Source organism: Streptomyces sp. NPDC004435 (assembly GCF_042873895.1).
Taxonomy (GTDB): Bacteria; Actinomycetota; Actinomycetes; order Streptomycetales; family Streptomycetaceae; genus Streptomyces.
The window spans coordinates 1-54,429 of the sequence record NZ_JBIAMB010000008.1; the positions used below are offsets into that span (position 1 = coordinate 1).

59 protein-coding genes and 1 pseudogene are annotated in these 54,429 nt (G+C 73.9%); 31 read left to right on the top strand and 29 right to left on the bottom strand.

The features are described from left to right. The coding region (locus ACFYT9_RS15820; protein ID WP_389164626.1) for an SAM hydroxide adenosyltransferase at window positions 1–135 on the top strand (135 nt) is incomplete at its 5' end. A 25-nt stretch (window positions 136–160) separates the two neighbouring features. On the opposite strand, the gene ACFYT9_RS15825 is transcribed toward ACFYT9_RS15820, so the two are convergent. Then, window positions 161–559: a VOC family protein gene (locus tag ACFYT9_RS15825; protein WP_387272917.1), complete on the bottom strand. Its 399-nt coding sequence runs from the start codon at window positions 557–559 to the stop codon at window positions 161–163. Beyond that, the gene (locus tag ACFYT9_RS15830) at window positions 556–1,065 is read right to left on the bottom strand and encodes a cupin domain-containing protein (RefSeq protein WP_389163888.1); all 510 of its coding nucleotides are present in this window, start codon (window positions 1,063–1,065) and stop codon (window positions 556–558) included. Before ACFYT9_RS15830 ends, ACFYT9_RS15825 begins: the two co-directional genes overlap by 4 nt. A gap of 148 nt (window positions 1,066–1,213) precedes the next feature. Between ACFYT9_RS15830 and ACFYT9_RS15835 the strand changes: the two are divergent. Both ACFYT9_RS15835 and ACFYT9_RS15840 read left to right on the top strand, forming a co-directional pair. Next, window positions 1,214–1,703 (top strand): annotated as a pseudogene (locus ACFYT9_RS15835) (hypothetical protein). Window positions 1,704–1,815: 112 nt separating this feature from the next. Beyond that, window positions 1,816–2,604, top strand: coding sequence for an SDR family oxidoreductase (locus ACFYT9_RS15840; protein WP_389163891.1), 789 nt, complete (start codon window positions 1,816–1,818; stop codon window positions 2,602–2,604). 10 nt (window positions 2,605–2,614) lie between these two features. On the opposite strand, the gene ACFYT9_RS15845 is transcribed toward ACFYT9_RS15840, so the two are convergent. The 3 genes from ACFYT9_RS15845 to ACFYT9_RS15855 form a co-directional block, all read right to left on the bottom strand. Further along, entirely contained in the window at window positions 2,615–3,277 is a 663-nt protein-coding gene (locus tag ACFYT9_RS15845; RefSeq protein WP_389163894.1) for a class I SAM-dependent methyltransferase, read from the bottom strand. 112 nt (window positions 3,278–3,389) lie between these two features. Continuing rightward, on the bottom strand, window positions 3,390–3,683 hold the full coding sequence (locus ACFYT9_RS15850; RefSeq protein ID WP_376595382.1) for a hypothetical protein: 294 nt from the start codon (window positions 3,681–3,683) through the stop codon (window positions 3,390–3,392). A 208-nt stretch (window positions 3,684–3,891) separates the two neighbouring features. Next, window positions 3,892–4,326, bottom strand: coding sequence for a DUF3052 family protein (locus ACFYT9_RS15855; protein ID WP_389163897.1), 435 nt, complete (start codon window positions 4,324–4,326; stop codon window positions 3,892–3,894). Window positions 4,327–4,562: 236 nt separating this feature from the next. On the opposite strand from ACFYT9_RS15855, the gene ACFYT9_RS15860 reads away from it, so the two are divergent. After that, window positions 4,563–4,964, top strand: a complete 402-nt coding sequence (locus ACFYT9_RS15860; protein ID WP_389163900.1) for a hypothetical protein — start codon at window positions 4,563–4,565, stop codon at window positions 4,962–4,964. A 179-nt stretch (window positions 4,965–5,143) separates the two neighbouring features. On the opposite strand, the gene ACFYT9_RS15865 is transcribed toward ACFYT9_RS15860, so the two are convergent. Next, window positions 5,144–6,346 carry an alpha/beta hydrolase family protein gene (locus tag ACFYT9_RS15865; RefSeq protein ID WP_389163903.1) on the bottom strand — a complete coding sequence of 401 codons (1,203 nt, stop codon included), beginning with the start codon at window positions 6,344–6,346 and terminating at the stop codon, window positions 5,144–5,146. A gap of 285 nt (window positions 6,347–6,631) precedes the next feature. Between ACFYT9_RS15865 and ACFYT9_RS15870 the strand changes: the two genes are divergently transcribed. The 3 genes from ACFYT9_RS15870 (at window position 6,632) to ACFYT9_RS15880 (ending at window position 8,380) form a co-directional block, all read left to right on the top strand. Then, window positions 6,632–7,030: an ASCH domain-containing protein gene (locus ACFYT9_RS15870; protein ID WP_389163906.1), complete on the top strand. Its 399-nt coding sequence runs from the start codon at window positions 6,632–6,634 to the stop codon at window positions 7,028–7,030. Between the two features lie 121 nt (window positions 7,031–7,151). Continuing rightward, window positions 7,152–7,850 (top strand): helix-turn-helix transcriptional regulator, encoded by a 699-nt coding sequence (locus tag ACFYT9_RS15875; RefSeq protein ID WP_389163909.1) that lies wholly within the window; start codon window positions 7,152–7,154, stop codon window positions 7,848–7,850. A gap of 32 nt (window positions 7,851–7,882) precedes the next feature. Then, entirely contained in the window at window positions 7,883–8,380 is a 498-nt protein-coding gene (locus ACFYT9_RS15880; protein WP_389163912.1) for a DUF3291 domain-containing protein, read from the top strand. A 75-nt stretch (window positions 8,381–8,455) separates the two neighbouring features. On the opposite strand, the gene ACFYT9_RS15885 is transcribed toward ACFYT9_RS15880, so the two are convergent. Then, entirely contained in the window at window positions 8,456–8,818 is a 363-nt protein-coding gene (locus tag ACFYT9_RS15885) for a hypothetical protein (RefSeq protein ID WP_389163915.1), read from the bottom strand. Window positions 8,819–8,961: 143 nt separating this feature from the next. Here ACFYT9_RS15885 and ACFYT9_RS15890 point away from each other — a divergent pair, with 143 nt between their 5' ends. Next, the gene (locus ACFYT9_RS15890) at window positions 8,962–9,393 is read left to right on the top strand and encodes a hypothetical protein (protein WP_389163918.1); all 432 of its coding nucleotides are present in this window, start codon (window positions 8,962–8,964) and stop codon (window positions 9,391–9,393) included. Window positions 9,394–9,482: 89 nt separating this feature from the next. On the opposite strand, the gene ACFYT9_RS15895 is transcribed toward ACFYT9_RS15890, so the two are convergent. Next, window positions 9,483–10,121 carry a PadR family transcriptional regulator gene (locus tag ACFYT9_RS15895; protein WP_389163920.1) on the bottom strand — a complete coding sequence of 213 codons (639 nt, stop codon included), beginning with the start codon at window positions 10,119–10,121 and terminating at the stop codon, window positions 9,483–9,485. 176 nt (window positions 10,122–10,297) lie between these two features. Here ACFYT9_RS15895 and ACFYT9_RS15900 point away from each other — a divergent pair, with 176 nt between their 5' ends. After that, entirely contained in the window at window positions 10,298–11,236 is a 939-nt protein-coding gene (locus ACFYT9_RS15900) for an ATP-binding cassette domain-containing protein (protein WP_389163923.1), read from the top strand. Next, window positions 11,233–12,060 (top strand): ABC transporter permease, encoded by an 828-nt coding sequence (locus tag ACFYT9_RS15905; RefSeq protein ID WP_387272893.1) that lies wholly within the window; start codon window positions 11,233–11,235, stop codon window positions 12,058–12,060. Before ACFYT9_RS15900 ends, ACFYT9_RS15905 begins: the two co-directional genes overlap by 4 nt. A 72-nt stretch (window positions 12,061–12,132) precedes the next feature. On the opposite strand, the gene ACFYT9_RS15910 is transcribed toward ACFYT9_RS15905, so the two are convergent. Then, complete coding sequence (locus ACFYT9_RS15910) at window positions 12,133–13,392, bottom strand: hypothetical protein (RefSeq protein ID WP_389163926.1); 1,260 nt, start codon at window positions 13,390–13,392, stop codon at window positions 12,133–12,135. Window positions 13,393–13,662: 270 nt separating this feature from the next. Between ACFYT9_RS15910 and ACFYT9_RS15915 the strand changes: the two genes are divergently transcribed. Continuing rightward, window positions 13,663–14,895 (top strand): NAD(P)/FAD-dependent oxidoreductase, encoded by a 1,233-nt coding sequence (locus tag ACFYT9_RS15915; protein WP_389163929.1) that lies wholly within the window; start codon window positions 13,663–13,665, stop codon window positions 14,893–14,895. Between the two features lie 16 nt (window positions 14,896–14,911). Next, on the top strand, window positions 14,912–15,907 hold the full coding sequence (locus tag ACFYT9_RS15920) for a sigma-70 family RNA polymerase sigma factor (RefSeq protein WP_389163932.1): 996 nt from the start codon (window positions 14,912–14,914) through the stop codon (window positions 15,905–15,907). Between the two features lie 68 nt (window positions 15,908–15,975). On the opposite strand, the gene ACFYT9_RS15925 is transcribed toward ACFYT9_RS15920, so the two are convergent. Further along, on the bottom strand, window positions 15,976–16,335 hold the full coding sequence (locus tag ACFYT9_RS15925) for a GNAT family N-acetyltransferase (protein ID WP_389163935.1): 360 nt from the start codon (window positions 16,333–16,335) through the stop codon (window positions 15,976–15,978). 357 nt (window positions 16,336–16,692) lie between these two features. Here ACFYT9_RS15925 and ACFYT9_RS15930 point away from each other — a divergent pair, with 357 nt between their 5' ends. After that, window positions 16,693–16,875: a hypothetical protein gene (locus ACFYT9_RS15930; protein ID WP_387272883.1), complete on the top strand. Its 183-nt coding sequence runs from the start codon at window positions 16,693–16,695 to the stop codon at window positions 16,873–16,875. Between the two features lie 75 nt (window positions 16,876–16,950). Next, window positions 16,951–18,069, top strand: coding sequence for a glutamate--cysteine ligase (locus ACFYT9_RS15935; protein ID WP_389163938.1), 1,119 nt, complete (start codon window positions 16,951–16,953; stop codon window positions 18,067–18,069). 33 nt (window positions 18,070–18,102) lie between these two features. Here the strand turns inward: ACFYT9_RS15935 and ACFYT9_RS15940 are convergent, their stop codons facing one another. From ACFYT9_RS15940 to ACFYT9_RS15960, 5 genes are all read right to left on the bottom strand, one after another. Then, window positions 18,103–18,645 (bottom strand): DapH/DapD/GlmU-related protein, encoded by a 543-nt coding sequence (locus tag ACFYT9_RS15940; protein ID WP_376595399.1) that lies wholly within the window; start codon window positions 18,643–18,645, stop codon window positions 18,103–18,105. A 37-nt stretch (window positions 18,646–18,682) separates the two neighbouring features. Continuing rightward, window positions 18,683–19,420: a VOC family protein gene (locus tag ACFYT9_RS15945; RefSeq protein ID WP_389163941.1), complete on the bottom strand. Its 738-nt coding sequence runs from the start codon at window positions 19,418–19,420 to the stop codon at window positions 18,683–18,685. Window positions 19,421–19,547: 127 nt separating this feature from the next. After that, on the bottom strand, window positions 19,548–19,799 hold the full coding sequence (locus ACFYT9_RS15950; RefSeq protein ID WP_389163944.1) for a hypothetical protein: 252 nt from the start codon (window positions 19,797–19,799) through the stop codon (window positions 19,548–19,550). 192 nt (window positions 19,800–19,991) lie between these two features. Further along, a complete protein-coding gene (locus tag ACFYT9_RS15955) occupies window positions 19,992–20,429 on the bottom strand; it encodes a nitroreductase family deazaflavin-dependent oxidoreductase (protein WP_376595402.1) in 438 nt (145 codons plus the stop codon). 146 nt (window positions 20,430–20,575) lie between these two features. After that, complete coding sequence (locus ACFYT9_RS15960; RefSeq protein ID WP_387272874.1) at window positions 20,576–21,184, bottom strand: DUF2867 domain-containing protein; 609 nt, start codon at window positions 21,182–21,184, stop codon at window positions 20,576–20,578. Window positions 21,185–21,283: 99 nt separating this feature from the next. Between ACFYT9_RS15960 and ACFYT9_RS15965 the strand changes: the two genes are divergently transcribed. Then, a complete protein-coding gene (locus tag ACFYT9_RS15965) occupies window positions 21,284–21,865 on the top strand; it encodes a TetR/AcrR family transcriptional regulator (RefSeq protein WP_376595404.1) in 582 nt (193 codons plus the stop codon). An 84-nt stretch (window positions 21,866–21,949) separates the two neighbouring features. Here ACFYT9_RS15965 and ACFYT9_RS15970 read toward each other — a convergent pair whose 3' ends face one another. Beyond that, window positions 21,950–22,675, bottom strand: coding sequence for a class E sortase (locus ACFYT9_RS15970; protein ID WP_389163947.1), 726 nt, complete (start codon window positions 22,673–22,675; stop codon window positions 21,950–21,952). 170 nt (window positions 22,676–22,845) lie between these two features. Between ACFYT9_RS15970 and ACFYT9_RS15975 the strand changes: the two genes are divergently transcribed. The 9 genes from ACFYT9_RS15975 to ACFYT9_RS16015 all read left to right on the top strand — a co-directional run bounded on the left by ACFYT9_RS15975 (window position 22,846) and on the right by ACFYT9_RS16015 (window position 34,224). Then, window positions 22,846–23,547, top strand: a complete 702-nt coding sequence (locus ACFYT9_RS15975) for a TetR/AcrR family transcriptional regulator (protein WP_389163949.1) — start codon at window positions 22,846–22,848, stop codon at window positions 23,545–23,547. A 258-nt stretch (window positions 23,548–23,805) separates the two neighbouring features. Then, window positions 23,806–25,389 (top strand): MDR family MFS transporter, encoded by a 1,584-nt coding sequence (locus ACFYT9_RS15980; RefSeq protein ID WP_387272925.1) that lies wholly within the window; start codon window positions 23,806–23,808, stop codon window positions 25,387–25,389. A 332-nt stretch (window positions 25,390–25,721) separates the two neighbouring features. Next, a complete protein-coding gene (locus ACFYT9_RS15985) occupies window positions 25,722–27,512 on the top strand; it encodes a hypothetical protein (protein WP_389163951.1) in 1,791 nt (596 codons plus the stop codon). Then, window positions 27,509–29,221: an AMP-binding protein gene (locus tag ACFYT9_RS15990; protein ID WP_387272866.1), complete on the top strand. Its 1,713-nt coding sequence runs from the start codon at window positions 27,509–27,511 to the stop codon at window positions 29,219–29,221. Before ACFYT9_RS15985 ends, ACFYT9_RS15990 begins: the two co-directional genes overlap by 4 nt. Further along, entirely contained in the window at window positions 29,218–29,838 is a 621-nt protein-coding gene (locus ACFYT9_RS15995) for a GNAT family N-acetyltransferase (protein WP_387272864.1), read from the top strand. The genes ACFYT9_RS15990 and ACFYT9_RS15995 overlap by 4 nt, the downstream gene beginning before the upstream one ends. A gap of 61 nt (window positions 29,839–29,899) precedes the next feature. Continuing rightward, window positions 29,900–30,592, top strand: a complete 693-nt coding sequence (locus ACFYT9_RS16000) for an alpha/beta hydrolase (RefSeq protein WP_387272862.1) — start codon at window positions 29,900–29,902, stop codon at window positions 30,590–30,592. Between the two features lie 92 nt (window positions 30,593–30,684). Next, a complete protein-coding gene (locus tag ACFYT9_RS16005) occupies window positions 30,685–31,647 on the top strand; it encodes a cupin-like domain-containing protein (protein WP_376595411.1) in 963 nt (320 codons plus the stop codon). Between the two features lie 28 nt (window positions 31,648–31,675). Continuing rightward, the gene (locus ACFYT9_RS16010) at window positions 31,676–32,914 is read left to right on the top strand and encodes an ATP-grasp domain-containing protein (RefSeq protein WP_389163955.1); all 1,239 of its coding nucleotides are present in this window, start codon (window positions 31,676–31,678) and stop codon (window positions 32,912–32,914) included. A gap of 83 nt (window positions 32,915–32,997) precedes the next feature. Beyond that, entirely contained in the window at window positions 32,998–34,224 is a 1,227-nt protein-coding gene (locus ACFYT9_RS16015; protein ID WP_389163958.1) for an ATP-grasp domain-containing protein, read from the top strand. Between the two features lie 38 nt (window positions 34,225–34,262). Here ACFYT9_RS16015 and ACFYT9_RS16020 read toward each other — a convergent pair whose 3' ends face one another. Both ACFYT9_RS16020 and ACFYT9_RS16025 read right to left on the bottom strand, forming a co-directional pair. Beyond that, window positions 34,263–34,610: a VOC family protein gene (locus ACFYT9_RS16020; RefSeq protein WP_389163961.1), complete on the bottom strand. Its 348-nt coding sequence runs from the start codon at window positions 34,608–34,610 to the stop codon at window positions 34,263–34,265. A gap of 110 nt (window positions 34,611–34,720) precedes the next feature. Further along, on the bottom strand, window positions 34,721–35,173 hold the full coding sequence (locus ACFYT9_RS16025; RefSeq protein ID WP_389163964.1) for an Lrp/AsnC family transcriptional regulator: 453 nt from the start codon (window positions 35,171–35,173) through the stop codon (window positions 34,721–34,723). A 108-nt stretch (window positions 35,174–35,281) separates the two neighbouring features. Here ACFYT9_RS16025 and ACFYT9_RS16030 point away from each other — a divergent pair, with 108 nt between their 5' ends. Further along, window positions 35,282–36,241: an SMP-30/gluconolactonase/LRE family protein gene (locus tag ACFYT9_RS16030; RefSeq protein WP_389163967.1), complete on the top strand. Its 960-nt coding sequence runs from the start codon at window positions 35,282–35,284 to the stop codon at window positions 36,239–36,241. 45 nt (window positions 36,242–36,286) lie between these two features. On the opposite strand, the gene ACFYT9_RS16035 is transcribed toward ACFYT9_RS16030, so the two are convergent. Further along, complete coding sequence (locus ACFYT9_RS16035; RefSeq protein ID WP_376595417.1) at window positions 36,287–36,946, bottom strand: TetR/AcrR family transcriptional regulator; 660 nt, start codon at window positions 36,944–36,946, stop codon at window positions 36,287–36,289. 142 nt (window positions 36,947–37,088) lie between these two features. Between ACFYT9_RS16035 and ACFYT9_RS16040 the strand changes: the two genes are divergently transcribed. Both ACFYT9_RS16040 and ACFYT9_RS16045 read left to right on the top strand, forming a co-directional pair. After that, window positions 37,089–38,207, top strand: a complete 1,119-nt coding sequence (locus ACFYT9_RS16040; RefSeq protein WP_389163970.1) for a serine hydrolase domain-containing protein — start codon at window positions 37,089–37,091, stop codon at window positions 38,205–38,207. Between the two features lie 109 nt (window positions 38,208–38,316). Beyond that, on the top strand, window positions 38,317–38,724 hold the full coding sequence (locus ACFYT9_RS16045; RefSeq protein WP_389163973.1) for a cupin domain-containing protein: 408 nt from the start codon (window positions 38,317–38,319) through the stop codon (window positions 38,722–38,724). Window positions 38,725–38,760: 36 nt separating this feature from the next. On the opposite strand, the gene ACFYT9_RS16050 is transcribed toward ACFYT9_RS16045, so the two are convergent. The 3 genes from ACFYT9_RS16050 to ACFYT9_RS16060 all read right to left on the bottom strand — a co-directional run bounded on the left by ACFYT9_RS16050 (window position 38,761) and on the right by ACFYT9_RS16060 (window position 40,715). Further along, window positions 38,761–38,985 (bottom strand): hypothetical protein, encoded by a 225-nt coding sequence (locus ACFYT9_RS16050; RefSeq protein ID WP_389163976.1) that lies wholly within the window; start codon window positions 38,983–38,985, stop codon window positions 38,761–38,763. Between the two features lie 157 nt (window positions 38,986–39,142). Continuing rightward, complete coding sequence (locus tag ACFYT9_RS16055) at window positions 39,143–39,841, bottom strand: sigma-70 family RNA polymerase sigma factor (RefSeq protein WP_387272840.1); 699 nt, start codon at window positions 39,839–39,841, stop codon at window positions 39,143–39,145. Window positions 39,842–39,995: 154 nt separating this feature from the next. Then, the gene (locus ACFYT9_RS16060; protein ID WP_389163979.1) at window positions 39,996–40,715 is read right to left on the bottom strand and encodes a hypothetical protein; all 720 of its coding nucleotides are present in this window, start codon (window positions 40,713–40,715) and stop codon (window positions 39,996–39,998) included. Between the two features lie 203 nt (window positions 40,716–40,918). Between ACFYT9_RS16060 and ACFYT9_RS16065 the strand changes: the two genes are divergently transcribed. Beyond that, window positions 40,919–42,142 (top strand): MFS transporter, encoded by a 1,224-nt coding sequence (locus tag ACFYT9_RS16065; protein ID WP_389163981.1) that lies wholly within the window; start codon window positions 40,919–40,921, stop codon window positions 42,140–42,142. Beyond that, window positions 42,139–43,227 carry a sugar ABC transporter permease gene (locus ACFYT9_RS16070; RefSeq protein WP_389163984.1) on the top strand — a complete coding sequence of 363 codons (1,089 nt, stop codon included), beginning with the start codon at window positions 42,139–42,141 and terminating at the stop codon, window positions 43,225–43,227. Before ACFYT9_RS16065 ends, ACFYT9_RS16070 begins: the two co-directional genes overlap by 4 nt. Here ACFYT9_RS16070 and ACFYT9_RS16075 read toward each other — a convergent pair. Further along, window positions 43,214–44,410, bottom strand: coding sequence for an acyl-CoA dehydrogenase family protein (locus ACFYT9_RS16075; protein WP_389163987.1), 1,197 nt, complete (start codon window positions 44,408–44,410; stop codon window positions 43,214–43,216). The genes ACFYT9_RS16070 and ACFYT9_RS16075 overlap by 14 nt on opposite strands. Window positions 44,411–44,555: 145 nt before the next feature. On the opposite strand from ACFYT9_RS16075, the gene ACFYT9_RS16080 reads away from it, so the two are divergent. Beyond that, a complete protein-coding gene (locus ACFYT9_RS16080) occupies window positions 44,556–46,343 on the top strand; it encodes a CoA transferase (protein WP_389163990.1) in 1,788 nt (595 codons plus the stop codon). Continuing rightward, a complete protein-coding gene (locus tag ACFYT9_RS16085; RefSeq protein WP_389163992.1) occupies window positions 46,340–48,031 on the top strand; it encodes a class I adenylate-forming enzyme family protein in 1,692 nt (563 codons plus the stop codon). Before ACFYT9_RS16080 ends, ACFYT9_RS16085 begins: the two co-directional genes overlap by 4 nt. A gap of 61 nt (window positions 48,032–48,092) precedes the next feature. Here ACFYT9_RS16085 and ACFYT9_RS16090 read toward each other — a convergent pair whose 3' ends face one another. The 6 genes from ACFYT9_RS16090 to ACFYT9_RS16115 form a co-directional block, all read right to left on the bottom strand. Then, window positions 48,093–48,896, bottom strand: coding sequence for an ABC transporter substrate-binding protein (locus ACFYT9_RS16090; RefSeq protein ID WP_389163995.1), 804 nt, complete (start codon window positions 48,894–48,896; stop codon window positions 48,093–48,095). Beyond that, entirely contained in the window at window positions 48,845–49,723 is an 879-nt protein-coding gene (locus ACFYT9_RS16095; RefSeq protein WP_387272923.1) for a metal ABC transporter permease, read from the bottom strand. Before ACFYT9_RS16095 ends, ACFYT9_RS16090 begins: the two co-directional genes overlap by 52 nt. An 8-nt stretch (window positions 49,724–49,731) precedes the next feature. Continuing rightward, complete coding sequence (locus ACFYT9_RS16100) at window positions 49,732–50,367, bottom strand: ATP-binding cassette domain-containing protein (RefSeq protein WP_389163998.1); 636 nt, start codon at window positions 50,365–50,367, stop codon at window positions 49,732–49,734. A 109-nt stretch (window positions 50,368–50,476) separates the two neighbouring features. Then, window positions 50,477–50,653 carry a hypothetical protein gene (locus tag ACFYT9_RS16105; RefSeq protein WP_389164001.1) on the bottom strand — a complete coding sequence of 59 codons (177 nt, stop codon included), beginning with the start codon at window positions 50,651–50,653 and terminating at the stop codon, window positions 50,477–50,479. A 58-nt stretch (window positions 50,654–50,711) separates the two neighbouring features. Continuing rightward, window positions 50,712–52,721, bottom strand: coding sequence for an ATP-binding protein (locus ACFYT9_RS16110; protein ID WP_389164004.1), 2,010 nt, complete (start codon window positions 52,719–52,721; stop codon window positions 50,712–50,714). Between the two features lie 69 nt (window positions 52,722–52,790). Continuing rightward, window positions 52,791–54,233 carry a S8 family serine peptidase gene (locus ACFYT9_RS16115; protein WP_389164007.1) on the bottom strand — a complete coding sequence of 481 codons (1,443 nt, stop codon included), beginning with the start codon at window positions 54,231–54,233 and terminating at the stop codon, window positions 52,791–52,793. Between the last annotated feature and the right edge of the window lie 196 nt (window positions 54,234–54,429).

Below are 54,429 nucleotides of genomic sequence, written 5' to 3' on the forward strand. Positions count from 1 at the left end.
GTCCCGCTCGGCCAACCCGGAATCACCGTCGGCAGCTCCGGCACCGGCTTCGCCGAACTCGTCGTCCGCGGCGGATCGGCGGCGGAGCTTTTCGGTCTCCGCCAGGGCGACCGGGTGTTCGGGCTCGCCGGCTGACGCCGTGGGGCATGGGGCCGTCCGCTCAGCCCCAGGTACGGGAGCAGAGCACCAGCCGGTAGCCGTCCGGGTCCTCGACCGTCACGCCGTACTCGTCCCAGTACGGGTTGTGCGACGCGACCCGGGTACCGCCGGCCTCGACCAGGCGCTCGACGAGCGCTTCGTCGGGCGGCTCGCCCAGGTAGACCACGAAGAGGTCGTCGACCGTGGGCGTGGGGTCGAGCGGGGCCGCGGGGTCACGGGTGAGCTCGAAGTGCCAGCCGCCGTCCCGGGGCCCGACCATCAGCAGGTCGTGCTTGCCGGGCTCGCTCGCGGTGGAGCGCCAGAGGACCGCGAGGCCCAGGCCGCCGACGTAGAAGCGCTCGGCGGCGGCGAGGTCGCGCGAGGGCCGCGCGACCCGGACGTGGGTGGCGGGCGTGATCACGCGGACTCCTCGAGGGCGGCGCGCCAGACGGGGCTGTCGACGTAGTGGTTGTCGTACTTCTCCGCCGAGTCCGCGATCTCCTGGACGTCCGCCTCGCCGCGCATCACCCGGCCGAGCAGCCGCAGGTAGTCGAAGCGGCCCATGCCGGGCGTGAACACGAACAGCACGTCCGCCGTGCATCCGGGCGCGGCGGCGAAGGCGTGCGGGGTGTGCGGCGGCACCGCGAGGAAATCGCCCGCCTGGAGCACGGTGACCTCCTCGCCGACGAGAACCCGGAGGGAGCCGCTGATCACGAAGAACAGCTCGGTCGCCTTGGTGTGGAAGTGGGCGGGTGCTCCCACGGCCCCCTCGGCGAACGTGGAGCGGTAGCTGGTGAAGCCGTCGGCCGTACGGTCCGAGTCGGCGAGGAGCGTCATCACGCTGCTCGGGTCGGCACAGGTCTCGGCCTCTTCGTGCCGGGTCAGCAGGGGCGGGAACGGCGCGGTGGCCGGAGACTTCTCGATCATGATCCGACCCTACGATCCCGGGCGCCGCGTCGGCCATGCCTCCGCGCGCCGGCTTCCCGGGACCGCGGCTCCCGTCGCCGCGTACCGGCGGGCGCGCGAGCGGGGAACGCGGGTGCGCCGGGACGAAGGGGCGACCCGTACTCGCCGCATGGCCGCACACCCCGCTCGCTTCCGGGACCCACGCAGCACCGCGTACGACTTCCTCGGCTCGGTCGTGGTGCGCTGCCCGCGCTGCGCGCAGGCCGCTCGGATCGTGCCCACGCCGGGGGCGGACTCCGGGCCCGGCGGCCGGAGGACCATCGGCCGCCGACTGGATCTGCCGCGGCTGTGGCCTCGCACGGGAGCGGAGCGGCCACCCGGTCATGCTCGCCGGCGGCGGCGCCGGACCGGCGACGGACCCCTGGTTCGGTGTGCCGCTCCGGTTCCGGGCCGAGACGCGGCACGGCTGGTTGTGGGCGTACGACCGGGCCCCTCTCGACCTGATCCGCCGATACGTCGCCGCGCCGCTGCGCGAGCGGGCACCCTGGTACGACACCGGGCGGAAGATGACGCTGGTGGCCCGCCTGCCGGCCTGGATCAAGCACGCGAAGAACCGGGACGAGGTACCGCGTGCGATCCGCCGGGCCGCCTCGGCCTAACCGTCCGGCGCAGACGCCGTCGGACTCCGGAGCTTCGGGCGGTCGGCTTCTCCATGCCCGGCCCCGCGGAAATCCGCTTGCGCGGACGGCGTCCCGATCCCACGATGTCGCCGTGACGCATTCGGCCGAGCAGACCGTGCCATCAGCCCTCCGACCGGTCGCGCTGGTGACCGGCGTCGGCCGCTCCGTCGGCATCGGTGCGGGGATCGCCGCCCAACTGGCCCAGTCGGGCTGGGACATCGCCTTCACGTACTGGACGCCCTACGACGCCCGCATGCCCTGGGGCGCGCAGGCCGGCGCGGCGGAGGCCACGGCACGGGCCCTGGCCGAGCGGGGCGCGGAGTCGGCGGCGGTGGAGGCGGACCTCGCCGACCCGAGCGCGCCCGAGCGCGTCTTCGACGAGGTCGAGAAGCGTCTCGGCGGGGTGACCGCCCTGGTGATGTGCCACTGCGAGTCGGTCGACTCCGGTCTCCTCGACACGACGCTCGAAAGCTTCGACCGCCACTTCGCCGTGAACGCCCGCGCCCCCTGGCTGCTGATCCGCGAGTACGGCCGCCGGTTCCGCGGGGCCCCGGGCACGGGGCGCGTCATCAGCCTCACCAGCGACCACACCGTCGGCAACCTCCCGTACGGGGCCAGCAAGGGCGCCCTGGACCGCATCACCCTGGCGGCGGCCCACGAACTCGCCCACCTCGGGATCACGGCCAACGTCATCAACCCCGGGCCCGTGGACACCGGTTGGATGGACGACACGGTCCGGGAGCACGTGCTGCGCCTGACCCCGCTCGACCGGATGGGCACCCCTCAGGACACCGCGCACCTGGTGGACTTCCTCTGCTCGCCCCAGGGCCAGTGGGTCAACGGCCAGCTGCTCAAGAGCAACGGCGGCCTCGCCTCCTGACACGGTCGGCTCACCCGTCGTCGGGGCGCCGCCACACCAGGGTGTAGCGCCAGAACAACCGCCGCCGCAGCCGGGCGCCGGGCAGTGCCACGCGGGCTTCCCGGGCGATCTCGGAGAAGGCCGTCTCCGCGGGCCGGGTCCGGGCCGTCATGGCGTCCGGACGGGCAGCCCTGCGGCCCCCGTTCTTCAGCCATCCCATGGCGGCGTTCAGCGGGACGGCGACGGCACCGAGGAGATGGTCCCCGGCGGACTGCGCGCGGGACAGCCCGACGACGATCAGGGTCCCCCCAGGTGCGAGGTGCCGGCGGAAGACGACCAGGGCGTCGGCCAAGGGGAGATGATGGAGCGTGGCGACACAGGTGATGACGTCGTAGCGGCCGGCCGGAATCCCGTTCAGTCCGTCCGCGACCGTGAACGTCACCGGGCTCGCGGCCGGCGTCAGCTCCCTCGCCCGCGCGGTGATCACCGGATCGGAGTCGATCCCCCGGACCGCACCGCGCGTGGCCAGCAGCCGGGCGAGCTCGCCGCTGCCGGACCCGACGTCCAGCGCGAGGCCGTAGCGCCGGGGCAACTGCCGCATGATCCAACGGTGGTAGTGGGCGTTGTGGTCCCAGGGGTGAGCCGAGTTGAACCGTTCGAGCGCCCCGAGGAACCGCCGCGGCAGTGAGGTCATGCCGCCAGTTCACCAGAACGGTCCTGGACGGCGGTGCCGCCCCGGCCCCCTGGAGGGCCCGGACGAGGGTGCCGCCCCGGCCCCTGGAGGGCCCGGACGACGGTGAACCCTCCTACCGCACGACGACGTTGTGCGCCGGGAAGATCGTGGGCCGCACGTCGGCGTGACCGAGGTCCTCGAGGATCGGGCCGAAGGTCCGCGCGTGGTGCTCCAGCGCCTCCTCGCTCTCCCAGACCTCGGTCACCCGGAACCCGCCGTCCACCGGCCCCGCCGCGTGCGAGAGGAGACCGGTGTTCGGCAGATCGGCGAAGTGCGTGAAGCCCCGCCCGTCGGTCACCCGCTCGATGACGGTGTCGTAGAGCTCCTGCCCGGCGCCGGGAAAGTCGAAGCTGACGATGATGGCCATGAAGTGCCCCTGTCTCGTGACCGCCGCGGGGTTGCGACAAGGGGCCCGATCCTAGCCACGGGTGATCGCGCCACCGCACGGAGTGACGATCGATCAGGTGCCTGTCGACCGGAGGGACCCCGCGCCCTCGGCGCCGACGCGCCCCCGGTCCGCTTTCTGTTCGACGGCGACCGCCGAGGCCGCCGCGGCCACCGTTCCTTCCGGCGTCCTACGCCTCGGCGGCCCGACGCCCGATCAGGTGCCCGTCCCAGGCGCCGAGGTCGGCACCGGCCATGCGGTACCGGCCGGCGTCGTCGGCGGCCTCGGCGATCTCCTCGGCGGACGTGTGCCCAGGACGTCCGGCCCCCGGGGTGAGCACCCAGACGGCGCCGTCGCCGGTCAGCGGCCCGACACCGTGCACCAGCTGGCTCGCGAGGTCACCGTCCCCCAGCCGCCACCAATACAGCACGACATCCACGCTCACCTCGACGTCCTCGTCCAGCAGCTCGGTACCGGTGGCTCGCCGGACGTCGTCCCGGATCGCCGGATCGGTGTCGTCGTCCCACCCCACCTCCCGCACCGACTGCCCCGCCCGAAGGCCCATCCGCTCCGCGTGATCCGGCACTGCCGACTCCGCCTCTCCGCCCGCGAGTTCCACGGACACGACGACAGCCTCCCTCCTCGCGGCCCTCGGCGGAAGGGGCCCCGCGCACCGCACCACGGACGGCCGGTCACCCCGGACGCGCCTCGAAGCGGCCGCGGGCGCGTGACGCCGACCGGAGCGGGCCGCGAGCGCGGGCGCCGACCGAAGCAGCCGCCCGCTCTCCAGGACCGGGCCGCCCCTCCGCAGCGCGGGTACCGGACATGACAACAGCTCGCGTCTCCGCCTACTCTGCCGACATGAAGATGCTGGTGGGGGGCCTGACGGCAGGGCTCGGGTTCGGGGTGGTCGCGGGACTGGTGGCCGTGGGTTCGGCGCGGCAGGCGGTGCCGGACACGCCGGTCGCGGTGTTCCTCTGGACGGCGTTCGGAGAGATCCCGGCCCTGGCGATGTCCACGGGGTGGGCCTTCGCGGGGCTCGTCGTCTGCCTGGCCTGGCTGAGCGCCTCCCCGGTCGAGGGCGCGGTGACCGGAGCCCTCGTCCTTCCGGCCGCCCACGCGGCCTTCTCCCTGACGGCGACCGCCGCGGGCGGCGAAGGCGGACTCGGGGCGGAGTGGCTGCTCGTGGCCTGGCTGGTCGGCGGGCTGCTGGGCGCGGCGACGGGATGGGTCAGGCGGGTCGTGGTGCCGGCGACCGGATGACGGGCGCCGGGCACCCAGACCGAGGCCCGGCCTGCGGGTCCGCCGCACGGTCGTGCCGCCGGGGGGCGTGGCCGTCCCGGGCCTTCTCGGCGCGGGCAGCCGCCATGGGTCCGGGCCCCGGACCGGCCGCGCGCCGCGGGGCAGGTGCGGCGCCCGGACCGGCCAGGGTCGGCTTCGGCTCAGGGGCGGTGGAAGCGGACCTCGGGGTGGGACGAGTCCGGCCCGTCGAGGAGAGGCTGCTCCTCGCCCCGCAGGTGCTCGTCGAAGAAGGCGGCGATGTACGCCCGGGTGACGGAGACCGCGCGCTCGGCCGGGAGGTCACCGTGCGGGAGGCCGAAGTGGCCGAGGAGCACGGGCGCGTCGGAGAAGCCGAGGTGGTCGGCGCCGGCGACGGTCAGCCAGTACTTCGAACCGCTCAGGCCCGCCCACGTCCTGTCCCACGAGGTGTCCTCGCTTCCCGGCCCGTGGGACTCGGTGCCCAGGAACAGGAAGGGGCGTCCGCCGAGCCCGTCGGCGGGCGGTTCGTCCCAGAACGAGCCGTCCATGTTCAGTCCGGCGTCGATCCGGCGGTCCGAGGCCATGGCGGTGGCCGCGCTCGCCCCGCCGATCGAGTGGCCGGCCATGCCGATCCGCGTGCGGTCGATGGAGGACGCGTACTTCCAGGCGGGCCGGGCGCCGGTCAGCCGGTCCAGCACGAAGCGGGTGTCGGCCGCGCGGGTACCCGTCACCAGCGCGCCCTTGCTCCAGCCGCTCTCGTCCATCACGGTGCACGCCAGGCAGGTCAGGGTGCGCCCGCCCGGCACCGACGTACCGGACGACTCGTAGGCGTGGTCGATCGAGGCGACGACGTAGCCGCGCGAGGCGAGGTCCACGGCGAGGCTGGTGAGGGTGTACCGCGCCATGCCGAAGCCGGGCGAGAGCACCACCAGGGGGCGCCGGCCCGGGGCGGGGCGCACGTCCGTCCTGCTGTGCGTACGGGCCTTCGCCACCTGCCGGATCAGCGCCGGGTCGTCGACCGACACGGCCTCCAGCAGCCGCCGGGCCTCCTCCTGGGTGGCGTAGGCGGCGGGACGGCCGGCCGCCCGCCTGTCGGCCGCCGGGTAGTGCACGGTGACCATGAGTTCGCGCCCGTCGGCCTCGGGCACCCACGGGTCGGTGCGGGACCGGTCCACCAGGTGCAGGACGGAACTCCCCACCCCGTACGGCCCGGTGGGCGCCGGAAGCCGCACGACGCCGGCCGGCCGGTCGGCGAGGCTCGGCGCGCCGCTCTGCACGACGGGGGCCGGAGCGGGGGCGGTGGTGGCGGAGGCGGTGGCGGCGGCGGGTAACGCGACCGCGCAGGCGAGCAGGGCGGCGGCAGCCGCTCGGATCATCGTCTTCATGCCGAGGACGCTACGGCCCCGGCGCCGGCGCCCGCGTCCCCCCACGGTCTCGACCCGAGGCCCGGAGTCGTACGACCCGGGTCTGACGCCGGTCATCCTCCCGGCCTCCGAATCCCCTTTGCGCGCCCGGCAGTCGGTGGCCTAGGTTCGCGATCATGCTGCCACCAGTGGAAACGGACCCGTCGTGGCCGGCGGAGGCGTGGTCCGGCACGGAGTGACCGATCCGCCCCCGTCCGGGGCGGGATCACGAACGAGCGGGCGAAGGCCCGGAAGGACGGTAGGACCATGTGGCCGAGGGTCGACGGCATGAGGGCGCTGGAGCTGGGCACGCCCGGCGAGATGAGGGAGTGGCTGACCGGGCTGGTGCTGGACGGGCGGAAGACCGCCACCACCGGCCTGCTGGACGAGTACGTGGAGGAGACCGAGGGCCTCGAGTTCGCGGGGGAGCGGCTGGCACTCGTCGGAGACGACGGGGAGCATGTCGCCACGATCGAGATCACCGCCGTCGAGGTCGTCCCCTACCGCGACGTCACCTGGGAACACGCCGCCGCCGAGGGCGAGGGCGACTCCTCCCTGGAGGACTGGCGAGCCGGCCACTCCCGTTTCTGGGCCGGCATCGGCACGCCGGTGGAGGAGGACACGCCCGTGGTCTGCATGCGCTTCAAGGTCGTCGCCCGGACCTGAGCCCCACGGACGGACCGTGACCCCCGCGGACGGCCCCCCCCGGGGACGGACCTCGGTCCCCCGTGACCGCCCCGGGCGGCGGCCTTCTAAGTCCGACGTGGATGGTCAATAGAATGTCCGGATGAAGGACATCGATGCGATCGCGTTGTTGCAGGACCCGGTGCGCCGCCGTCTCTACGGGTACGTGGTGGCGCAGGGGCGCGAGGTCGGGCGCAACGAGGCCGCCGAGGGCGCGGGGGTGACGCGGACGCTGGCCGCGCACCATCTGGACAAGCTCGCCGAGGCCGGACTGCTGGCGAGCGGCAGCCGGCGCCTCACGGGGCGCACCGGGCCCGGGGCGGGCCGTCCCGCCAAGGTGTACACGCGCGCGGAGGGCGAGCGGTCGGTGTCACTGCCCGGCCGTGACTACCGCACGGCCGCCGAACTGCTCGCCGAGGCGGCGGAGGAGGCCGGCCTGGACGCCGTGCTCGACGCGGCCGCGCGCCGCCGGGGCGAGGCCCTGCGCGGCTCGGCGGAGCCGTGCGGTGGCCTGGAGGAGGCCATGGCGATCCTCGCCGCCCGTGGCTACGAACCCTTTCTCGAAGCGGCCGGTGGTGACGCCGAAGCTCCCGCGGACGCGACCGTGACCGCCACCGTCGTCCGGATGCGCAACTGTCCCTTCCACGCCGTGGCCGAAGCCTTCCCTCCGCTCGTCTGCGGCATGAACCTCGCGCTGCTGGAAGGGCTGTTCGGCGTCGGCGGTCCCGTCCGGGCGCGGATGGACGCCCGGCCGGGGGAGTGCTGTGTCGTGGTCGAACCTTCTAAAAGTAATGAGCATTGACATAGAAATGAAGGCCGTGCTGGTATGAGGCCATGACCACGCCATCCACGCCGTCCACGCATCCCGCAGCCCACCTCGCCCAGCTCAACGTGGCCACCCTCCGCCATCCCCTCGACGACCCGCGCATCGCGCCGTTCGTCGAGATGCTCGACCCGGTCAACACGGCTGCCGACGGGGCGCCCGGATTCGTGTGGAGGCTCGCGGAGGAGGGGACGGGCGACGCCACCGGGCTGCGGCCGGCGGGTGAGGACGTCATCGTCAACCTCACCGTGTGGGAGAGCCGGGAGGCCCTGTGGGACTTCACCTATCGCAGCGGGCACCTGGAGGTCATGCGGCGGCGCCGTGACTGGTTCCACCGGCACGTCGAGGCGCACCTGGTGCTCTGGTGGGTCCCCGTCGGGCACGTCCCGACCGTCGCCGAGGCCCTGGAGCGGCTGGCGGAGCTGCGCGAGAACGGGCCGTCCCCGCGCGCCTTCACCTTCGCGTCGTCCTACACCGCCGCCGAGGCCGCCGCTCCGCACGCGCGGTAGGACGGCCGGGTCGGCGGCTCCCGCCGTGCGGCGCTGCCGGGTCGGCGGCTCCAGCCGTGTGGCGCACGCGCCGGGTCAGCGGCTCCCGCCGCGCAGTGCACGCGCCAGGCGCACGACTCCGTACACCAGCAGCGCGTTCACGGCCGCGCCGGCGGTGACGAGCGCCGCGGAGGCGAACGGGTTGCCGGTGGCGTCCGGGTCCGGGTCGGTCTCCGGGCCGAGGGGGGCGAGGGGGTAGAGCGCTCCGACGCTCACCAGCACCGATCCCGGGAAGGTCGACAGGTGCAGGAGGCCGAGGAAGCCGTCGGGCCGCGCGCCCGTGAAGGCGCGCGCCAGTCCGGCCGCCGCGACGACGCCGACGTAGCCGAACGCGAGGAGGCGGCCGACGCGGACCTTGCGACGGGTCTCGGACGGGCCGTCGGCGCGGGGAGGGTTCATGGGTTCGCTTCCTGGTCGCGATCGGGTGCGCGAGGGTCCCGGGCCCTGCGGACAACCGAGGCGCGGGCCCGCCGACCTCATTATTGAACACGTTCAAGAGCCGTGTCGACCCAGGGTCTCGATCGCGAACGAGGAGGGCTGATGTGAGGAGCATCGTGGATCTGTGGGAGTCGGGCGAGGTGCCGGACCGCGATGCCCTCTACCGGGCGGACGGCGTGGTGCGCGAGGTCCATGTCGACTCGGCCGCGCTGTCGGGGTTCGGCCTGGGCGCCCCGCTGGACCTGGACGAGCTGCTGCGCGACGACCCCGACGGCCTCGCCGCGTACGACATCCACCGGGGTTGCTGGGCTGAACTGCCCGACGGCTCGGGCTTCGTGTGCGGGGGCGGCGGCGCGCACGGCTCGGAGGGCTTCGTCGCGCGCCTGGACGCCGACCGGAGGCTCGTGTGGGTGGTGCGGATGGGTGACTCCAACCCCTTCGAGAGGGTGGAGCTCGACGGCATGACCGCCCGCTTCCTCAACAACCTCGGCAACGCGATCGAGATCGACCTGACGGCCCCCGACTTCCGGCCCTGACGGAGCCGTACGCGTGCGGGAGGCGTGGCGCGCCACCCGCGAGGCCGCGGGGGTGACGGGTCCCGCCGCCGTCTCCCGGGAGGGGTGCCTCAGCGGTCGTCCTCGGGGTGCGGGCCCGTCGCGTACGGGTTCGGCTCGTCCTCCGCGAGGACGCCGACGAAGGGATCGCCCTCTCCCGCGAACGTGTACGCGCCGCCCTCGATCCGTTCGATCAGGCCGCGCGTCCACTGCGCGCCCGCGTCGGCCGAGTGCACCCACATGTTCATGATCTCGCCGATGTGCCCGAGCTGGCCGGGTCCGTCCTCCGGCGTGTAGTACTCGGTGACCGAGGCCCGCCACTCCTCAAGCCCCGCGATCCGCCGCCGGAGCAGCGCGACGGCCTCGTCCCGGGGAAGGTCCACCATGAAGCCGATGCCGGCCGAGAGCACGTCGGCCTTCTGCTCGTGGGAGGTCAGGGCCTCGCGCAGCAGCGCGAAGTACTCCTCCGTGCCCTTGTCGTTGATCTCGTACTCGACCCGGGGCGGGCCGCCGGCGGTGCTCGGCGCGACCTCGTGCGCGATCAGGAGCCCCTGCTTCGCCATCTGCTTGAGCGCGTGGTAGATCGACCCGGGCTTGGCGCTGGACCACTCGTGGGCCCCCCAGAACTCCAGGTCGTTGCGTACCTGGTACCCGTGGGCCCGCCCGTGCTGGCGGACGGCGCCGAGGATCAGCAGCCGGATCGCTGACATGCGCGTCTCCTTCCTGTCCCTTCGTGAGGGCTCTCACCAGGCCCACTGTACAAGTTTGACTACCAGACGTGACGGGGGATCGTCACGCATCCAGTAATCAAGCTTGACTAGTCGGCGGACGGTGCCGTACGGTCGTGCTCTAGTCAAGTTTGATCAGTGACTTCTTGGAGGGTGTGTTGTCTGACCACGATCCGGCGATCGTCGTCGAGGGTCTGCGGAAGGGGTACGCCGGCAAACAGGCCCTCGACGGCCTCGACCTCACGGTCCGCGCGGGGACCGTACAGGGGATCCTCGGCCCGAACGGCGCCGGAAAGACCACGGCCGTACGCATCATGTCCACGCTGCTCCGCCCCGACGAGGGGCGCGTCGAGGTGGCCGGCACCGACGTGCGGACCCGGCCCGACGAGGTGCGCGCGCGGATCGGGCTGCTCGGCCAGCACGCCGCCGTCGACGAGGAGCTCGGCGGCCGGCAGAACCTGGAGATGTTCGGCCGCCTCCACCACCTCGGCGCCCGCCGGGCCGGAGCGCGGGCCGACGAACTCCTGGAGCGGTTCGGACTCGCGGACACCGGCCACAAGGCCGTCAAGCAGTACAGCGGCGGCATGCGGCGGCGGCTCGACCTCGCCGCGTCGCTCATCTCCCGGCCGGAGGTGCTCTTCCTCGACGAGCCCACGACCGGGCTCGACCCGCGCGGCCGCACCGAGGTGTGGAACGCGGTGCGCTCGCTGGTCGGCGGCGGCACGACCGTCCTGCTGACCACGCAGTACCTGGAGGAGGCGGACCAGCTCGCCGACCGGATCGCCGTGATCGACCACGGCAGGGTCATCGCGGAGGGCACGGCCGACGACCTGAAGTCGCGGACCGGCGGCGACCGCATCGACGTCGTCGTCCGCGACGCGTCCCAGCTGGCGCGTGCCGCCGCCCTCCTCCCCGGGCAGGCCACCGTCGACGAGGACCGCCGGCTGATCAGCGCCCCTGTCGCCGACCGCATGGCGGCGCTGACCGGGACCGTGCGCGCGCTGGAGGACGCCGGGATCGAGGCGGAGGACATCGCGGTACGCCGGCCCACGCTCGACGAGGTCTTCATGCACCTGACGAAGGAGGACGCCGTATGAGCACCCTGACGCACGGCGCGGTCACCACGCGGCCCACCCGGTCGAAGGCGGCCTGGGCGGTCGCCGACTCCTGGACGATGACCCGGCGCGAACTCGCCCACTGGGCGCGCCAACCCGTGCAGGTGGTCGTCGGCCTGGTCTTCCCCGTGATGATGATGCTGATGTTCGGCTACCTCATCGGCGGCGGACGGGGCATCGAGGGCGACTTCACGTCCTACCTGGTCCCCGGCATGCTCACCATGACCATGGCCTTCGGCCTGGAGGCGACGATGACGTCGGTCACCCAGGACCTCGGCAAGGGCGTCATCGACCGCTTCCGCTCCATGCCCATGAACTCGGGCGCGGTCCTCGTCGGCCGTAGCGTCGCCGACATGCTCCAGTCGGTCGTCGGCCTGGCCGTGATGATCGCGGTCGGCTACGCGATCGGCTGGCGCTGGGACGGGGGCTTCGCCGCCTTCACGGGCGCGGTCGGGCTGCTCCTGCTGCTGCGCTTCGCGATGCTGTGGATCGGCATCCACCTGGCGATGGTCGCGGGCAGGCCCGAACTCGTCCAGACCGTGCAGATCCTCGTCTGGCCGGTCACCTTCCTCTCCAACGCCCTCGCCTCCCCGGCGTCGATGCCGGCGTGGCTGGGCGCGGCCGTGGAGTGGAACCCGATGTCGGCCACGGCCACCGCCGTACGCGGCCTGTTCGGCAACCCGGGCGCGGACGGCGACTCCTGGGCCGCCACCCACGCGGAACTCCTCGCGGTGGCCTGGCCGCTGGTCCTCGTCGCGGTCTTCTTCCCCCTGGCGGTGAGGCGTTTCCGTGACCTGAGCCGCTGACGCGGGCGGCCCCGGAGGCGGCGGTGGGCCCGGCCCACCGCCGCCCCTGCTCGGGCGAGGGGTCGCGGGCGGCTACGCCACGTGCTCGGAGAGCTCGGTGAGCGCCTTCACCCAGAGGGCGGGCAGGTCGGTGGCGGCCGTGTGGGACCGGTCGTGGACGACCGCGAGACGGGCGGTGGTCGCCGTGCGGGTGAGGGAGAAGTAGCCCAGCATGCCGGGGCTGTTCAGGCCGAAGACGCTCGTGGCGATCGGGGAGGCGCCCAGGACGCGGTAGTCGCCGTGGATCCCGATGTGGCTGGCGGCCAGCCGGAAGCGGGCGCGTTCCGTCGACCGGTGGAGGAAGCGGGGCGGCATGCGCAGGAGGGTCCTCCAGCCGCCCTCCCGCAGACCGGACGCCTTGTGCGCGCGGGTCTGCGCGACCACGGCCTCCAGCCGTTCCCGCGGACCGGCCGCGGTGCACGGCAACCGCAGCATCGCCGGCAGCGCCGCGTTCCCCGGTGCGAGCCGCGCCTCCCGGGTGCGTACCGACATCGGCATCACCACCCGCAGGTCGTGCACCTGCCCGGTCTGCCGCCGCTGGAAGGCCGCGAGCGCGCCGGCCACGGCGGTGAGGTACACGTCGTTGACGCCCGCGTCCCACCGCGACGCCACCGCCCGCAACTCCCCGTCAGTGACGTCCGCGTACGCCAGCGCCGCCGCCCCGCTCGGAACCGCCCCGCACCCGGGGGGCACCGTCTCGTGCTCCGGGAACCTCTCGAAGGGCGACGCCCGCAGCCACGCCCGTGAGGCCCGTCCCGACCCCGGCGGGACGTAGGGGTACGGCCCGGCGACCGGCTCGTCCGCCAGGAGCGCGGCCACCAGATGGGCCGTTCCGACCCCGTCCGCCACGGCGTGGTCGATACGGAAGCACAGCCGCCGCACCTGCTCCGTCCGGCACGTCAGCATCAGCAGGTCCCAGCCGGGCGCCGGACGGGCGGGCAGCGGCGCCCCCAGAAACGCGTCGGTCGCCTCGGCGAGCCGCCCGTCCACCCGCTCCTCACGCACGTGCGCCCCCGCCTCCGGCGGCGCGACGCGGGTCCAGGAGCGCGCCCCCGCGTCCGCCACGACACCCAACGCGTCCAGACCCGGCGCCCGCTCCGCCACCCGCCCGCGCACCTCGTCGAGGGTGAACGCCCCGGCGGGGAAGTCCAGGACGTGGCCCACCAGCATCGGCGTGCCGCCCCGCGCGGACAGCAGCGCCAGGGCACGGTCGAGCGCGTTCATCCTCCCCGGCCCGTCCACCGTCCCCGTACCGGACCCGCTCGCCTTCTCCGCCACCCGTCGGACCCGCATGACCCACCTCGTCCTCACTCGATCGAAAGCCGCATACACGAACGAGGCGGGCGACCGGAGGGACACGGAAGGTGGGGGAGGCGCTCGGGCGGTCTGCCGGGGTTGCAGCCCGGAGAGCCGTGGAAGTGAGCCGCCGCACCCTCGCGGCCCGGATCATCACCCTTCCCCTTGATGTGTGACCCAGGTCACCCTCTCCTCCTGTCAGGAACCGGCGCGCTGTCCCGTTCAAGTCGCCGAGAGCGCACACCACAGAACAGACGGGAGCACGCCATGAAGCACCGCATCGTCGTCCTCGGCGCCGGCTACGGCGGGGTCCACGCGGCCGGAACGCTGGGGCGCCGGTTGTCCCCGGCGGAGGCCGAGATCACCGTGGTCAACGCCGATCCGGACTTCGTCCAGCGACTGCGGCTGCACCAGGTCGCGGCCGGGCAGGACGTCGCCGCGCCGCGGCTCGCGGACGTCCTCGCGGGCACGCCGGCCCGGCTGCGCGTCGCCCGGGTCACCGCCGTCGACCCCGAGCGCCGGGTCGTCACCGTGGCCGACGCCGAGGGCGGCGGCGAACTCCGCTACGACACCCTGGTCTACGCGCTGGGCAGCCACGTCGCCGACCGCGGCGTCCCCGGCGTCGCCGAGCACGCCTTCGACGTCGCGACCCGTCCGGCAGCGCTGCGTCTGCGCGCGCACCTCGACCGCCTGGGCCGGCATCCCGGCGGCGGCAGGGTCCTGGTCGTCGGCGACGGCCTGACCGGCATCGAGGCCGCCACCGAGATCGCCGAGTCCCGGCCAGGACTGGCGGTGACCCTCCTCGCCCACGGCGAGCTGGGGTCCTCGCTCTCCGCCGGGGCCCGCCGCCACCTCCGCGCGGCCTGCGACCGGCTGGGCGTCGCCGTCGTGGAGCACGCCACCGTCGAGGCCGTCGAGGCGAGGCGCGTGCTCTGCGCGGACGGCACGGTCCTGGAGTCCGACGCGACGGTGTGGGCGGCCGGCTTCGCGGTCCAGCCGATCGCCGCCGCGTCGGGCCTGGAGGTCACCGAGGCCGGCCGGATCGTCGTCGACCGCACCATGCGGTCCGTCTCCCACCCCGACGTGTACGCCGTCGGCGACAGTGCGCACGCCATCGGGGACAACGGCCGCCCGCTGCCGATGTCCTGCGCCTCCGCCGGATTCACCGCGCAGCAGGCCGTCGCCGCGATCCTGGGCCGCCTCACCGGCGGGAGGATCGCGCGGGTGAAACTGGTCTACGTGGGCAACCACGTCAGCCTCGGCCGCCGGGACGCCCTCATGCAGCTGGTCGACGGCGAGGCGCGGCCGAAGCCGAAGCACCTGGGCGGAGCGAACGCGGCGCGGATCAAGGCGGCCATCCTCGGGACGGCGCTGTGGGCCGGCTCGCACCCCACCTTCGGCCTGCCCGTGCGCAAGCGCCGACTCGTCGCCGTACCGCAGGCGGAGGCGGAGGCGCCGGCGCGCGGGCCGCGGACGCCCGCCGGCAAGGCGGCCGTGTGACCACCCCGAGGCGATCATGACGAACACGGCGACCACCGACCGCTTCGACACGAGCCGGTTCGAGTCCGACCGGAACCGGCTGGCCTCGCTGGCCTACCGCATGCTGGGCTCCGCGTCCGACGCCGAGGACGCCGTCCAGGACGCGTTCCTCCAGTGGCAGGCCGCCGACCGGCAGCGCATCCGGGTGCCGGAGGCGTGGCTGACCAAGGTCGTGACCAACCTGTGCCTCGACCGGCTCCGCTCGGCCCACGCCCGCAGGGAACGCGCCGTCGGCACCTGGGTGCCCGAACCCCTCCTCGACGGCGACCCCATGCTCGGCCCCGCCGACACCTTCGAACAGCGCGAATCCGTCTCCCTGGCCGTCCTGACGCTCATGGAGCGCCTCTCTCCCGTCGAACGGGCCGTCTACGTCCTGCGGGAGGCGTTCTCGTACGGCCACGCCGAGATCGCCGAACTCCTGGACATCGCCGAGTCCGCCAGCCAGCAGCACCTCCACCGGGCCCGCCGCCGCGTCACCACCGCGCGGCGCGGCGGCGAGGCCGACCCGGCCGCCGCCCGCAGGGTCGTCGAGGAGTTCCTGGCCGCCGCGGCCTCGGGCCGTACCGAACGGCTGGTGGAACTCCTCACCGACGACGTGACCGCGGTCTCCGACGGCGCGGGTCTGGCCAAGAGGCTGCTGCACTTCACCACCCCGCGGAAGGTGGCCGCCGTCGTACGGGCCGGCTTCAAGCCCACCCCCGCGAAGCGCCGCCTCGTCGGCGGCGTCCCCACCGTCCACTACGCGCTCGCCAACCGGGCCCCCGCCCTCGTCTTCGTCATCGGTGACCGGGTCCTCGGCGTCGCCACGTTCGACCTCGCGGGAGGAAGGATCGCCACCGTGCGCGGCATCGCCGCCCCCCACCGCATCGCCCGCCTCGCCGAGGCCTGGCCCCACCGAGACCCCGACACCCCCCTCACCGTCCGATGGCCGCCCTCCACTCCCGCCGAGAGACCACCGGCGCCCCCTTCCTGACCAGGGCGCCTCCGCGACCGGAGGTCGGTGGGACCCGGCTGGGGACAGGGTGCGGACCCTGTCGGTCCTCAGCCCTCCGTGCGGCTCCTGGTGTACTCCACCCGGTCCGGCCCCTCGCCCTCCAGCGGCTCCCCGCGGTGCCAGCCGCACGCCTCGTAGAAGGCCACGGCCGTCGTGTTGGCGGTGAAGGTCTCCAGGCGGACGGTCGCGTACCGGGCGAGGAGGGTCTCCTCCGCGTGGCGGAGCAGGAAGCGGCCCAGTCCGCTGCCGTGGTGCTCCGGGTCGACCATCATGAGGTCGACCGTGGGCCCGTCGAGAATGGAGAGGCCGACGATCCGGTCGCCCCGGCGGAGGCAGTGCACGCCACCGCGCTCCAGGTGGTTCCTCACATGGGCGTCCGAGGCGCCGCTGCCGACGAACCAGTCCACCGCCTCGTCACCGAGGAAGGCGCGGTAGCGGGCGTCGATCGTGCGCCGCGCCAGTGCCTGGAGGGCGTCGAGGTCCTCCGGGCCCGCTGGACGGACGGTGAGGGGGGGGCGGGACGGTCCTGTCCGGCGGTCATGACGGTTCCGGGTTCTGTGCGGGGGGTGAGGGCTCCCGACTCTAGCCGTGGGCGGCGCGCCGGGTACCGCCCCCGCCCCCGGCCACCCCGTGACCGCCCCTCCCGCTCTCGCCGGGCCCGACCACCTCTAGCGAAAGGGGGCAAGTGGGACGTTTTGTGCGAAAGGGGTACGGGCACGGGAACCACAGACAGGGAATGACCCGACGGCGGAGGACGAGGCGACATGACCAAGGTGAGCACCCTGTTCAAGCGGTTCCGAGGCGCGATGCGGGAGTCCGACGGCAAGGCCCTCCAGGATCCCGTACGCCGGGCGGAGGGCCGCCGCCTCCAGGAGGAGGCCCGCGTGGAGGCCGCACGACGCCGGGCGCACGGGGGAGGGGAGAGGGGCCCGCGGAGCGGGGCCTGACGCGGCCGATCCGGGGTAGACGCCCGGGAGCGGCATCGCGAAGACCGGCACAGCCCCACCGGAAGGAACACCAGCGTGGCCCAGCCCCGTCACAGGACCCGCACGGTAGGCGTGGAGGAGGAGCTGCTCCTCGTCAGTTCCCGGACCGGAGAACCGCTCGCCCTCTCCTCCGCCGTCCTGGCCTCGGCCGCCGGCGAGGAGGCGGGGGACGTCTTCGAGAAGGAGCTCCACCAGGAGCAGCTGGAGTTCGCCACCCGCCCCGTCGCCGACCTCGGCGCCCTCCGCGACGAGATCGTCCGGTGGCGCGGCGAGGCCGGCCGTCATGCGGAAGGAGTCGGTGGCCAGGTCGCCGCGCTGGCGACCTCGCCGCTCCCCGTACGCCCCTCCCGGAACCTCGGCCGCCGCTACCGCTGGCTGGCCGAACGGTTCGCCCTGACGGCGGACGAGCAGCTCACCGGCGGATGCCATGTCCACGTCTCGGTCGAGTCGGACGACGAAGGCGTCGCGGTCCTCGACCGCATCCGCACGTGGCTCCCGCTCCTGACCGCGATCAGCGCCAACTCTCCGTACTGGCAGGGCGAGGACACCGGATACGCGAGCTACCGCAGCCGCGTCTGGTACCGCCTCCCCTCGGCGGGCCCGTACGAGCCGTTCGGCGACGCCGCCGGTTACCACGCGCGCGTGCGCGACATGCTGGACACCGGAGTCCTGCGCGACCAGGGCATGATCTACTTCGACGCCCGTCTCTCCCACAACTTCCCCACCGTCGAGGTCCGCGTCGCCGACGTCTGTCTCGAACCCGACACCACGGTGCTGGTCGCCGCCCTCATCCGTGGCCTGGTGGAGACCGAGGCACGGGCCTGGCGCGCGGGGGTGGTCGTCCCCCGGGTCCCGCTCGACCTCCTCAGGCTCGCCGCCTGGCAGGCCGCGCGCTCCGGCACCGAGGGCCCCCTCCTCGACCCCCGGACCCTGCGCCCCGTCCCGCCGGCCGCCGCCCTGGACGCGCTCCTCGCCCACACCGAGGCCGCCCTGCGTGACACCGGCGACCTGGACAGGGCCCGCGCCACCCTCAAGGACCTCCTCACCCGAGGCGGCGGCGCCCGCCGCCAGCGCGCCCTTCGTGAGGAAGGCATGGAACTCGGCGAGGTGGTCCGCGCCTGCGCCCGCATCACCACGGACGCCGGTCGTTCCTGACGGAGTCCGGAGTGGTTCGGCGGACGCCCGTCCTCACCACGTCCTGCGTACGGTCGCCTTGCCGCCGGTCACGAGGCTCGCCGCCGGCACGTCGTCGGCCACCACCGCGCCGGCGGCGATCACGGCGTCACGGCCGATACTGACGCCCGGCAGGATCGTGGCACCGGCACCGATCCACACGTTCTCCGCCACGTCGATGGGCGCGCCGGTGAGGTACAGCCGCCGCTCCTCGGGATCGACCGGGTGCCCGCTGGTGATGAACGTGACCTTCGGCCCGATCATCACCCGCTCGCCGAGCCGGATGCCGGCGTAGTCCAGGAACGTGCAGTTCTGGTTGATGAAGACGCGCTCGGCGATGTCGAGGTTCAGGCCGTGGTCGGTGAAGAACGGCGGGTAGATCGTGACCCGCGGCGGCAGCGGCCTGCCGAGGATCCGCTCGAACAGCTCCGCCTTCCCCCTTTCGTCCTCGAAAGGCAGCACGTTCAGGCGGGAGGTGAGCTCGGTGACCCGCAGGACCCGCTCGGCCATGGCCTGGAACTCGTCGCTGTGGATGCGGATGAGACGTTCGCTGGACATGCCGCGATCCTCTCGCGCGACGGCGGCCGGACGAGCGTCAGCCCGGGCTGAGGAGGCAGAACTCGTTGCCCTCCGGGTCGGCCAGGATCGTCCAGGAGATCGCGGACCGGTCGAAGTCGGGGACGGTGGCGCCCAGGGCGACCAGGCGGGCCTCCTCCGTCGCCCGGTCGTCCTCGGGGTAGGGGCGGACATCGAGGTGGACGCGGTTCCAGACCGTCTTGGGGTCGGGGTTGCGGACGAACTCCAGGTAGGGGCCGACGCCTTGGGCGGAGCGCAGGGTCGCCTGGCCGTCGGTGACCTCGTGCGTCTTCCAGTCCGTCGCCCGGCCCCAGAACCGGGCCATCTCGTGCGGGTCGGCGCAGTCGACCACCACCGCGGCGACCGGCCCGGTGTCCCCGTAGACCGGGCGGGGCTCCAGCACGCAGAACTCGTTGCCCTCCGGGTCGGCCATGACCGTCCAGGGGACGTCACCCTGACCGATGTCGGCACGCGTGGCCCCGAGCTCCTCCAGTCGCGCGACCAGCTCCGCCTGGTGGGCGGCCGAGGTGGTGGCCAGATCGAGATGCACCCGGTTCTTCACGGTCTTCGGTTCCGGGCGGGCGATGATGTCGACGCAGACGGCCACCGGGTCCGGGTAGGAGAAGCCCACGGGTTCGAGGTTGGTGACACCGGGTCCCTCGCTGTCCATGCCCCAGCCGAGCGCCGCCGCCCAGAACCGTCCGAGAGCGGCGTCGTCCTGGGCCTTCATGTTGATCTGCACGAGTCGCGTTGCCATGCCGTGGATCTTAGGCTCCGCCTCCGGACCGGCCGCGAAGGGTCCCGGAGGACCCCCGGGGCGACCGTACGACGGCGTGGTCGCGGTGCCGCCACCGGCGAGCTCGGGCGGTGGGGCGGGGCTTCGACTACGTCCGGTCGCCGTCCCCGGTGTCGCCCCGCCGCCCGAACGGCCGGCGTTGCTCCTCACGGCCCGGTCCGGGGGACTGGCGCTTCGCGCCCATGCCGTGTTCCTCGCCGGAGTCGCCACGGCGGCTCCGTTCCGCCTCCTCGGCCTCCCGGCGCGCCTCCTCGTCGCCGCTCTCGCCGACGGCTTCGGAGGGGGTGGTCCGGGGCGGCCGGTCCGCGGACCGGGTGTGGCGGCGTTCGTGGTGGCCCATCGTCTCCTCCTGGGTCGCGGGATTCAGGAGGGCGGCTCCGTACCGTCCGGCCGTGCCGCCCCGGGGGGCGGCTGCCCCCCGGGGAATCCGTCAAACACCGCGCGCCCCGGCCACCGGCTCGGCGACGGGGCTCGTCAGGCGACCGGCTCCGCGACGGGACTCGTCAGCCCACCGGCTCGGCGACGGGACTCGTCAGGCCACCGGCTCGGCGACGAAGACGGGGATCTCCCGGTCGGTCTTGACCTGGTAGTCGGCGTAGTCCGGGAAGGCCGCGACGGCCCTCTCCCACCACGCGCGCCGCTCCTCGCCGGTCACGACGCGCACCCGCATGTCCCACTGCCGCGTCTCGTCGCGCAGCTCGATCTGAGGGGAGGCGATCAGGTTGTGGTACCAGACCGGGTGCTTCACGGCTCCGCCGTTGGAGGCGACGAGCGCGTACGCGCCCTCGTGCTCGACCCGCATGAGCGGGGTCTTGCGGAGCTTGCCGCTCTTCGCGCCGACCGTGGTCACGAGCACCACGGGCAGGCCGCGCATCGTCGTTCCCTCGGTCCCGCCCGACGACTCGTACAGCTCCACCTGGTCCCGTACCCACTGCGACGGACTGGGCTCGTAGATTCCTTCGAGCGGCATGCCGTTCTCCTCTCGTCGTCCGACGGCGGCCGGCCATTCCGGAGTGTGCCGTTCCGTCCACTCCATCATGGTCGCCGCCGTCGCGACCAGGGGAGACGACCCCCAGGCACGCGTGTGCGATCACCCGCCCGGCGCCCGAGGGAGCGTCAGGCCGAGGTGCGGCGAGCGGTGTTCGCCTGCCACTCCCGGCCGATCGAACGCAGCAGGGCGGGGTAGACGCCCAGGTACCGGAACGGCTTGATGCCGAGCATGTAGAGGGAACCGAGGCGGCCGTTGGGCTTGACCAGGACGGCCATCTGGCCCCGGTGGCCGCCCTCGCCGTCGGGGACCCAGGCGATGTGCATCACGCCGTGCATCGTCTTGTTGGCGCATTCGGCGGCCCATTCGTCGTGCGTCTGGAAGACCGACGTGAAGGGGGCCGTACCGAGGTCGGGGCCGCGCGGCCCCTCGCGCAGGTCGTCCGGCAGTCGGTCACGCAGCGTCGCCACCCGGCCTCCGATGCCCGATTCGGGCCCGTCCCAGCCGAGGAGCCTGCCGAGCTTCCAGCGCACCGCGAAGAGGAACCGGCCCACGGGGTTGCCGCCGTCCGGCCCCTCCGTGCCCCCCGCCATCTGCTCGACCAGATGGTGCAGGTCGTCCGGGCCGCCCGGTGTCGGCAGGGCCCACAGGTCCTCCAGCCGGAAGTCGCCGGCGATCTCGTGGATCCGCAGGGGGCGGGAGGTGTAGTCGGTCGGAGGCAGGCGCAGAGCGTTCATGACGGACCCCTGTCTATACGGTGGCGTATAGATCGAGCATAACCCTCATCTGTACGGCGCCGTATACTCGGGTCGTCATCACGCGAGGGGAAGGGCGGCATGGGCGCGATCCGAACGCCGCGGGCCAGGTGGATCGAGGAGGGGCTGAGGGCGCTCGCCGCCGGCGGACCCGAGGCGGTCCGGGTCGAGGTCCTGGCGCAGGCCCTCGGCGTCAGCAAGGGCGGCTTCTACGGCTACTTCCGCAATCGCGCCGCCCTCCTCGACGAGATGCTCGACACCTGGGAGCGCGGGGTCACCGAGGACGTCATCGCGCGGATCGAGCGCGACGGGGGCGACGCCCGCGAGCGGCTCGGGCGGCTCTTCGACGTCGTGGGGGCTGCCGGGACGCCCGTGATCAGCGCCGGGGTCGAGCTCGCCGTACGCGACTGGGCCCGCCGCGACGAAGCCGTCGCGGAGCGGCTCCGCCGGGCCGACAACCGGCGCATGGACTATCTGCGCGTGCTCTACGGAGCCTTCTGCCCCGACGAGGGCGATGTCGAGGCCCGCTGTCTGATCACCTTCTCCCTGCGCATCGGTGACCACCTCATCGCGGCCGACGACGGCCCGCGCACCCGCGCGCAGGTCCTCGCCGCGGTCCGCGAGCGCCTGCTGGCCCTGCCGGCGCCGCCCGCCGCCTCCTGACGGCCTCCGCGATCCACCGCGCTCCCGGACGGGCGTGAGGGGGAGGCGACCTCCCGTCCGTACGTGTCGACTCCGGCCCCCGCGCTAGCCCCGGGCGGGGGCCGTCTTCGTGAGGACGCCGATCTTGTCGATGCGGTGCTCGGGGTTGCCCTGCGCGTCCCGCCAGTAGTTGCCCGCCGCGTTGTCCTCCGGGGTGGCGCAGGTGGAGAGCGTGATCATGGCGCGGGTGGGGCGTTCGCCGGGCTCGCCGGGGACCGCGGCCCGCTGTTCGGCGAGGGAGCGCTCCGAGCGGAAGGAGGTCGTACGGGTCTCGGTGATCCGGTACGTGTACGTGGTGTCGCCGGCGGTGACCCGCACCAGGTCGCCGATCTCGACGTCGGGCAGATCGAGGAGCGGCGCGCCCGCCGAGAGGCGGTGCGCGGTCACCTGGTAGTTGCCGATGTCGCCGGGGCCGACGCCGCCCTCCTCCCCGTACGGGCTGGCCGCCACGCCCCGGTCCTGGATGCGGGTGCCCGCCCGGTCGTCGGTCTTCCCCTCGTACGGGACGACGCGCAGGTCCGTCACCCCGATCGACGGGATGTCCAGCTCGGCGGGGCGCGGGCGCGGGGTGGGCGTCGCGGCCACGGGTTCCGGTGGCTCGGCCGTACGGGAGGGCGAGGGCGCGCTGGTGGCGGGCGCGGGTTTCGGCGGGGCGGCGTCCATGGGCGCCCGGGCGCCGGTGTCGGGGGCGGCGGCGCACCCGCCCAGGAGCGCGACGAGCAGCGCGAGGAGGGCGGTCGCGGCGACGGTGATGCGGCGTGCACGGATCATGGCTCTCGACCACCTGGGCGTGGACGGCACCTGCGTGCAGGGGGGAACGACGGTGCGGTGCGCCGTATTCCCGATCTTCCCGACCTTCCCGACGTCGGCCTGTGCGGTCGGCCAGCGCGTGCACGGACATGCATTTTTGCAGGCTCTGCATTTTTGCGTACCATGCACCCATGCCGGAGGGGACGCCTGCCGAGAGCGGGCTCAGAGAGCGCAAGAAGCGGGCGACACGGGCCGCGCTCGTCGAGGCGGCCGTACGGCTGGCGGTGGAGCGCGGGGTCGAGAACGTCACCGTGGACGCCATCAGCGCGGCGGCGGGGGTCTCCACGCGTACGTTCTTCAACTACTTCGACTCCCGTGACGAGGTCTTCGTCATGGTCGGCGCCGACGCGGGCGACCGGGTCCGCCGGGCCGTCCTCGCGGCCCCGGCCGGACTCTCCCCGCTGGAGGCGCTCCGCGACGCCCTGGCGGCGGAGCTGGAGGAGGTCGAGCAGCAGCAGGAACTGTGGTGCCTGCACGCGGAGGTCCTCCGCAAGGCGCCCCAGCTCCTCGCCCGCAGGATCGGCGCCCACATGGCCGACGAACTCGGCCTCGCCGAGACCCTCGCGGAGCGCATGGGGGCCGGTTCCCCGCTCTTCACCGAAGGACGCCCGGACTTCGCGTCACCGGAGGAGGAGGAACGGCGGCGCGCCCTGGGGCTGTATCCGCGCCTCCTGGCCGCCGTCGGCGGCACGGCCGTGCGCGTCGCGGTCGAGCACTGGTCCGTCCGGCAGGGGGAGACCGCCTTCGCGGACGTGTTCCGGGAGACGTTCGAGCACCTCGCCGCGGGCCTTCCGCTTCCGCAGCCGCCCCCCGCACCCGCCGACGGCGGCTGAGGGGCAGGGGGCTCCCGCGCGGAGCCGGCGCGACCGGCTCCCGCAGGTCTCCGGCGCGGTCCCGTGTCCTTGCCCTGTCCGTCCCGTCGCTCGTCTCTGCCCTGCCCCCCCGCCCTGCCCCCTGCCCGGCCCGCCCGCGCCCGGCCCTGTGCCCGCCCGGGCGCGCGCCCACGAACCCCCGCGATCCACGAAACACTGAGAAGAGAAGCTGTGAAATCACCAGCCACGGCGCCGGCCGAGGCGTCCCCGGCCACCGCGATGTCGGACCGGCAGATACTCCAGGCCATGTCCGGCCTGATGGCGGGCATGTTCGTCTCCATCCTCGCCGGCACGGTGGTCGCCAACGCGCTGCCCCGGATCATGGCGGACCTCCAGGCCACCCAGTCCGCCTACACCTGGGTCGTCACCGCCGAACTGCTCGCCATGACGGCCACGGTGCCGCTGTGGGGCAAGCTCGCCGACCTCTACAACCAGAAGCTCCTCCTCCAGATCTCCCTGGGCCTCTTCGTGGTCGGCTCGCTGCTGGCCGGCTTCTCCCAGGAAGTCGGACTGCTCATCTTCAGCCGTGTCGCCCAGGGCATCGGCGCCGGCGGCCTGACCGCCCTCGCGCAGGTCGTGATGGCGGCGATCATCCCGCCGCGCAGGCTCGGCAAGTACGCCGGCATCTTCGGAGCCGTCTTCGCCGTCGGCACCGTCGCCGGACCGCTCATCGGCGGCGTCCTGGTGGACACCTCCTGGCTGGGCTGGCGCTGGTGCTTCTTCATCGGCGTCCCCTTCGCCCTCCTCGCCATCGTGCTGCTCCAGCGGACCCTGAAGCTGCCCGACCTGCGCCGCGAGGCCAAGATCGACTACCTGGGCGCCTTCCTGATCGTCGCCGGCGTCAGCGCGCTCCTCATCTGGGTGTCGCTGGCCGGGAACAGCTTCGACTGGGCCTCCTGGCAGACCGCGGCCCTCACGGGCGGCGGCCTGGTGCTGCTCGCCGCGGCGGTGCTCGTCGAGTCCCGGGTCCCGGAGCCGATCATCCCGCTCGGCATCTTCCGCAACCGCACCGTGTCGCTCACCACCGTCGCCAGCCTCTTCGTCGGCCTGGCCATGTTCGGCGGCACCGTCTTCCTCTCGCAGTACTTCCAGATCTCCCTCGGGAAGTCCCCGACGGTCGCGGGCCTCATGAGCCTGCCGATGATCCTCGGCCTCCTGGTCTCCTCCACGGTCGCCGGACAGATCATCAGCAAGACCGGTCGCTGGAAGGCGTACCTGGTGGCCGGCGGCCTCACGATGACGGCCGGCCTCGGGCTCCTCTCCACGATCGACTCCGACACCCACTTCGGCCTGACCAGCCTCTACATGGCCGTCATGGGCATCGGTGTCGGCATGCTGATGCAGAACCTGGTCCTGGCCGCGCAGAACGACGTGCCGGCCACCGAACTCGGTGCCGCCACCTCCGTCCTGTCCTTCTTCCGCAGCCTCGGCGGCACCATCGGCACCAGCGTGCTCGGCGCCATCCTCGCCAACCGCGTCGCCTCGGAGATGAGCAAGGGCCTCGCGGACGCCGGCGCACCCGCCGGCGGAGGCGCGGCCGGGCACGGCGGCGCCATGCCGGACATGGCGGCCCTCCCGGCCCCGATCCGCGAGATCGTCGAGCACGCCTACGGCGTCGCCACCGGCGAACTCTTCCTCATCGCGACCCCCTTCGCCGCGCTCGCGCTGCTCTGCGTCCTCTTCGTCAAGGAGAAGCCGCTGAAGACCACCAGCGGCATGCAGCGCCTCGCCGAGGAAGCCGGCGACGCCGACGGCAACGGCACCAGCGGCCCGTCCCGCCAGGCCGCCGACGTCCCGGCGTAGTCCCGGGCGACCGCCCCGCGCGCACCGCGGCACCCGTGCCGTGCCATCGGCCTCCCTCACCCTCCGGGGCGGGGGAGGCCGATGGCGTGTCCGGCGTGTTCTCGGCCTGTACTCCCGGGGGAACGGCCGAAAACCAGGTGTCCGGTGGAGTCGGGTGTCGTCACCATGGCTGGTGTTCCGTCTGAAAGCGCAGAGTTCCAGGGAATCGGTCGATCCGTTTCATTGTCGAACCGCGGGGGACGCCCATGCCATTTTCAGGACCGGATTCGGGAGCAGGGCCGGGCAGTTCCGTCCTGCGGGGCCAGGAGGCTTCCGGCTGGCTGCTGCGTGAATTGACGAGCCAGGGGCGCATTCCGTTCGGTCTGGCCTGCCGGCGGCTGACGGAATGGGAGTCGGCGCTCCTCCAGCACGTGCTCGGCCGTGAGGACGTCGACGTCGTCGTGGAGCAGCCCACCGCGTCCTGCGGCGCGGCCGGGCTCGTACCGGTGACCCGTTCCGCGCTCTTCGGAGTCTCCTTCTGGAGGCCGGGGGAGCTGCGGGAATCGCGTGACCGGCCGATCGCGTGGCTGCGTGTGCCCGCCGAGGTTCTCGACACGGCCGACGAGGAGGCGCGGTCGGCCCTGGCGCGGGAGGCCGCCGCGGCCGACGAGGTCGACGGGATACTCCGGGGGTGGGAGAGCGGCGGGGAACTCGACCACCGGCTGGCACAGCTCGCCGACTGGGTCGAGCGGGTCGAGACGGTCTACTTGTTCATCGGACGCGAGGTGTTCTCGAAATCCGACGCCGGCAGCAATACCCTCACACGGGACGGCCGGATCTCAGGTCTCCGCGACCGTCCCGTCGGAAACTGGAGTTCGGCCGACCGATTGTTCGTCGTCCTCGCCCACTGCCTTTTCGCCAGTGGCCGTTCGGTCCGTTTCGAGGAATTCAACGGAATGCAGCTCTCGGCCACGGGACTCCGCCGCTACCTGCTGGACCGCCACGCGAACTACTGCGCCGCGATCGGCCGGCCCCCGGGCCTTCCCCACGGCATGCCGCTGCCGGAGCTGGCGGCGGAGGTCCGCGTGCTCCAGGAAGAGGTCGACCGCCACGCGTCCCGCATGCGCTACCGCCGCATCAACGGCCTGACCTTCGTCAAGAGCGAGGGCCTGGACGACTTCCCGCACCCCCGCGACCCGCACGTCCTGCCCGAGCCGGTCGCGCGTCACGGACGGCTCCGCCTCGGCGTCGAACCCACCGGGAAGGCACGCGAGGACATGCGCGCCCTCACCGTGGCCGCCGCGCTCCTGGACGCACAGACGGACACGGACGCCGCCGGCGCGCTCCCCTCCGCCGGGCAGGCCGGCGACGATGCCCACCGTGTCCCCCACGGGGCCGTCGGGGAGCTCCTCGCCGCGATCGTGCTCTCCGCCGTCCTGTCCACCGATTCCGACTACGGCATGAGCAGCTCGGTACGCGATCTCACGCGGCTCCGCGGGGCACGGCCCGGTGGCCCCGACGGGGTCCTGGAGCTGAAGAAGGCCGACTTCGTCTGCTGCTGTCTGCCCCACCCCGTCCGCATGGCCGGGACCGGCGAGGACACCGGCCCCATCCTGTGGCGAGCAGCCCAGCGCATGATGTACAACCGCTGGCACTTCGCCCCCGGAGAGTTCGACCGCGAGGACATCCCCCACAAGCGCCACTACTTCTTCCCGCCGCAGGTCCCCGACATCGCCGAGCACGCCGACCACCACCACGGCGGGCACGTGGCCTCACGGGTGCGCTACTCCCTCCGCGCCCCGGGCGCCCAGGTGTGGCACCCCCCGTTCAGCGTCTTCGGCCACGGCTTCCGGGGCTGCTACGACATCCGGCTGGTACGCATGGACGGGCCCGCCTTCACGCTGCGCGAGCTGCGCGAGGCCGTGCGGCACTGCTCCCTGGTCGACGAGGTGTGGCGCACGCTGGCGGACGGCGTCCAGTACGGCACCCTGCCCGTACGGCCGATCGGCGGCTTCGACCGCGACTGGTACGCGGCCCGGGGCTGGGAGCGGCTGGACGCCTACCTCCTCGCGACCGGACCCCGGCCGGGGACCGCGCCCGCGGGCCCGGAGGACGTAACCCACAGGAAGGCGGGGCGAGGGTGAACGCTGAGGACTCCCCGCCGGTCGCCGACGTCATCGGCACGGTCGCCCGGACCGGATGCCGGGACACCCGTCACCGCATCCACTTCCACGACGGCGACCGGGTCCGCTCCGTCAGCCTCGCCGAACTCGACGCGGGCGCCCTGCGCGTGGCCGCGCGCCTCCACGCACTCGGCGTCCGCGCCCGGGACCGCGTGGGCGTCATGGCGTCCAACCGGATCGAGTGGGTGCTGCTCGACCTGGCCGTACTCAAGCTGGGTGCCGTCACCGCCGGGATCGAACCCGGCCGGTACGCACCACCGGCCGTGCTGACCGAGTTCGGGCTCAAGCTGCTCTTCACCGACGACCTCACGCACCACCGGGCCGACCCCGGGGAGACGGGTCGGGACACGGCGGGCGGAGACGCCGGCCCCACCGCCGTGCGGGACATCGCGCGGGTCCGCTCCTGGGCCTTCGCCCCCGCCTCAGAGGAGCGGACCGGCACCGGCCTGCCGACGCACCCGGGCTACGACCCCGCCGACATCTGCGCGATCAAACAGACCTCCGGCAGCACCGGCCCGCCCAAGGGCATCGAGGTCACCACCGCCAGCGTCAACGCCTCGATCGCCGCCGTCCAGGAGATGTTCGACCACCGTGACGGCGACAACCTGCTGGTTTTCCTGCCCGTACGGTTCCTCCAGCAGCGCTACTGGATCTACTCGGCCCTCGTCCACGGCCACGACGTCACCCTGGCCGACCGGGTCACCGCCGTGGAGACGGCCCGGACGGTCTCGCCGACCGTGATCATGGGGGTGCCGGGCTTCTACGAGCAGCTCAGGGCCCGGCTCCTGTCCGAAGGGATCCCGGACGACCCCGAGGGGAGGCGCGCGGCGATCCAGCGGACACTGGGCGGCCGCATCCGCTACCTGTGGACCGGTTCCGCTCCGGCCGGCCGCCAGGTCCTCCGCTTCTTCGACGACGCCGGCGTCCGCCTCTACGAGGGATACGGCCTCAACGAGACGTGCATCGTCTCCAAGAACCACCCCGGCGCCTTCCGGCTCGGCAGCGTCGGTCGCGTCCTGCCCCACAAGCGCATCCGCTTCGACGCGGACGGCATCCTCATCGTCGGCGGCAGCCACCCCGTCAACACCCGCTACACCTGGAGCGCCCCGGGGGCCGGCGAGAAGACCTTCCTCCCCACCGGCGAGGTCAGGACACACGACGTCGGGCACGTCGACGAGGACGGCTTCCTCTACATCGACGGGCGCGTCGACGACATCGTCACGTTGAGCGGCGCGCTCAACATCCTCGTGCCCCTGGTCGAGGAACGCGTCCGCGAACTGCCCGGCGTGCACGACTGCGCCGTCTTCGGCGACGGCAGGCCGTACCTCTCCGCGGTGGTCTCGCCGTCCGCCTCCGGTCTCGACCACGAGGAGCTGGCCCGGTCCCTGGCCGAACTGAACGAGGAACTCCGCTATGAGCAGCGCGTGTACGCCGCCGTCGTCCGCCAGGAGCCGTTCTCCGTCGACAACGGCCTCCTGAACGCCCAGTACAAGCTGATGCGCAAGCAGATCGCCACGCTCCACGCCGACGACCTGGAGCGGGCCTACAAGGAGCACCGCGTCTACAACGACGGCACGATCGGCGACACGCCGGTATGGGTGGGCGCCGCCCTCGCGGGCACGACGGGAACACCGCCGCACGGCGGTCGGACGGAGGAGCAGAACCCTTGAACGCGCACTGGAACGAACTGGCCCGCCTCGCACTGGCCAACGACCGGGTGACCCTGCGACGGGTCGGCGTCGCCGACACGGCCGCCTTCGAGCGGATCGTCTACGAACCCGAGATCTGGCGCCACTTCGTCCAGCGCATCGAGACCCCCGGCGACCTGCACACCTTCATCGAGACCGCGATCCGCGACACCCTGAACGGCACCCGCGTCGTGCTCGCGATCACCGACAACGCCTCCGGCGAGATCGTCGGCAGCACCGCCTACGGCAACCTCGCCCCGGCCGACCGCCGACTGGAGATCGGCTGGTCCTGGCTCTGCGCCCGCGCCCGCCGGACCGGCGTCAACCGCGCCGTCAAGCTGGCCCTGCTCGATCACGCCTTCGGCACACTCGACTGCGAGCGCGTCGAGTTCAAGACCGACGTCCTCAACACCGCGGCCCGCGCGGGACTGGCCGGGATCGGAGCCTCCGAGGAGGGCGTCCTGCGCAGCTTCAACGTCATGCCCGGAGGACGCCGCCGCGACGTCGTCTACTACAGCATCCTGCGCGACGCATGGCCGGCCGTGCGCAAGGAGCGCTTCGAGGAGACCGGCGCGGGGACCCGCGCCGGGGGGTCCTGAGCGGACCGGCCGCCGCCTTCCGTCACGAGCGCTTCACGTCCACCGGGGGTGAGAGCACACGATGCAGCACGACTTCGTCATCGAAGCCGCGGGACAGCGCCTCGCGGCCACCACGACCACCGGGCCCGGCGGCGCGGGCCCGGCGATCCTGTCCCTGCACGGGCTGGGCGCCACGGCCTCCCGCCACCGCGCCCGCTATCTGCTCGACGCGTGGGCCGGCCACGGCCACGGCTCCCTCACGTTCGACTTCTCCGGCAACGGCGACAGCACCGGGGAACTGGCCCGCTCCACCCTGCGCCGGCGCCGGGCCGAGACCCTGGCCGCGGCGCAGTGGCTGGACTCCTCCACACCGCCCGTCGTCATGGGCACCAGCCTGGGCGCCCACCTCGCCGCGTGGACCGTACCGGAACTGCGCCCGCGGGCCCTGGTGCTGTTCTGCCCGGCCACCTACCCCGCGCACGCCACCGACCTGCCCTTCGACGGCAGCCTGGTGCGCCCCGGCCGCCACCCCGACTCACCCGCGTACGCGGCGCTCCGCGACTTCCGCGGCGATCTGCTGATCTTCGGCGCCCGCCAGGACCAGGTCTGCCCGCCCGAGGTCGTCGAGGGATACCTCGCGAGCGCCCCCCGCGCCCGGTCCGCCGAGGTCGTCTGGCTCGACGGCTGCGACCACTTCGTCCACCGCTGGCTGCCCCAGCGGGAAGCCCTCCGCGACGAGGCCGTCCGTGCCGTCCTGAGGCTCCTCGCTCCGTGACCCCCGCCCGCCGGCCGCCCGGCCTCGCACCGGCACGCCCGGCCACGACCGCCTCGTACCCGACCCCGCCGCATCACAGGAGGCGCACCGCCATGCCCGTGCAGACCGAACGGAACCTGCTGAAACGACGCGACATCCACGCGCTGCGGACGGTCGAGGCCGCCTTCCGGACCGGCCCGCTCGCCGAACTGCTCGCTTCCGCACCGGAGCTGGAGCGCCGCGCCGACCTGACCCCCGAGGAGTTCGAGCGGGAGTACCGGTTCCGGGGCCGGCCTGTGGTGCTCGAGGGATACGCGGCCGACTGGCCCTCCGTCCGGCGCTGGACCTTCCGCTCCCTCGCCGAGCGCTGCTCCGACGTACCCGTCGTGGTCGACAGCTACAGCAGCGAGGCCGCCACGAGGACCACCTTCGGAGAGTTCGTCACCCGCCTGGAGAAGAGCGCCGGCAGCGGCGCGGACCCTCTGTACCTCCAGGAGTGGTACTACCGGACGACCGCACCCGAGCTCGCCGAGGACATGCCCGAACTCGACATCGCCCAGTACGACTTCCGGCGCGACCTGTACGGCGAGGCCGCCTCGGTCAACCACCAGCTCTGGATCGGCCAGCGCGGCGCCGTCACCCGACTGCACCAGGACGCGTACTCCGTCGACGTCATGCACGCGCAGATCGTCGGCGAGAAGCTCTGGTACGTCATGGGCCCCGACGCCGAGCTCCTGCCCGGCCCCGGAGGCGAACCGCGGCTCGACGCGCTGTGCGGCTCACCGGACACCCTGCTCAAGCGCTTCGTGCTGCGCCCCGGGGACGTGCTGTACCTGCCCGCGCTGTGGTTCCACCGCATCGAGCTCCTCGGGGACTCCATCGGGCTGGGCCGCAAGTGCCTGGACGAGTCCCGCCTCCGCGCCCACGTCCGCCAGCGGATCGGCGAACTCCTGGCGCTCGCCCTCAACCCCGACGAACTGCGCGTCACCCACTCGGAGCTCTTCGACGTCGTCGTCGCCCGGGCCCGGTCCCTGGCCGACCGCATGGACATCGACCTGTCCCGCCTGCGGCAGTGAGGTCCCGCCGGTGAGGTACAAAGAACCCATGAGGCAACAGCACCTCCTGCTGGTCGGCGGCCGGGGCCACGAACTGCCCAAGGCGGCGGCGCTGGGCGTGCGCCACTCCATGGTCCAGATCCCGGAGCGGGCGGACGAGGAACACGCGGCGGCCGCCGCGCGGTACGCCGTCCAGGACTACCGCGACCTGGAGACGCTCCTGCCGCTGGCCCGCGACTGGCACGAGGCCGACCCCTTCGACGCCGTCCTCTCCTTCACCGAGTACGGCCTGGAGCCGGCCTCCCGGGTCGCGATCGACCTCGGCGTGCCCGGCGAGAACCTCTCCGCCGTCCTCGCCACCCGCGACAAGACCAGGACCCGCGCCCTGCTCGACCGCCACGGCCTCAGCCCGGTACGGCACCGGATCTGCGCCACCCGGGCCGAAGCGGCCGCCTTCCTCTCCGAGCTCGGCGGCCGGCCCCTCGTGCTCAAACCCCCCTCCGGAGGGCTCAGCGAAGGGGTGTACGCCGTCGAGTCGGCCCAGCAGCTCCCCGAACGCTGGGCCTGGACCGCGGCCGTCGCCGGCCGTGAACCCGTGCTCGCCGAGGAGTACCTGACCGGGCCCGAGTACAGCGTCGAGTCGATCTCCCGGCACGGCGTGCACGAGGTCGTCATGGTCACCGAGAAGCTCACCACCGGGCTGCCCGGCTTCGTCGAACTCGGCCATCAGGTGCCCGCCCGCCTCGACGCCGGAGCCCTGGAGGCGATCGAGAAGCTCGTCCTGGAGTTCCTGGAGGTCATCGGCCAGCGGACCGGCCCCGTCCACAGCGAACTGCGCCTCACCCCGGACGGCCCCCGCCTCATCGAGGCCCAGACCCGCGTGGGCGGCGACCAGATCTGGGAGCTGTGCGAGATGGTCAGCGGCGTCGACCAGATCACCGAGACGATGTCCGCCCTGCTGGGCAGGCCGGACCCCCCGCGCGTCCCCCGGGCGCGCGCGGCCGCCATCCGCTTCTTCGCCCGGGAGAACGCGCGGGTGCGCCACGTGGACGGCCTCGCCGACGCCGCCCGCGCCCCCGGTGTCGTCCGGTCCGTGTGCACCCTGCGGCCCGGACAGGACCTCGGCCCCCTGCTCTCCTCCGACTCCCGCCAGGGATACGTGCTCTGTGCCGGCGACAGCACATCGGACGCCGTCGCCAGGGCCGAGGCGGCACGCGACCTCGTCCGCGTCGACTCCGTGCCCCTGCCGGCCGCGGCGACGGCCACGGCGCGGCCGGACGGCGGGTGAGGGCCTCCGGGAGCGGCGGGGGCACCGCTGTGTCGTGACGCCGCGCGGCAGCCCGGCGTACCCCATCGAGTCACGGAGGAACCGTGCGCGTCCTCGTCATCGGCACCAACCGCGTGTGCCACGAACGGCTCCGCGACCAGGGGCACGAACTGGTGCTCTTCGTCCCCCGGGGAAGAGCCCTGCGGGAGGACGCGATCGGGCCGTACCGGCACGTGGTGATCCTCGACGACGACACGGACACCGAGACCTGGGCCGGCATCGCCGAGACCCTGCACCGGCGGTCGCCGTTCGACGCGGTCGCCGCGTACAACGAACACACCTACCCCGTGGTGCGGGCCGTCAGCGAACGGCTCTCCCTCCCCACCACCGTCGACGTCGACCTCTTCCACCGGGTGGTCGACAAGGCCCGGATGCGCGAGATCCTCGACGAACACGCACTCCCCAGCTGCGGCCACGCCTTCGCCCGCGGCCGCCGGGACGTCCTCAAGGCCATCGAGGCGATCGGCCTGCCCTGCATCGTCAAACCCGTCGACACCGAGGCCAGCGTCGGCGTCTCCCGCATCGACGCCGAGGGTGACGTCGAGACGGCGCTGCGCCGTGTGGGGACCCATCACATCGAACGGGGCGTCGTGGTCGAGGAGTTCCTCGACGGCACGGAGTACAGCGTCGAAGCGCTGTCCTACGACGGCCGCCACCGTATCGTCGCCGTCACCCGCAAGTTCACGGACCCCGAGACCTTCGTCTCGCGCGGGCACGTGGTGCCGGCGCCCCTCGCACCCGAGGAGCACGCCGAGGTGACCGCCTACGTCACCCGGGTCCTCGACGCCTTCGGTTTCCACGACTGCCCCTCGCACACCGAGGTGATGCTCACCGGGCGCGGGCCGCGCATCATCGAGATGCACAACCGGATCGGCGGCGACGCCATCATGGACCTCGTCCGCCTCTCCACCGGCGTCGACATGTACGACCTGATCGCCCGTCAGAGCATCGGTGAGGACCTCGGCGCCCTGCTCCCCGCACGGATCGTCCACGAACGCAGCGCGGCCGCCTGGTACGCGGCTCCCTCGGGCCCGCCGACGCACACGCTCCTGGAGGTGCGGGGCGTCGACGAAGCCCGCGCCCTGCCCGGCGTCCACGCGGTGACCCTGCTGAGGAAGCCGGGCAGCCCGCAGCCCACGGTGCGCCAGAACTTCGACCGCTCCGGCCGTGTCCTCGCCACCGGTGCCACCCCCCGAGAGGCCCTGGACCGCGCCCGCGGGGCCACCGCGCTGCTGCGGTTCGTCTACGGCTGGACGGCGGCGGACGCCTGAGCACCGAGACCCGCGCCGACACGAGCCCCGGACCACCGTCAGCGGTGGCCCAGGACGTTCACCACCCGGCCACTGGGGTCACGGACGAAGAACCGCCGCACCCCCCACTCCTCGTCCCGCAGGGGGTGCACGATCTCCGCGCCGCTCGCACGCACGACCTCGTACACGGCGTCCACGTCCTCCACCTCGACACTCATGTCGGGCGTGACCGGGGCGGTCCTGTCGCGCTCCATGAAACTGATCTGAGCCGTCGGGTTCGAGGGTGAGGCCAGCGTCATGATCCAGCCGTGGTTCATGACCTCCTCGAACCCGAGCAGGCCGTAGAACTCCCGGCTCTCCTCCGGGGCGGACGACTGGACATGGGGTACGACACGGCGAACGGCCATCGACAACTCCATGGGGGGCTGGACGAGTTCCGGGACTCTCCAGAAGTACCACTAGAGCGACCTCGCCGACTCCGACCGCGACGCCCGCGCCTCCTCCGCACATGCCCGAGTCAGTCCTGATCCTCCCTCAGGGGAGAGAGCGGCCGCTCGAAGAAGGTCTCCAGGACCACCGTCGCCCGGGTGCCGCTGACTCCGTCGATGGCGTAGATCCGGCGCAGCACGTCCTGGAGCTGCTCGGTGGTCGCGGTCCTGACCTTCACGAGGACCGAGGCGCTTCCGGCGATGACGTGCGCCTCCATGACCTCGGGGAGCGCGGCGAAGTCCCGCGCCGAATCGCCCATCCAGGACGTGGAGTCGACCATCACGTACGCCAGGACGCCACTGCCCACGGCGGCGGGGTCGACCTCGACGCCCGTACGCCGGATGACGCCGCGCTCGCGCAGCTTCCGTACCCGCTCGTGCGCGGCGCCGGCGGACAGGCCGACGGCCTGTCCGAGGGCGGCGTAGGGCTGGGTGGCGTCCTCCTGAAGGAGGGCCAGCAGGGCGCGATCGATGTGATCCACAACTCTCCGTTCGAAAATTCCTTGTCGAGAACATATCTCATCCTGCAATCATCGCCTCATGCCGAATCTGATTCGGCGCATGGTTGGTCTTGATGAGGAGGGGATCCTGTGAGCGGCGAGCGCGCGGGGCTGTACGAGTCGCTGGACGACCGGTTCCGTACGGGCCGGTGCACGAACGGCGACGAGGCGCTGGAGGTCCTGTACGCGGGCTGCCGTTGGGCCGAAGGCCCCCTCTACGTGCCGGCCTGGCGCCAGGTGGTCTGGAGCGACATCCCCAACGACCGGATGCTGCGGTGGGACGAGGAGACCGGGGCGGTCGGCGTCTTCCGCCGCTCCGCGGGGCACACCAACGGCAACACCCTCGACCGCGAGGGCCGGCTGATCACCTGTGAGCAGGGCAACCGCCGGGTGACGCGGACCGAACACGACGGCACCGTCACCGTGCTGGCCGACCGCTGGCGGGGCAGGCGCCTGAACAGCCCGAACGACGCGACCGTGAAGTCCGACGGCTCGGTCTGGTTCTCCGACCCGGACTTCGGCATCACCAGCGACTACGAGGGGTACCGGGCCGAGAGCGAGATCGGCTCGAACAACGTCTACCGGATCGACCCGGCCACCGGCGAGGTCCGGCTCGTCGCGGACTGCTTCGGTGCGCCGAACGGACTGGTCTTCTCGCCCGACGAGCGGCAACTGCTGGTCTCCGACACCCGCGCGGGCCTCATCCGGGTCTTCGACGTGCGCGACGACGGCACCCTGTCCGACGGCACGGTCTTCGCCGAGGCCGGGTCCCGCGGCGAGGCCCGCTTCGACAACCTCCGCTTCGACGACGGCGGCCGGCTCTGGGTCGCCGCCATGGACGACGGCGTGCACTGCTACGACCCCGACGGCACCCTGATCGGCCGCCTGAACGTCCCCGAGACGGTCGCCAACATCTCCTGGGGCGGCGCCAAGCGCAACCGCCTCTTCATCACCGCCGAGACCAGCCTCTACTCGGTCGTCACGGGCGTCACCGGAACCCATCCGACCGGCCCGGGCCGCCGCCCCTGGGCGACCCCGGTCTCCCGGTGACCCCCGCTCGCTGAGAACCGAACCGCCGAGCGCGCTCCGCCCGCCCTAGCCCGGGCGGAGCGTCGCCTCGATGTCGGCGAGGTGGGCGGCGAGGATCTCCTCGAACGCGGCGCCGCGGTCCGCCCCGAGGGGCCGGATCTCGCGGGCGAAGTGGGCCACGGCGGGGAACTGCCCGGGGTCGGCGCCGAGCACCGCGACGCGGAACAGCTCCATGCCCTGCTCGTACTCCTCGGCCGTAAGGGTGCCGACCCCGGCCTCGGAGGAGATCAGCGCGGTGATGAGGACGGCGAGCCGGTGGTAGCGCGCCGGGATCTCCTCGTCGGGCACCCCCGCCACGCGCAGGGCCTGGAGCACCTCCTCCATGACCAGCCGGGAGCCGGCTCCGCCCGAGGCGTACCGGCCCCAGGCCGCCGCGAGCTGCGGCTGCTGCCCGAACGCCTCCCTCACGCGCAGGGCCAGGGCGGTGACGCGCTGCTTCCAGTCGCCCTCGGGGCGATAGCCGTCCATGGAGGCCACGAGGACGCGGTCGGCGACCGCGCGCAGCAGCTCCGTCTTGCTGCGGAAGTGCCGGTAGAGGCTGGAGGAGTCGGTCCCGAGGGTCGCGGCGAGCTTGCGCACGCTGAACGACTCCGCGTCGCTCGTCCGCAGCAACTCCGCTGCCGCATCAAGGATCTCCTCGGTCGACCAACGCTTGCGACCTGCCATGTCGCCCCTCTCGTCGGGCCGATTCTAGCCCATGCGCCACCGCTGCGCGTGTTGCTGCGCTCGCCTATGCACTTGGCGTTGCACGCACCGCGTGCATAATGGGTGCACGAGCTTGTCCAGGCAGTGCGAAAGGACGCATGTCGTGAGCGACTTACTGGATCCCGCGGCGCTGGACGCCGCCCTCGAAGCTGTCCACCACGCCGGAATGCCGGGCCTGTTCGCCGAGGTGCGCGACGGCGACGAGGTCTGGCGCGGCGCCGCGGGGGTGGCCGACACCGCCACCGGCCGCCCGGTCACCGCCGACATGCGGCACCGGGTCGGCAGCATCACCAAGACCTTCACCGCCGCCGCGGTCCTCCAGCAGGCCGAGGCCGGCCGGATCGGCCTCGACACGCCGATCGGGCACTACCTCCCCGAGCTGGTCCCGGGGGAGCGGGGCCGCGCGATCACGGTGCGGATGCTGGTCAACCACACCAGCGGCCTCGCCGAGTACCTCCCGTACGCCTATCCCTCCCTCAAGGCGTTTCCCGCCCTCGCGGAGACCCGGCCCGAGAGTCTCGACGACCACCGGTTCACCCGCTTCGACCACGCCGCACTCATCGGGATGGGCCTCGCCGCGCCCGCCGCCGGCACCCCGGGCGGCGCTCCGGGGGTGTACTCCAACACCAACTACCTGCTGCTCACCCGGCTCCTGGAAGAGGTGACCGGTACCACCGCCGACCGGTACATCACCCGGAACGTCATCGAGCGCGCCGGGCTCACGGACACCGGATTCCCCTCCGGACCGCACATCGAAGGACCGCACTCGCTGCACTACGAGGCGTGGTTCGGCATGATCGACCCGCCGCGCGACTACAGCGTCTTCGACATGTCCTGGGTCGGACCGGCCGCCGCCCTCGTCTCGACCGTCGCCGACCTCAACCGCTTCTTCGGCCTGCTGCTCGCCGGAGAGATCGTCAGCCTCGCGTCCCTGGCACGGATGCAGCACACCGTCCCGGTCATCACCCAGGAGGGGAAGAGGGGCGACTACGGCCTCGGCCTCTACCCGATGGAGGAGCCCGGCAAGGACCGGTTCTGGGGCCACGGCGGCACGGTGTGGGGCGCCGGAACACTGGCCATGATCCGCGCCGACGGCCGGCGACGGATGGCCGTCGCGGTGAACCTCCAGCGGTGGAACACCCTCGACCCCTCCGGTACACCGCTGCCCCACCCCATCGACGACGCGCTCGCGGCCTTCCACCGCCTGGCGATGTACGGATGACGGCCCGTCACCACCCGCCGAGGCCACCAAGCCTCCACGCGGTACGACCCCACGCGATCGGCCCGAGCCCGACGAACGACACCGTGACACTCAGGAAGGACGTTCCCGCATGACTGTCCCCGTCCCCCGGATCGACCTCTTCGGATCCCTGCTCCACCTCGACCCGAGCGGCCGGATGCACGTCGAGGAGCCCACCGCGGACACCGAACTGGAGCGCGACGGCTGGCTCTTCATGGCCGCGCACGTGGCGACCGGCGACGACGTCCACGGCGACCACTGGGAGATCCACACCGAGGCGGACGAGTTCGTCGCCTGCCTCACCGGCGGCATCCGCGTCATCCTCCGTCCGGACCGGCCGGAAGAGGACGAGGAGGTGATCGCACTGGGCCCGGGAGCCGCCGTCATCGTCCCGCGCGGCCGATGGCACCGCCTCGCACTGGACGCCCCCGGCGACATGCTGGCCGTCACCCTGCCCCGCGGCACCCGCGAGGAGAAGTGGACCGGAGCCGGGAGCTGACGGCTCCCGGCGGACGGCCGCGCCCGACCGCCCCGCTCACCCGGTGTGGCCCTCGTGGCCCGAGTGCTCCGGCGCGGGCGCCGGGCTCGTCGCGGACGGCGCGTCCGGGAGGGGGCCGACCGGGCCCACGGCCGCCCCGAGCGCGTACGACCCCAGGAAGACCAGGGCCAGCAGCAGGAGGAAGCCTCCGATGACGACCGGCGGTGATCTGAACCGCCCCGTCGCCTTCGCGGGGGACGAGGATTCTCGCGGTCCGTCCATCGGGGGCCCTCCCGAGCGTGTCGTGCGGCACCGGAGCGATCGGGCCGTCCTTCCGGAGGAGGAGTCGGACGGACGGGCGGTCGGGTTCCCGGGGGAGGGACGACGGTCCGGCGCCGTCGTCCCTCCCCGCTTCTCGCTTCCCGGAGGTGACGAGAGGTCAGGCGAGCGCCGGCGCCCGGGTGAACCTCCTCCGCGCAGGGACCGGCCCGTCCGGTACGGGCGCGACCGCCTCCTCGTCGCCGCGCACCAGCGCGACCAGGGAGGTCCGCGCCCGCGCGACACGTGAGCGGACCGTGCCGACGGGACAGCCGATGGCCTCGGCGGCCTCGGCGTACGGCAGGCCGAGGAGCTGGGTGAGGACGAACGCGTCCTTCCGCTCGGCCGGGATGGCGGCCAGGAGCTCGGAGAGCGCGACGCCGTCCTCGAAGCCGGGAAGCCCCCGGGGCTGGGTGTGTTCGGCCTCCGCCTGCCAGTCGTCGCGGTCGGACAGGCGCGGGCGGGCCGCCGCGTGCCGCAGGCTGTCGACCACCGTCCGGCGGGCTATCGACAGGAGCCACGTGCGGGCGGAGGACCTTCCCTGGAAGCGGGGCAGCGCGGCGAGCGCGCGGAGGAAGACCTCCTGGGTGAGGTCGTCGGCCGCCTGACGGTCCGCGCTCAGATAGGTCACATAGCGCCGGACGTCACGGTGCAGGGCGCGTACGAACAGGTCGGCCTTGGCCGGATCGCCGTCCCGGGCCGCCAGCGCGAGCAGGGTCGTCGCCGCGTCGGTGTCGGCGTCCGGCGCGTACGCCGAACGGGAGGGGCGCGCCGGGCTCCCGGCAGGGGTGTGCGGAAGGGTGTCACGGGCAGCAGTCATCGCCACAGGTCCTTAGGAGGCAAAGGGATCCGGCCGGGCGCGGACGAGGGCGGCGCCGGGCCGGTGACGGGTACGGCCTGCCGCGACCGGGCGGAAGCGGCACGACCGATGCCCGAGGGACGGAACGGAGCCGTCGACCTCGGGGAGCCGGCTGTCAGAGGACAGCGAGTGCCCGCGGTGGACCCCGGGAGACGAGCGAATGGGCGAGGAGGAGCCGCCGAGGAGCGCGCTCGTCCCCGGCCCGCGCGGGCCGGAAGCGCAGCCGGTCCGGCACGACGGGGGCGAGCGACGCGAGCAGCGGGCACAGGGGACGGAAGAGCCGCAGGGACGCGGCGCGCAGCAGCCGGAACGCCGCCTGCTCGCCGTAGGCCATCCACAGCCCGCTCAGGAGCGCCGCCAGAAGGTGCGCCGCCACCATGCCCAAGGACGACGACATGTCTGTCATGTCGTGCCCGGCGGCCGCCTCGGACAGCGCGCCGGCGGACGGGCTCAAGTCCCCGTGGCCCATGGCCGCGTGGCCCGTGTCCGCGTGTCCCATGGCCGCGTGGGCCAGGTGCGCGTGCTCCGCGTGCGCCTCACCCGCCGGCCTCGGCATCGGCATCGGTGTGGAGACCGGGCTCGCCGGCTGGGACCAGGAGAAGGCCGTGTGGAGCGCGCTCTGCACCGCCACGCTCGCCGTGGTCACGGCCAGGAGGCCGCGCTCGCGGCCCGCGAGGACCCAGGTGACCGCCACGGTGGCGGCGAAGGAGAGCGAGAGCGCCCCGACGGGCACTCCCTGCCCGGACATCAGGATGTGGCCGGTGGCGGCGAGCAGCACACAGACGGCCGCGAACATCGCGGCCCGGACCCCTCGCGAACATCGGCCTGGCGTCATGGCGCGTTCATCCTTGCACCACTCCCGGGAGGTATGAGGGCGGGTACGGCCGTCACGCGGCCGCTCCCTCGACCTGTCGGGACATGAGTACGCGACTGTGACGCGTCCCACAAGACCGCCTCGGGAACTTCCGGCACGGTCGCCACGACTCCTCCAGCGCGACGCGTCCGGCCCGACGGCCGGACGGGGGAAGGGGAGACGCGGTGAGCGGCGTGGGGACCGAGGCGCGGGCGCCGGCCGGGAGCGGGGAGGCACGAACCTCCGGACTGACGGCGCTCCTGACGACGGCCATGGCCTTCTCGATGCTCCAGCTCTTCCTGCTCGGAGCCCTGGGCCCACGCCTCGTCGACCGGCTCGGCGTCTCGGAGACCGTCCTCGGCCTGACCACCACGGTCGGCTTCGGGACGGCGGCCGTCCTCTCGCCCGTCGGCGGCCGGATCGTCGACCGCGTCGGCCCCCGCCGTTCCCTCGTGGCCCTGCTCGCCGTCTCGGCCGTGGCGCTCGGGCTGATCGGCGCCGCGCCCGGTTCCGGCCTGCTGCTCGCGGCCGTCGCGGTCGGCGGCCTGCCCCAGGCGCTCGCCAACCCGGCCACGAACAAGGCGATCCTGGCGTCCGTACCGCCGCAGAGACGGGGCGCGGTCACCGGCGCCAAGCAGTCCGGCGTCCAGCTGGGGGCCTTCGCTGCGGGACTGCCCCTCGCCGTGGCCGCGGGCGCGATCGGCTGGCGCGGAGCCGTCTGGGTGGCCGCCGGAGCGGCCCTCCTCGCCGCCCTGTGGGCCTGGCGCGCGCTGCCGGCCGACGCGCCGCGGCCCTTGAAGGACGCCGCTAACGGCCCAAAGCCGTCCCGCCCGCACGGCCCCGTGCCCTGGCTGGCCGCCTTCTCGCTCTTCCTCGGCGCGGGCATCGCCTCCGTCAACACCTACCTCGCGCTCTTCGGTGCCCGAAGCCTCGACATGGGGCCCACCACGGCGGGCGCCCTGATCGCCGTCCTCGGCGTCGCGGGGATCGCCGGCCGTATCGGCTGGTCCCGGGCCGCCACACCCGGCCGGGCCCCGTGGCTGCCCGGCCTGCTCGCCGGGGGAGCGGTGGGCGCGGCCCTGCTCCTGGCCGCCGCGGACCGCGTCGACCCCCTGGTGTGGGTGGCCGCCGTGGCGGTCGGCGTGTTCGCCGTGTCCGGCAACGCCGTGTCGATGGTCCTGGTGATGCAGCGCTCCGCCCCGGGCCGCGCCGGACAGGACTCCGCCCTCGTCGCCGCCGGCTTCTTCGCCGGATTCGCCGTCGGGCCGCCGCTGTTCGGACTGCTGGCGGAGCGCGGGCGGTACGGGGAGGGCTGGCTGCTCGTCGCGGGGGAGTTCGCCGTCGCGGGAGCCGTCGCGCTGGCGTGGGCGGTACGGGACCGGCGTACCCGCCCGGACGGTCCACGGTGACCGCCGCGGGCTGGGCGGAGGAAGCCCTCGACCTGGTGCTCCGCCGGGCGGCGCAGACCGCGGAGCAGGTGGGCGACCGCTTCCCCCTGTACGCCGAGCCGGCCGACGGCCGGTGGACGACCACGGCACGAGGATCGTGGACGGGCGGCTTCTGGGCGGGACTTCTGTGGCTCGGAGCCGGCCGCTCCGGGAGCGACGGCGACCGTACGACGGCCGCGACCGTCACCGCACGGCTCGCACCCTGGGCCGAGGCGGACACCGCGACCCGCGGCCTCATCCTCTGGTACGGAACCGCCCCGGCCGCCGGGGACGCGGCGGCCGGCACCCTGCGGGACCGCGCGGCGCAGGCCGCCCTCGGCGCCTTCGACCCGGAACTCGGCCTCGTCCCGTGGGGCGCCGCCCTCGGCGGAGCGCGGCTGCGCGCCCGTACGGACGGCGTCCCCGGGCTCGTCCCCCTGCTGGCCTCGGCCGGACCCGAAGGGCGGGCGGCGGCCGCCGCTCACCTGCACGCCCACCTGGACCTGTGCCTGCCGCGCGACGGCGCCGGGCGGCTCCGTCCGGCGTGGTGCCGGGACGGGGCGCGCGGCTGGACGGCCGAAGCCGACCCGGCACCCGGCTGGGCCCGGGGCGAGGCATGGCTCCTCCTGGCCGTCGCGGACGCCCTGCTGCTCGCGGACGACCCGTTCTGGCGCACGGAGCGGCTGGCCCGGGCGGCCGAACTCCTCCTCGCGGACGGCGCGATGCTCACCGGTCCCCTGGTCCCCCCGGCGGACGCCCACCGTGCCGACGGGCCTCGCGACACCTCCGCCGCCGCCATCACCGCGGTCGCCCTCCTTAAGCTGGCCCTCGTCCCCGGGGCGGCGCGGCCGGAAGCGTGCGCGTCACGCGCCGAAGCCGTCCTGCACCGGCTCGCGCACGCCCACCTCACCCGGGCGGGCGGGACACGCCCGGCGGGCATGCTCCTCGACGGCTGCTACGACGCGGGCAGCGGCACCGCCGTCCGGCACGAACTCGTCTGGGGAGACTTCTTCCTCGCCCTCGGCCTGGCCGCGCTCCTCGGCCGCGCCGACCTCAGGCGGGTGTGACGGCGGGGCCCTGACGGCTCCGCAGGACGCGCCGGGCCACGGCGGACACGTGCTGCTCGTCCGGCCCGTCGAGGATCCGGGCCGCCCGCCCCGTACGGAACAGCGTCGGCAGGGGCGTGTCCGGGCCGAGTCCGGCCGCGCCGAAGACCTGGACGGCCCGGTCCGCGACCTCCTGGAGGGTCCGGGCCGCCGCGGTCTTCGCCAGACCGACCTCCACATGGGCGTCGCGTCCCTCCGCGACCAGAGCCATCGCCTCGTGGACCAGCGGCCGAGTCGTCCGCAGCGCCAACAGGCCCTCGAAGACGTGCTGCTGGACGAGCTGCCGGTCCGCGAGCGGCCCCCGCGCGCCCTGCCGAGCCGTCGCGCGGTCGCAGAGCAGGTCAAAGGCCCGCTGCGCCTGGCCGAGCCACCGCAACGCCCGCAAAGTGCGCCCCAGTCGGAGGCGCTCGCCCGCGACGGAGAGGGCCTGGCCGACGTCGCCGACGAGATGGTCGGCGTCGACCTCCACACCGTCGAACCCGATCTCGTACTGCCCGGACGCACCCAGGACCGGCAGCTCGCGCACCACCCGGAAGCCGGGGGAGCCGGTGGGCACGAGGAGCAGCGAGAGGCCGGTGCGGTCCCCGGCCCGTCCGCTCGTCCGGGCGAGCACGGTCACGAGGTCCGCGTCGCCCGCCTGCGACACGAACCACTTCCGGCCGGTGACGCGCCAGCCACCACCGGGCCGGCGTTCGGCACGGGTGGCCGTGAGCGCGGGCTCGGTCCCTGGCGTGTCCGGCTCCGTCATCGCGTAGCAGGTGCGGAGCTCGCCGGAGACCAGACGCGGCAGGTACTCCGTGGCCACCCGAGGGGATCCGTGCCGGGACAGCATGGTCACGTCGAGGAGGGAAGCCGATCCCAGGGCCGCGGGGCCGTGGTCGCTGGCGCCCTCGACCTCGGCGATCGCCGCGTACGCGCTCAGGGGAAGCCCGCCGCCGCCCAGCCCGGCCGGCAGGGGCAGGGCCCACAGTCCGGCGGCGCGGGCTTCCGCCCGCAGCCGCTCGCGCAGCTCCCCGGCGGCCGGACCACCGGCGTCGAGAAGCGGCTCGGCGGGGAAGACGCGCTCACGCACGAACGCGCGGACCTCCGTCCGCAGCGGCTCGACTGCCGCCGTGCCGCGCTCCGTTACGTCATGATCCGTCACCGTATTCCTCCATCTCGGGAACTCGGCAGAACGCGCGTCCGACTTCCTGCCCGTGGAAGTGGTCGGGCCCACCGGCCCACCGGTTCCCCGAGACCGTGAAGTCCCCGCGCGACGGTGATCGCCCTCGCGCCAGGAGAGGAGAGCCATGGCGTCACCAGCGACCGCGCGCACCGCGGTCGGCCGTCCGCTCGACACAGCCCGCCCGCTCCACGCACTGCGGTGCGAGGCCGGTGGCCCCGAGGCGCTGACCCGCGTCGTCTCCGACCACCTGAGACGGCTCGGGGCGACGGTGCGGGACGACGGTCCGGGGGACATCGTGCTCGGCGGCGCCGGATTCGCGCCCGCCACGGCCCGCACCGACTGGGGTGCGGCCGGCTCGGGGATCGAGGACGAGGCCACCGCCCAGGCCGCCACCGGTGTGATGGCCGTCCACGGCCGCCGCCACGGCACCCCGCGCGGACTCGGCGTCGACTACCTCGCCACCGCCACCGGGGTGCTCACCGTCCAGGGGCTGCTCGCCGGACTCGTCGGACAGGCCCGGGGCGGACCACCGGCCGGCGTCCGCACGACGACGGCCGACCGGGCCGGGCTCCTCGCCGTCTCCCAGTACCTCGCCGCCGCGGGCGCCGACGAGCCCGAAGCCGTCGAACCCGCCCCGGGCGGGCCTCCGTTCACCTCCGCCGACGGCGTCCTCTTCGAGCTGGAGACCCTGGATCCAGGAGCCTGGGCGGAGTTCTGGCGCTCCCTGGAAGCCCCCTCCGACGCGGTACGGGCGGGCTGGCGGCCCTTCCAGTTCCGGTACGCCACGGCCTGCGCGCCCTTCCCCGCCGGCCTGCACGAGGTGACGCGGCGGCACGCCTGGGCACGGATCCGGCAGGCCGCCGCGCTCTCCGGAGCCGAGGTGTGCCGGCTGCGCACGCTCGCGGAGCGCGCGGGAGAGGCCGACGGCGCGGACCCGTGGGCCCTGCGCTCGCTCGGCCCCGGTGGCCTGACGAGCGCCGAGGCCGCCACGACGGAACGGCCGCTGGCCGGACTGACCGTCCTGGAGGCGGGACGGCGCATACAGGCGCCGCTCGCCGCGCACCTGCTGGGTCTCCTCGGGGCCCGGGTGATCCGGATCGAGCCGCCGGGCGGCGACCCCCTCCGCGGCATGCCGCCCGCCTGCGACGGGATCTCCGCCCGCTGGCTGGCGCTCAACCGGGGCAAGGACGCGGTGGAGATCGACATCAAGTCCCCGCCGGACCGGAGCCGTCTGCGCGAACTCGTCGCCGAGGCCGACGTGTTCGTCCACAACTGGGCCCCGGGCAAGGCCGCCGCGCTGGAACTCGACACCGGGCACCTCGCCGCCGTGAACCCGTCCCTCGTGTACGCCTACACCGGCGGCTGGGCCGACCGGATCGCCGACGCCCCCATGGGCACCGACTTCATGGCGCAGGCCCGCACCGGTGCCGGGGAGGCCGTCCACCCGGCCGGCGAGGCGCCCGCACCGTCCCTCATGACCCTCCTCGACGTCCTCGGCGGCCTGCACGGCACCGAGGCGATCCTCGCGGGCCTGCTCCTGCGCGAGCGCACGGGCCACGGCGTACGGGTCGACTCCTCGCTGCTCGGCGCGGCCGACACCCTCCTCGCCCCCGCACTGCGGCAGGCCGCGGCCGGCGCGGACCCCCGGCGCCCCGCCGGATTCCGGCACCCGCTCCGCACCTCCGACGGCTGGATCGCCCCCGGCGACGGCAGCGCGGGCGCCGCGGCGGCGTACGACGTCTCGGGCATGTGCACCGAGGACGCCCTGGACCAATTGCGCGGACACGGTCTCACCGCGACCGCCGTCACCACCGACCTGTCCGCCCTCCAGCAAGACCCGCGCCTCTCCGGCCCGATCGGCCGGGACGCGCACGGTGCCCCCGCCGTTCCCGACCCCTGGAGCCTCGCGTGACCGTCCCCCTCACCGACCTGCTGCCCGCCGCCCTCCGCCGCTCCTGGGTGATGGACGGCACCTGCCCGGACCTCGACCTCTACAGCCTCTACCGGGCCAGACAGATCGCCGACCTGCACCGCACCGCCGTCATCGACGCCAAGGGCAAGCTCTGCTACACGGCCCTCGACCGCAAGGTCCGATGTCTCGCCGAAGGCCTGCGCGGGCTCGGCGTCGGCCCCGGTGACGTCGTCGCCGTCCAGCTCCCCAACGACCGCAACGCCGTCATCGCGGATCTCGCCCTCGCCGCGCTGGGTGCCGTCGGCCTCCCCTTTCCGGTCGGGCGCGGCGCCGCGGAGGCCGAGAGCCTGCTGCGCCGCTCCGAGGCCGTGGCGGTCGTCGCGGCGATCGAACACCGCGGGCAGCACCACGCCGCCGACCTCCGAGCCCTCGCCCCGGCGCTGCCCGCACTGCGCCACGTGATCGCCGCGGGCCGGGGCGCCGCACCTGAAGGAACGATTCAGCTGTCCCGGCTGCTGCGGACCGACCCCACCGGCTTCGTCCCGGCCCGCCCCGATCCCGACAGCGCCGCCCGGATCCTCGTCTCCTCCGGGTCGGAGGCCGAGCCGAAGATGGTGGCGTACTCCCACAACGCCCTGGCCGGCGGGCGCGGCAACTTCCTCGCCTCCCTCATGCCCGACGCGACCCCACCCCGCTGCCTCTTCCTCGTCCCGCTCGCCTCGGCCTTCGGGTCGAACGGCACGGCCGTCACGCTCGCCCGGCACGGCGGCACCCTCGTCCTGCTCGACCACTTCACGCCCGAGGCCGCGCTCGCCGCCGTACGGGAGCACCGGCCCACCCACATCCTCGGCGTGCCCACCATGATCCGGATGATGCTGGAGGCCATGGAGGCCATGGAGGCCATGGAGGCCATGGAGGCCACGGAGGGGACGGACGGCCCGCGGCCCACCCCCACCGCGCTGGTCCTGGGCGGCGCGCCCCTCGACGAGGCCACCGCCGGCGCGGCGGCCGAGGCGTTCGGCTGCCCGGTCGTGAACCTCTACGGCTCGGCCGACGGCGTCAACTGCCATACGGGACTGGGACACACCGTGCCGCCCACCGACCGCTCCGGAGTCGTCGCCGGCCGTCCCGACCCGCGCGTCGCCGAGATCCGCATCGCCGACCCCGACACGCACGAGCGGCTGCCCGACGGACGGATCGGGGAGATCGTCTCGCGCGGACCCATGACCCCCCTCCGCTACGTGGCCGCCCCGGAGCTCGACGCCCGCTACCGCACCCCGGACGGCTGGGTCCGCACCGGCGATCTCGGTTTCCTCGACGACGAGGGGGTCCTCCACGTCGTCGGGCGGCTGAAGGACATCGTCATCCGCGGCGGCGCCAACATCAGCCCCGCCGAGGTCGAGCGCGCGCTCGTCTCCCACCCCGGGGTGCGGGACGTCGTCTGCGTCGGGGTGCCGGACCCGCTGATGGGGGAGCGGCTCGCCGCCTGCCTGGTCGGCAGGGGCGCGAAGGCCCCGACGCTGTCGGAACTCGGCACGTACCTGACCGAGCGCGGACTCGCCCGGCACAGCCACCCCGAGCACCTGCTCGTCCTGCCCGAACTCCCGCTCACCGCCGCCGGGAAGCCCGACCGGGCCGCGCTGCGGCGTCTGGTCGCCGAGCGGGGCAGGGCACTCGTCCAGGCATGACGGCATGCGGGAGGGGGAGGGCGGCCGAGGCCGCCCTCCCCCTCCCGCGCACGGTCAGGGCTCAGCCCATGGCCTTCTTCCACTCGGCCGCCGCGTCGCGGTACACCGCGAGGAGATCCAGGTCCTCGCCCGGGTAGTTGACGATCGCGACCTGCTCGGCGCCCGCGTCGGGCAGCACCGTGCCCGTCGACATGTGGGCGTTGTCGAGGACGAACGCGGGCTTCTTCGCCGAGAGCGAGGCGAGCTGGGCGGGCGTGACCGGCTCGGGGCCGTACGTGCCGACCGTCGTGGCGCCCGCGAGGCCCGCCGCCCAGGCGGTGAAGACCTGTGTGACGACAGCCGGGCTCTTCCCGCCGGGCCAGGCGGCCCTGAGCTCGCCGTTGAGCTTCGTGACCTCGCCGTCGAGACGGGTCTTCCACTGCGTCGCGGCGGCCTCCGTCCCGAACAGACCGCCGAGCCGCACGACTTCGGCACCGGCCTTGGCCGGGTCGTTGTCGAGGTTCACCTCGACCAGCTTCGCCTTCGAACCGGCCGCCTCCTTGATCTTCGCCGCGTACGGCTCGAAGGGGGCGTACAGCACGAAGTCGGCCTTCGCGACGGCGGCCAGGTCCGACGGCTTCGGGTCGTAGTCGGGCGCGTGGTGCACCGACTGCGGCACGATCACCGTGATGTCCTCGGCCCCGGCGGCCTTGGCGAGGGCGCCCTCCCAGGTGGTCGTCACGACCACCACCGGCTTGCCGCTCGTGGACCCGTTGGACGTGGAGGAGGCGGCGTCCTCGCCGCCGCACCCGGTGAGCAGCGGCAGGGCCGCACTCAGTGCGACGAGGGAAGCGATGCGGGTGTGGGGGACGCGGGTGCGCGCCATGAGCTGGTTCTCCGTTCGGGGATGAGATGCGCGGCGAGGACCACGGTCCCCGCCGTCAGGACGAGGACCGGGCCCGGAGGCCAGTCCAGCCACAGGGCCAGGAGGAATCCCGCCGTGTTGACGACGACGCCGATGCCGACCGCCCACACGGTGATGGACCACAGCGAGCGGCCGAGGCGGCGGGCGGCCAGGGCCGGCAGCAGGGTCAGGGCGTCGACGAGGAGCGCGCCGGTCAGCTTGATGGCCCCGGCCACCGAAACGGCGACGAGGACGAGGAGCACTGTCGTGAGGAGCCGTACGGGCACCCCCGAGCACTGGGCGAGCTCCCGGTCGTGCAGCAGCAGCGCCACGTCGCGCCGCCGCCACCACAGCAGGGCCGGTACGGCCACGGCGAGCGCCCCGAGCACCACGAGGTCGGCGGTGCCGACCGAGAGGATCGATCCCCAGAGGAGAGCGAAGGCGCCCGAGGCGTTGACGCCGGAGACGGCGAGGAGGAGGAGCGCGGCGGCGACGGCCAGGCTCATCAGCAGGCCCATCGCCCCCGACAGGCCGGCGGGCGTCCGGGCCAGCGGGGCGACGCCCGCCCCCGACAGGGCGCACGCGACGAGGGCGCACACCATCGGATCGAGCCCCGTCAGCAGGCCGACGGCGATGCCGAACAGCGCCACGTGCATCATCGCGAACCGCACCGGCATGATGTCGAGCCCGACGATCACCACCCCGATCACCGGCAGCCCGACGGCCGCGAGGAGCAGCGCCACCGCCGCCCGCTGGACGGGCACGAGCTGGAGCAGCGCGCCGAGATCGGCACCCGCGAGCGTGTTCACCGCCGTGTTCACCGCACCTCCCGCAATCGCCCGGCCGCCATCTCCAGGATCCGGTCGCACCGGGCGGCCAGCGACCGGTCGTGCGTGACGACGACGAGCGTGACCGGCAGCGAGGTCAGCACGTCGGCCGCCTCCTCCTGCCCCTCGAAGTCGAGGGCGGCTGTCGGCTCGTCGGCGAGGAGCACCTGGGCGCCCGCCGCGACACAGCCGATCGCCCGCGCCAGGTACATCCGCTGCAACTGCCCGCCGGACAAGGTGTCCACGGACCGTGCGACCAGACCGCCCACCCCCAGCCCCTCCGCGGCCGCCGCGGCCTGCGCGGGAGCCCCGCTGCTCGCGAGCAGCTCGTCGCCCCGCAGCGGGAACCGCCCGGCGGCGGGCTTCTGCGGGATCCAGGCGCACGACCGGCGCCGCCACGCCCACTCGGCGGCCGAGCGCGCATCGCGCCCACCGACCTCGATGGTGCCGCTCGTGTGCCGGTGCAGCCCGAGGACCGCGCGCAGCAGCGTCGTCTTCCCGGACCCGTTGGTCCCGGTCAGCGCGACCCGCTCGCCCGCGGCGATCTCCAGATCCACCCCCGCCACGGCTTCGTTGCGTCCGTGCCGACAGGCGACGTCGCGCATGCGTACGTCCAGTCCGCCCATCCCCTGCCTCTCCCCGCTGCCGTGCCGTGCGGTGGAGAAGTCGTACGGGAGGGACGCCGAGTTCCCGCACCGCCCCGACAACCGGCACCGCGCCCCGCCCGGCCGCCGATCAGCGAGGGCGCAGCCGGGCCGGGGCGGCCAAGAGCGGGGCCGTGACCGTGGCGGCGGCGGCCAGGACGGAGGCCGTGACCGTGGTGGCGGCGGCGCCGAGCGCGGTGTCCGTGGCCAGGATCAGACGGACCGTCCACATCGCCAGGGTGAGGACCGCCGACCACTGCCGGCTCACCCTCGGCGCGTGGCCATGTACGGGCAGGCTCTCGCTCGGCAACACCGGGCAGGCCCTCTCACTCGGCCCCGAGCATCGCTTCCAGCGTCGTGTACGGGTCCGTCAGCGTGGCCAGGGTGAAGACGGTGTCGTACGCGTCGTCGCCGAGCTGCCGGCGTGCCGCCCGCTCGGACTGTTCCCGCACGGGGCCCAGCTCCGGCGTGCCGCGCTGCGGATGCCCCACCATGTCCCAGAACGCCTGCCCGGCCCCGTACGCGGCGGCCGACTCGTCCGCGCGCCCCAGCGCCGCCAGGGCGGCGGCCAGCAGATCGAGTCCCAGACCGAGCCCGAAGGCGTCGCCGATCGTCCGCTTGTCCCGCAGCATCGCCCGGGCGTGCGCGGCGGCGTCGGCGGACCGCCGCTCGTACAGCGCCATCACCGCCAGCTGGTACTCGGTGTACGACCGGGTCCAGTGCTCACCCGCGGCGACGGCGTCCGACCGAAGGGCCTCCGCCTCGGCACGGGCCGCCTCCAGGAGACCGCAGGCCGTCAGGGCGAACACCCGCACCAGCCGGCAACGGGCCCGCGCCGCCGCGGAGTCGTGGGGAAGCGCCAGCGCCCGGTCCGCCGTGGCCAGCGCGTCCCGGGGACGCCCGCGGAGCAGCAGCACGAGCCCCTGCACATAGGCGGCGTCCACGAGCAGCCGCGCGTCCCCGGCGAGAGCGGCCTCCTCCCGGGCCCGGTCACCCAGCCGCGCCGCCGACGCGTACTCGCCGCGCAGGCAGCGCACCACACCGAGTGCCCAGCACACCTTCGCCAGCACCTCCGGGGGCCCCGGGACCAGCTGCACGCACTCCTCCAGATAGTGCCCGGCCTCGTGAAGCCGGCCGCAGCACGCCCAGAAGAAGCCGAGCCCCCCGGCCATCGCCGCAGCCCGCGCAGGATCCACCGCCAGCAGATGCTCGAGAGCGGCACGGAGATCGCCGAAGCAGGCGGCGAGCCGCTCGTACTCCTCGGCCTGCCCAGGCCCCCACCAGACGGCCTCGGCGGCGACGACCAGATCGTGGAAGTGCCGCGCGTGCCGGTCGGCCGTCGCCCGCGACTCGCCGAGCTCCGCCAGCCACATCCGCCCGTACTCGCGCACCGTGTCGAGCATCCGCAGCCGCCCGCCGTGGAGCGTGACGACGCTCTTGCGCCGCAGCCCGTCGAGCGCCCGCACCAGCGCGCCCTCGGTCAGCGGCCCGCCGGCACACACCCGCGTGACGTCGTCCACGGTGGCGTCCGACCGGAACACGGAAAGGCGCGCCCACAGCAACCGCTCCCAGGGGTCGCAGAGTTCGTGGCTCCAGCCGATCGTGGTCCGGAGCGCGCGGTGACGGGCCGGCCGGACCGCACCGTCACCGGGCCGCTCCAGCGCGAGCCGGTCGCGCAGCAGCCGGGCCATGATCAGGACCGGCCGGTCGGGGAGCTGGGCGGCGGCCAGTTCCAGCGCCAGCGGAATCCCTTCGAGCCGGCGGCAGACCTCGGCCGCCGCCACGTGCTCGGCCGGGCTCTGCCAGCGCACACCCGCGTCTGCCGCCCGCCGGGCGAAGAGCTCCACCGCGTCGGAGTCCGGCGGGAGCGGATCGAGGACGAACACCGATTCCCCGGCCGTCCCCAGCGCCTCCCGGCTCGTCGCGAGCACCACAAGGCCCCGGCAGCGCGCGAGGAGCGTCTCGACCAGCGCGGCGCACTCGGGGACCAGGTGCTCACAGGAGTCCAGGACCAGCAGCAGGCGGCGCTCCCCGATCCACGCGGCGAGCGCGTCGGCCGGCTCACGCGTCGAATGGTCCGACAGACCGCAGGCGTCGGCCACCAGAGCCGTCAGCAGGGCACCACCGTCCAGAGACCACAGCGGTGCCCAGTGCACGCTCTCGACGCCGTCCGGCGCCGCACCGCCCGCGACCCGCGCCGCGAGCCGTGACTTGCCCACCCCGCCCGCACCCACCACCGTCACCAGCCGGTGCCGCCCCAACCGCCCCACCAGCTCGGCGACTTCCCTCGTACGTCCCACGAACGCCCCGCGCTCCGGCGGCACCCAACTCTGCACCCGCCCATTCTGCGCGCACGGCCGGGGACGCGTGGCCCTTGCGGCCCAGTACGTCCCCCCGGCTTCCGCTCAGTAGCGGTCGGCGGCGACGAGGGGTCCGTAGTGGCGGCCGGGAACGGGGTGGTGAGGGTCGCCGAAGAAGCCGTAGTGCGGCTGCTTCTCGTTGTAGGCCCGCGCGTCGGCGACGAGGGTCTTGAGGTTCCGGGCGGGGTCCGAGTCTCCGCAGCGGCCGGAGTGGATGCACAGGGCGAGGACGCCGGAGGTGGCGGGCGCCGCGAAGCTCGTGCCGACCACGACGGAGTGGTGGAGGGGGAGCGGTGTGCTCGCCTCCATGCACACGCCGGGAGCGGCGACGGTGTGACGCCGGTCGGCGGCGGAGCGGGCGAAGTTGCTGAACTCCAGCGCGGCGAGGTCGTCCGCCTCGCCGAAGAACCCCTCGTCCACGCCGTAGCAGACGGCGGGCTTCTTCCTGCCGCCCGGCTTGCCGTCGTAGTCGGCCATGGCGGTCGCCGTGATCACCTCGTTCCACCCGGCGGGCGTGACACGGGCGATGTCCACACGGACGTTGCCGGCCGCGGCCACGGGCGTGATGCCTTGGGCGACGACGTTGCAGAGGGCCAGGTGTGCGGCGTCCTGGCTGACGGTCCCGCACCGGCCGTCGTCGACGTCACCGGGAGGGACGACGGGGTCGGAGATGAAGCTCATGTTGGCGATCGCGATGTCGTTGGACGGGTCGGCGTCCGTGCGCGTGGCGACCAGCCAGTCCATGGCGCACATGTAGGAGGCGTCGGTGATGAGGCCGCCCGTGTCATCGGCGATCTTGACGGACCACAGCGGGGTGCCGGGGGCGATGCCGACCAGGCCCTGGCCGTCGTCCCGGGCGCCGATGATCCCGGCGGCGGGGGTGCCGTGGATGCTCGGGTCCTGCAGGCTGAGCCCCGGGACGACGGGGCTGCCGCTGAGGCAGTCCACCCCGCCCCGGACGTTGAGGTCCGGCACGTCACCGGCGATGCCGCTGTCCAGTACGGCCACCTTCACGTCGACCGATCCCCGGCCGTCCCCGGACCGGGTGGAGGACCGGTCCGCGCGGAGCCGGTCGACGTACAAGGGCCGGCACTGCCGGTCGGTGGGCGCCGTCTCGCAGTCCGTGGCCGTGGCTGTGGCCGTCGCCGTCCCCGTCGCCGGCGTCTTCGTCGTCTTCGTCGTCGGGCGAGGCGGGCCGGCCCGATAGGTGCGCTGCGGGGAGACGAAGCGCACCTCCGGATCCTTCGCCAGAGCGGCCGCCTGGTCGGACGTCAGGGACGCGGCGTACCCCTTGATGGCGTGGGTGTACACGGCGGTCCGCTCGCCGCCGACCCGCCGGGTCTGCCGGCCGGCGGCGGCCGAAGGGCTGCGTACGGAGTCCTTGAGGACGACGATGTACCCACGTGCCTCCGTGGCGGCCTCGGCGCCCTCGGCGGGCAGGACCGGCAGGCCGGAGAGGCTGAGGGACAACAGTGCGGCAGCGCCCATGACTGCCACGGACGCGCGACGACGGATCACCGGACGGCCTTCCACCAGGGCCTCCCGCGGGGCGGAGGCCGGACAGCCGGATCATGGCGCGGGCATCCCGTACGAGGCCGCTTTCTCACCCGTGCGTGGGCGGGCCGGAGCACCCGATCGGCCGGAGAACGGCCCCCCCACCGTTCCGCCGCCGGTCCCGGCCGCA

What these genes read in the sequence shown, in the direction of transcription:
- ACFYT9_RS15830 (WP_389163888.1), bottom strand. Translation starts at nt 1,065, where the DNA reads ATGATCGAGAAGTCTCCGGCCACCGCGCCGTTCCCGCCCCTGCTGACC.
- ACFYT9_RS15845 (WP_389163894.1), bottom strand. Translation starts at nt 3,277, where the DNA reads ATGACCTCACTGCCGCGGCGGTTCCTCGGGGCGCTCGAACGGTTCAAC.
- ACFYT9_RS15850 (WP_376595382.1), bottom strand. Translation starts at nt 3,683, where the DNA reads ATGGCCATCATCGTCAGCTTCGACTTTCCCGGCGCCGGGCAGGAGCTC.
- ACFYT9_RS15860 (WP_389163900.1), top strand. Translation starts at nt 4,563, where the DNA reads ATGAAGATGCTGGTGGGGGGCCTGACGGCAGGGCTCGGGTTCGGGGTG.
- ACFYT9_RS15865 (WP_389163903.1), bottom strand. Translation starts at nt 6,346, where the DNA reads ATGAAGACGATGATCCGAGCGGCTGCCGCCGCCCTGCTCGCCTGCGCG.
- ACFYT9_RS15870 (WP_389163906.1), top strand. Translation starts at nt 6,632, where the DNA reads ATGTGGCCGAGGGTCGACGGCATGAGGGCGCTGGAGCTGGGCACGCCC.
- ACFYT9_RS15875 (WP_389163909.1), top strand. Translation starts at nt 7,152, where the DNA reads ATGAAGGACATCGATGCGATCGCGTTGTTGCAGGACCCGGTGCGCCGC.
- ACFYT9_RS15880 (WP_389163912.1), top strand. Translation starts at nt 7,883, where the DNA reads ATGACCACGCCATCCACGCCGTCCACGCATCCCGCAGCCCACCTCGCC.
- ACFYT9_RS15885 (WP_389163915.1), bottom strand. Translation starts at nt 8,818, where the DNA reads ATGAACCCTCCCCGCGCCGACGGCCCGTCCGAGACCCGTCGCAAGGTC.
- ACFYT9_RS15895 (WP_389163920.1), bottom strand. Translation starts at nt 10,121, where the DNA reads ATGTCAGCGATCCGGCTGCTGATCCTCGGCGCCGTCCGCCAGCACGGG.
- ACFYT9_RS15905 (WP_387272893.1), top strand. Translation starts at nt 11,233, where the DNA reads ATGAGCACCCTGACGCACGGCGCGGTCACCACGCGGCCCACCCGGTCG.
- ACFYT9_RS15910 (WP_389163926.1), bottom strand. Translation starts at nt 13,392, where the DNA reads ATGCGGGTCCGACGGGTGGCGGAGAAGGCGAGCGGGTCCGGTACGGGG.
- ACFYT9_RS15915 (WP_389163929.1), top strand. Translation starts at nt 13,663, where the DNA reads ATGAAGCACCGCATCGTCGTCCTCGGCGCCGGCTACGGCGGGGTCCAC.
- ACFYT9_RS15920 (WP_389163932.1), top strand. Translation starts at nt 14,912, where the DNA reads ATGACGAACACGGCGACCACCGACCGCTTCGACACGAGCCGGTTCGAG.
- ACFYT9_RS15930 (WP_387272883.1), top strand. Translation starts at nt 16,693, where the DNA reads ATGACCAAGGTGAGCACCCTGTTCAAGCGGTTCCGAGGCGCGATGCGG.
- ACFYT9_RS15940 (WP_376595399.1), bottom strand. Translation starts at nt 18,645, where the DNA reads ATGTCCAGCGAACGTCTCATCCGCATCCACAGCGACGAGTTCCAGGCC.
- ACFYT9_RS15945 (WP_389163941.1), bottom strand. Translation starts at nt 19,420, where the DNA reads ATGGCAACGCGACTCGTGCAGATCAACATGAAGGCCCAGGACGACGCC.
- ACFYT9_RS15950 (WP_389163944.1), bottom strand. Translation starts at nt 19,799, where the DNA reads ATGGGCCACCACGAACGCCGCCACACCCGGTCCGCGGACCGGCCGCCC.
- ACFYT9_RS15955 (WP_376595402.1), bottom strand. Translation starts at nt 20,429, where the DNA reads ATGCCGCTCGAAGGAATCTACGAGCCCAGTCCGTCGCAGTGGGTACGG.
- ACFYT9_RS15960 (WP_387272874.1), bottom strand. Translation starts at nt 21,184, where the DNA reads ATGAACGCTCTGCGCCTGCCTCCGACCGACTACACCTCCCGCCCCCTG.
- ACFYT9_RS15965 (WP_376595404.1), top strand. Translation starts at nt 21,284, where the DNA reads ATGGGCGCGATCCGAACGCCGCGGGCCAGGTGGATCGAGGAGGGGCTG.
- ACFYT9_RS15970 (WP_389163947.1), bottom strand. Translation starts at nt 22,675, where the DNA reads ATGATCCGTGCACGCCGCATCACCGTCGCCGCGACCGCCCTCCTCGCG.
- ACFYT9_RS15975 (WP_389163949.1), top strand. Translation starts at nt 22,846, where the DNA reads ATGCCGGAGGGGACGCCTGCCGAGAGCGGGCTCAGAGAGCGCAAGAAG.
- ACFYT9_RS15980 (WP_387272925.1), top strand. Translation starts at nt 23,806, where the DNA reads ATGTCGGACCGGCAGATACTCCAGGCCATGTCCGGCCTGATGGCGGGC.
- ACFYT9_RS16000 (WP_387272862.1), top strand. Translation starts at nt 29,900, where the DNA reads ATGCAGCACGACTTCGTCATCGAAGCCGCGGGACAGCGCCTCGCGGCC.
- ACFYT9_RS16005 (WP_376595411.1), top strand. Translation starts at nt 30,685, where the DNA reads ATGCCCGTGCAGACCGAACGGAACCTGCTGAAACGACGCGACATCCAC.
- ACFYT9_RS16010 (WP_389163955.1), top strand. Translation starts at nt 31,676, where the DNA reads ATGAGGCAACAGCACCTCCTGCTGGTCGGCGGCCGGGGCCACGAACTG.
- ACFYT9_RS16020 (WP_389163961.1), bottom strand. Translation starts at nt 34,610, where the DNA reads ATGGCCGTTCGCCGTGTCGTACCCCATGTCCAGTCGTCCGCCCCGGAG.
- ACFYT9_RS16035 (WP_376595417.1), bottom strand. Translation starts at nt 36,946, where the DNA reads ATGGCAGGTCGCAAGCGTTGGTCGACCGAGGAGATCCTTGATGCGGCA.
- ACFYT9_RS16045 (WP_389163973.1), top strand. Translation starts at nt 38,317, where the DNA reads ATGACTGTCCCCGTCCCCCGGATCGACCTCTTCGGATCCCTGCTCCAC.
- ACFYT9_RS16050 (WP_389163976.1), bottom strand. Translation starts at nt 38,985, where the DNA reads ATGGACGGACCGCGAGAATCCTCGTCCCCCGCGAAGGCGACGGGGCGG.
- ACFYT9_RS16055 (WP_387272840.1), bottom strand. Translation starts at nt 39,841, where the DNA reads ATGACTGCTGCCCGTGACACCCTTCCGCACACCCCTGCCGGGAGCCCG.
- ACFYT9_RS16060 (WP_389163979.1), bottom strand. Translation starts at nt 40,715, where the DNA reads ATGACGCCAGGCCGATGTTCGCGAGGGGTCCGGGCCGCGATGTTCGCG.
- ACFYT9_RS16080 (WP_389163990.1), top strand. Translation starts at nt 44,556, where the DNA reads ATGGCGTCACCAGCGACCGCGCGCACCGCGGTCGGCCGTCCGCTCGAC.
- ACFYT9_RS16090 (WP_389163995.1), bottom strand. Translation starts at nt 48,896, where the DNA reads ATGGCGCGCACCCGCGTCCCCCACACCCGCATCGCTTCCCTCGTCGCA.
- ACFYT9_RS16100 (WP_389163998.1), bottom strand. Translation starts at nt 50,367, where the DNA reads ATGGGCGGACTGGACGTACGCATGCGCGACGTCGCCTGTCGGCACGGA.
- ACFYT9_RS16115 (WP_389164007.1), bottom strand. Translation starts at nt 54,233, where the DNA reads ATGGGCGCTGCCGCACTGTTGTCCCTCAGCCTCTCCGGCCTGCCGGTC.